This is a genomic window from Anabaena azotica FACHB-119 (assembly GCF_014697625.1).
GTDB classification, from domain to species: Bacteria; Cyanobacteriota; Cyanobacteriia; order Cyanobacteriales; family Nostocaceae; genus Trichormus; species Trichormus azoticus_A.
The window spans coordinates 1-42,229 of the sequence record NZ_JACJSG010000061.1 but is presented as its reverse complement, the minus strand read 5'-3'; the positions used below and the strand labels follow the sequence as shown (position 1 = coordinate 42,229).

The following is a 42,229-nucleotide window of genomic DNA, read 5'->3' as shown; positions in this document are numbered from 1 at the left end:
CTCACTTATAAATCTCAAAGATTTGGGATGAAGGTTGAGATCCAGTGCGAGAAATACACAAGTCAGACTTGTCCTGCTTGCTGTCAGCGTCATAAACCCAAAAACCGCACCTATAATGCTTTGAAGAAGTTTAGCAGGATTTCAAGTTGTTCTGGTGGCATAGGTCAATTCTAATTAGATATTAATCTAATTAGAATTATATCTAATTAGTTGATGTAGTCACGACTGGCGCAACCAAACTCTACATCATGGAAAGGTAAGAGTTTAAATATCTGACTATGTATGGCTATGTTTTTGTTATTCAAAGGCGATACCCCCACCCCTAATTTTCCCGAACATCAAATTTCTGCTAACCGCCAATAAACTCCATTGTCTCGCTGCATTAACTTATAACTAATCAACTCTCGCCTGAGAGTGGCGTAATCTGGATGGTAGAGATTGATAATGTCATTGACTTCACGTTCTGAGTAATTGATACCTAACTCAAATTTGCTGACCAACCATTTAAGAATTACTAAGCGCTTTTTACGGCTAGCAGGAATTTCTTTGATGCGCTGTGTTCCTTCATTACTGTTTACATCTATCTCTAGATAGTTTCTTAAAACTTTGCTCTCCCAAGCTTCAGTGTCTACATCCTCTGCTAAAGAGGCAATTTTTTCTGGGGAGAGAATTTCCTTGCTGATGCTTTGCAGGACTTCACTATCTAACTGATATATGCGGCTATTGCCTTCTGGGCGCATTGTGACTAAATTTAGCTCTTTGAGCCTGGCCAGATGATGGGAAACAGTCGGCTCTTTTAGCTGCATCAGCGCGGCTAATTCTTCAACGCTACACTCCTGATTAGCTAAAATCCCTAAAATCTTCAATCGGCTTTCGTCCGCTAACACTTTGAAAAATTGCAGTAAGGTCTGAAATTGTTCTTGTTTCATAATTTGTTATACTTAATTCGATCGCAATCTAATTAGAAACAGATCGAATTACTGATGCTGTCCTCGTCTGATGCAGCACAAACTCTGCTTTGGTGATTTTGAATTAATGTTAATTTTGCGATTTGTTCGGGAAAAAGTTGAGTTTTCTTAAGTTGTTCTTTACATTTTGCTATGTTTAGATTGTTATCGAAGCGCAGAAGAAAGCATCGGGGTATGCCTAGACAAGGTACTTCTCTTGTCCAGGCTGCCAGATTTTTGGGAATGGATCAAAGTTCTCTGTATATGGCTTTGCAAAAAGGACAAATCCCTACGCACAAAAACAATGGACGAACTGTGATTAGTCAAGGTGCGTTGCTTGATTATCGAGCCAGGACAAGACATTTATGAGTTTGTAGGGATGAGTTTGAGCGAGTTTGGCTTAATTTGTGATTCGATTCTCGCTCAACTTTCGTTGTTATCTAGTTCAAGGGTAGCAAAATCCGGGGATCTCGTCCTCTACACTTTGATGTAGGGTCAGCTAATTTTACTTACAGGACTTACACAACTGGCACTTGGGGGAGGGTGCGTCATATGTGGAAAATCCTTGAATATGTGGGAAATTATTGGATATGACGCACCCTACAGTTATTTTGATGATGACAATTGCGTAAGTCATAATTAAGTGCGATCGCTAATTTAATGGATGGGTAAGCCAGATTTCAGAGATTATTTATCAAGTGCAAATAAAATTACTTGAGGGTTAGTTCGGTTCATTGCACAAAAACTCCCAAAATTGCTATTAATAGCTTATTGAAAAGATAGGAAGATAAATTTAATAGTAAGTATTTAATTATTGCTCATATGGCAGTAGCCACATAGGTTAGGACATAGATGAATCATACAATCTTGATAGCAAGCAGCTTGTGAGGCTGTCCCCTGTCCCCTGTTCCCTATCCCCTGCTATACTTCTTAAATTTATTTAAACTTATTATTACTTTAGCAATAAAAAATTAAGTATTATTTTGGATTATCTGCACTTGGACGTGAGCAAACAGGAAACTTGGGGTAAGCTAGGCTAACACAGGGGTTGGGGACTCCCAGAATAGACCCTCTACAAGTTAAGCTGGATAAAAGTAGCAATTTGTTGCACTTTTTAGATGAAATTGGCTATCACTGCTAATTTTTAACAGTGAACAGTGAACAGTGAACAGTTATCAGTTAAATACGAGGGTGAAACACCACACCAATTGGTGGAAGGCTTTGGTGGCGCTTATTTATCCCCCACGCCCTGGCTGACTGATAACTGATATAATTTTCAATCCTTGAGAAATCTGGAATGCTAGACCAAATTTTTGACTACCTGCACTTTCATTTCAGCCTGGAAGCCTCTATAGTCCTGCTGATATTAGTATTTCTAGAGGCGGTACTATCAGCAGATAACGCGATCGCCCTAGCTGCTATTGCCCAAGGACTAGAGGACAAAAAGCTGGAACGCCAAGCCCTCAACATTGGTTTAGTCGTTGCCTATGTGCTGCGAGTTACCTTATTGTTGACTGCCACTGAGGTACAAAAATTTTGGCAATTTGAACTCCTGGGTGCGGCTTACTTGCTATGGTTGGTATTCCAACACTTTACCTCACAAGAAATAGAAGACGACCATCATCACGGCCCGCGTTTTGCTACCTTGTGGCAAGCAATACCCGTAATTGCCTTTACCGACTTAGCCTTTTCCTTGGATAGCGTGACAACAGCGATCGCAGTCTCTCAAGAAACCTGGCTAGTCCTGACTGGAACCACAATTGGCATTGTCACGCTGCGATTCATGGCAGGCTTATTTATTCGCTGGTTAGACGAATTTACCAACTTAGAAGACGCAGGATATATAACTGTAGCTTTAGTAGGCTTACGTCTGTTATTAAAAGTTGTCAACAATGATTTTGTCCCGCCAGAGTGGTTAATGATTACGGCGATCGCCATTATTTTCACCTGGGGCTTTTCTAAGCGCAATCTCACCGAATCACCCCAAGTAGAAGTGGAGAAAACTGAAGTGTCGAAGTGAGGGACTGGGGATTGGGGATTGGGGAGATGAGGGAGATGAGGGAGATGAGGGAGATGAGGGAGGAACCCACCCCTAACCCCTCCCAGGAGGGGAATAGGGAGATGAGGGAGATGAGGAAGCAGTTTTTACCTTTCCCCTTTCCCCTTTCTCCTTTCCCCTTCCCCTTTCCCCTTTCCCCCTTCCCCTTCCCTAATTGACTACTCGTGTAACCAAGGGGTTAAATGTGGTTGCCAATTGACTAATTCTGCATCGGTAAACCACAGGCTGATTTCTTTTTGGGCTGTTTCTGGTGCATCAGAACCGTGAATGATGTTGCGGCCGATGTTAATGCCGAAATCGCCGCGAATTGTGCCGGGTTCTGCTGTGAGGGGATTGGTTGCACCAATAATTTTTCTGGCTGAAGCAATCACACCATCACCTTCCCAAACCATCGCTACCACGGGGCCAGAAGTGATAAATTCGACTAAACTAGGGAAAAATGGTCTTTCACGGTGGACTCCATAGTGTTCTTCAGCCAATTCTTTACTGACTTGGAGAAACTTCAAACCCACCAGGGTAAAACCTTTTGTTTCAAAGCGACGAATAATTTCGCCAACGAGTCCACGCTGTACGCCATCAGGCTTAATTGCTAAGAATGTGCGTTCCAAAGCTATCTCCAAAAACTTAATAAAATTTTTATTTGGTCAAGAGTCCATAGTCCACAGTCCATAGTCCATAATCCACAGTCCACAGAAAAATATCCTTTTCACTGTTGACTATTGACTATTGACTTTTGACTAAAAAACTGACCAATCAAGAGTTTATCTCAGAAATTATCCCTGAGTGCATATCAGTTCTTATACGAATGAGTTAAATTGTTTATTCGTGGGTGAAACACAGAGGTCAGGAACAAATGGGTGAGTCAACTGCTACATCTGACGAGGTGGTAAAAGTACCAGCCAACGGACACAAGTTAGAAGGGAAAAATCACAAGCAGAAGAAACTGCTACCACCAAGTACGCCTGGAGATGTTTCTCGTGCTTGGAAGATTGAGGACAGCGAGGCTTTATACAGGATTGAGGGTTGGGGACAGCCTTATTTCTCGATTAATGCGGCTGGTCATGTTACCGTGTCTCCCAAGGGCGATCGCGGTGGTTCTTTGGATTTGTTTGAATTGGTCAACGCTTTGAAACAGCGTAATTTGGGGCTACCCTTACTAATTCGCTTTTCTGATATTTTGGAAGACCGCATCGAACGGTTGAATGCTTGTTTTGCGAAAGCGATCGCCCGTTATAATTACCCCGGTGTTTATCGCGGTGTGTTTCCTGTCAAATGCAATCAGCAACGGCATTTGATTGAAGATTTGGTGAGATTTGGTAAACCACATCAGTTTGGTTTAGAAGCTGGTTCTAAGCCGGAGTTAATGATTGCTTTAGCTTTGTTGGATACCCCTGGATCATTGCTGGTTTGCAACGGCTATAAAGATCGGGAATACGTGGAAACAGCGATGTTATCCCAAAGACTAGGACAAACGCCAATAATTGTCTTAGAACAGGTGGAAGAAGTCGATTTAGTGATTGCTGCTAGTCAGCAATTGGGAATTAAGCCGATTTTAGGGGTAAGAGCGAAATTAAGCACCCAAGGGATGGGACGCTGGGGTACATCCACAGGCGATCGCGCCAAGTTTGGTTTGACGATACCCGAAATTATCCAAGCAGTTGACAAGTTACGCGACGCTGACTTGCTGGATTCTTTGCAGCTAATGCACTTCCATATTGGTTCGCAAATCTCCGCCATCAATGTGATAAAAGATGCCATCCAAGAAGCTAGCCGGATTTATGTAGAGTTAGCATCGTTGGGGGCAAATATGAAGTACCTTGATGTTGGTGGCGGCTTGGGTGTGGACTATGACGGTTCGCAAACCAACTTCTACGCCTCCAAGAACTACAATATGCAGAACTATGCTAACGATATCGTGGCAGAGTTAAAAGATACCTGTGCTGAGAAGCAAATCCCCGTACCTACACTGATTAGTGAAAGTGGGAGAGCGATCGCTTCCCATCAATCGGTACTCATTTTCGACGTTCTCAGTACCAGTGATGTCCCCCGCGACAACCCAGAACCGCCCAAAGAAGGCGAATCCCCAGTCATTAATTACCTGTGGGAAACCTATCAATCCATCAACAAAGAGAACTATCAAGAGTTCTACCACGACGCTACTCAGTTTAAGGAAGAAGCCATCAGTCGCTTCAACTTGGGGATTCTACGCTTGAGAGAACGCGCCAAAGCCGAACGTTTATACTGGGCTTGTTGTCAAAAGATTTTAGACATTATCAGACAGCATGATTACGTACCCGATGAGTTGGAAGACCTAGAAAAAATCATGGCTTCCATCTACTACATCAACCTGTCTGTGTTTCAATCAGCACCTGATTGTTGGGCAATTGATCAATTATTCCCCATCATGCCCATCCATCGCCTAGATGAAGAACCAACACAGCGAGCAATTTTAGCCGACCTCACCTGTGATAGCGACGGTAAAATCGACCGTTTTATCGACCTGCGTGATGTCAAATCTGTATTAGAATTGCACCCCTACAAACCAGGGGAACCTTATTATCTGGGAATGTTCCTCAATGGTGCATACCAGGAAATTATGGGGAATCTACACAACTTGTTTGGCGACACTAACGCCGTTCACATCCAGTTAACGCCCAAAGGCTACCAAATCGAACACGTAGTCAAGGGTGATACCATGAGCGAAGTTGTTAGCTACGTGCAGTACGATTCTGAGGACATGGTAGAAAACATCCGCCAACGCTGTGAGCGGGCTTTGGAAGAGAAGCGGATTACCTTAGCCGAATCTCAGCGCTTACTGCAAACCTACGAACAGAGTCTCAGAAGATACACTTACTTGAATAGTTAAGAGTCCATAGTCCATAGTCAATAGTCCATAGTCCATTGACTAAAGGATTTCCAACAAATAAATTATCCTTCTTGTGGGGTGGGCATCTTGCCCGCCCATCATCTAGGACGGGCAAGATGCCCATCCTACAAGACAATTTGGCATCATCTAGGACGGGCAAGATGCCCATCCTACAAGACAATTTGGCATCATCTAGGACGGGCAAGATGCCCATCCTACAAGACAATTTGGGATGTTTTTGATTTGAAAGTCCCTAATGACTATTGACTAATGACTAATGACTAACCATTAGTTCCCAACAATTCGGCGATCGCTTGCCGTTCTGCGGGGGTATGTTCTGGGGGTGTTTGTCTTGCGTCGGTAATTAACCAATCTAGGGAAGCGGCTTGCACATCAATCGCCGCTCCGGTTTTATCGACGCAGTAACGCCCGAACACTAGCTTATCTAGCAGTCGGACTCCAGGGCCTAAGCGTGACCATTCAAAGATGACGCTGTTGTCAACGGTTGCGCCACTGCATATCCAGCAGTTAGGGCCGATCATTGCTGGGCCGACGATTTTGGCTCCATCTTCGATGCGAGTCATACCACCAATGTAAACTGGGCCTGTGATATCTACCTTGTCCCAATTCACCGCCACATTTAAACCAGTGTAAATCCCAGGGGCGACCTCATGACCGGGGATTTGGACATTCTTAATTTCCCCTTGCAGCACCCCACGAATTGCCCGCCAGTAGTCGGGAACCTTACCGATATCCACCCATTCAAAGTCCATAGCAATGGCGTAGAAGGGCGCACCAATTTCTACTAGTTTGGGGAAGAGTTGGCTACCGATATCATATTCCACACCAGAGGGGATGTAATTAAATACCTCTGGCTCAAAAATGTAAATACCTGTGTTGATATTAGTGCTGAGTGCTTCCTCAACCGATGGTTTTTCTTGGAAAGCTTTCACCCGACTATGTTCATCGGTGACGACAACACCGTAACTAGAAACTTCTTCTTTGGGTACAGTCTTGGTAATGATAGTGGCGATCGATCCCTTTGATTTATGCCACTTTACTGCTGCCGTCAAATCTAGGTCAATCAAAGCGTCCCCGCATAATACCACAAAGGTATCATCGAAAAACGGTGAAAAATCTTGGATGCGACGCATCCCACCAGCAGAACCTATGGCTTCCCCTACTAACTTACCTTCGTCATCAATTTTGCCTTCAAACGAATAGGCAATCTGGACACCAAACCGTTGACCGTCACGGAAATAATTCTCAATTTCCTCAGCCAAATGGCTCACATTGACCATAATTTGGTCAAAACCATGCTGACGTAAAAGTTCCAATAAAAATTCCATCACTGGCTTTTGCAGGATAGGAATCATCGGTTTGGGAATTGTGTAGGTAATCGGACGAACGCGAGTACCCTTACCTGCTGCGAGAATCATCGCTTTCATAGAGTTTATTCCTCAACCACAAGCCAGTTTACTTTCAATGTGTGATACTTAATCATCAGTTTTTTATGTCTGTTCTAAGTAATCCCTAACAACAGGGATAACAGTAATCTACTGTTTATTGCAAGGGGACTGGGGAGTAGGTATTGGGGACTGGGAACTGGGGATTGGGGATTGGGGACACTTTTCCTTCCCTATGGGACGCTACGCGAACGGAGACGCTAACGCGAACGGTGAGCTTCAGTGCATCGCTGAGGATTGGGAGTAAGAGAAAGGAATTTATATCTAACTAAAATATGCCACTTGTAGGAGTGCGTTTTTTACTCTCCGACGAAGTACAGGCAATAGTTAACACTATTTCCTAGTCCCTGTCCCCTGTCCCCTGTTCCCTGTCCCCTCTGTTGATGACAAGCGATCAGTTATCTTTTTAATTTAATCGGATTTTTGGGTTCACTAATGTTACAGTCGGTAAATTTACTGAAGCTTATATATTACTATTTTCAAATGCTAAGGTTCATAGGTTGCTATCATGATTGATGTGGGTTGGCTGCATCTGTAAGTAGGCGGATTTTTACTTCTTGATAAAATTCCTCTTGAACTAGCTCTACTTTAGATTGTGCCGATAGCAGCAATAAAGCCCAAAAAACGCTGACTAGGTGACTGTTTACCGATTCATGAGCCGATAATTCCTGTGTTTGCTTGGTCTGCGACCACAATTCGACAAGTTGTTCTAAATTTAAATATTTTTGTTCTAACAGCAATTCTTTAGCTGAACAGTGCAGTACTTGCTCCAACTCACCAGCTACTTCCGTCAAATTCTCTTGGTGCGCCAACTCCAGCGCTTCCCGCATCGCTTTGACAGTCGGCTGGCGCTTGGGACGTTCCGGTTTGCTAACTTTCTGCACTAGCTTAAGCTGATTCGCCATGATTCGCAATTGGGCAACTAACTCTTGCAAAGTTACACGGCGTTTCGGTGGTGGCATGGCGGAGGGTCGCCGACGCAACACTCGCTCTAGGGGTAAACGTTGATGATGGAAAATGCCATCACCATTCTCGGTTAGTAATTCATCCTCGATATCTTCTAAATCTTCTGCTGTAGACAACTGCATCAAGGTATTAGCTTTGAATAAAACTAGCATGGAGGCTGATAAAAATGCCTGCCCAGATTGGGACAAGTCAGACTCATAGCCTCTAGCAGTTGTCTTTGGTGTCATTAGTTCTAAATAACGGTCAATCACCTCAATAACTTTAACGTCCCAAGGGTCTATGTCTCCTTGTTCTGCTTGCTCAATTAAAAGTGTGATTGTTTCTAATAGCTCGGAAGCATCCATGCGGGGATTGGGGACTGGGGATTGGGGATTGGGGATTGGGGACTGGGGATTGGGGATTGGGGATTGGGGGAGTAACCCACCCCTAACCCCTCCCAGGAGGGGAAAGAGGAGCAGGGGAGCAGAGGAGAAAAACTGTCACCTGTCACCTGTCAACTGTCAACTGTCAACTGTCAACTGTCAATTTTTCTCCGCCTACAGAATGGTGTATATGATAGCTAATTTATCAAAAGAAAGATGAATTTTCGGGGTTAAAGCTCTGGAATGAATATACATTGTTGAGCTTTAATTACCAAGGATAGGAATTTCATCTCATGACTCTACTATCTATTGATGAGTTAAAAAATTTAATTGCCAATTCTCAAGCACCTTGTGTATCTCTTTATATGCCTATGCAAAAAGCAGGGCCGGAGATTCGTCAAAATCCTATTCGCTTTAAAAATTTAGTGCGTGAGGCTGAAGAACGCTTGCAAGCTTTGGAAATTCCTGCTGAAGAAATTGAAAATTTACTGCAACCAGCTAAGGAACTCGATGAGGCTGAGTTTTGGGAAAATCAAGACCACGGTTTAGCAATTTTCATTTCGCCGCAGGTCTTCCGTTATTATAGTCTGCCGATAGAGTGTCAAGAATTGGTGGTTGTTAGTCATCAATTTCATTTCAAGCCGTTGCTGCATTTAATTAATAGCGATGGTAAATTTTATATTCTCGCTCTGAGTCAAAAAGACTTAAAGTTTTTCGAGGGAACGCGCTCTGGCATCACTGAGGTAGAAGTGGAAAATATGCCGAAAACCCTCGATGAAGCTCTCCAGTACGATGAAACAGACAAAGAAGGGCAATTTCGCATTGCTACATCTAAGGGTAGTAATAATAATCCCTTTACGCGATCGCAGCCTGGAGCTTTCCACGGTCAAGGCAGCCCAGATCGCGACCAGCACCAAGAAGCTATCCTCCAATTCTTCCACGCTGTTGATACCGCTTTACATGAGAAACTGCGGGAGCAAAAAGCACCTTTAATTTTGGCTGGTGTGGAATATCTCCACCCCATTTATCGTGAAGCTAACAAGTATCCTCATCTTCTGGAAGAAGGTATTACTAAAAGACAAGAAGTTTTCCAAGCAGACGAGTTACACGCTCAAGCTTGGGAAATTGTCGCACCTTTGTTCCATCAATCAGAACAGGAAGCAATTGAGCTTTTCCAACAATTGGAGGGAGAGGAAACTGGTACAGCTTCTAGCGATATCAAAGAAATCGTTTCCGCCGCTTATTACCAAAGGGTTGATTCCTTAATCGTCCCAGTAGGGCAGCAAATCTGGGGTACATTTGACCCAGATACAATGGCTGTAGACTTGCACCCAGAACCACAGCCTGAAGATGGTGATATTTTGGACTTAGCAGCAATTCATACTCTATTAAATGGTGGTACGGTTTACGCTGTTGAGCCTGAGCAAATGCCTGATGGTAAACCAGTTGCGGCTATTTTCCGATACTAATCGGTTTTTTGGTGTTGTATAAAAGAAATCAGTTGTCAGTTATCAGTTATCAGTTATCAGTTATCAGTTGGCAGTTGATAGGTGATAGGTGATAGGTGACAGTTGACAGTTGACAGTTGTTATTCTCCCCTACTCCTTTTTACCCTCCTGGGAGGGGTTAGGGGTGGGTTTATACAGAAAAAGAAAAATTTATAAGTTCTGATTTCTGGTGTTGTAGCAGAGATTTTGCCCTCTCTCCAAACCTCTCCCCCACGGGGGGAGAGGCTTTGAAACACAATAATCTTTTTTCTCTGATTGTATGAAACCACCCTGCTTTTTCCCCTCTTGGGAGGGGTTAGGGGTGGGTTACTCCCCCAGTCCCCAGTCCCCAATACCCAGTCCCTCATATACAACACCATCAAATGAAAAATATTCGTACCTTTATTAACCAATTTTTAGTCGGTTTAGCTGTTGTCAGTGTTGCTGCAATTACACAACCAGTTAAGGCAGAGTCATTTACTGGACAGTCGGGTAATGTGCGAGCGGAAATAACTTTTGAAAAGCCGCAGGAATATCAGTATAAAAATGTGCGGTTGCGAATTGTCAGAGGGGGTAAAACTGTTTTCAATAAAACTTTACCTCAAGAAAGTGAGTATGACCGACCGACTGCGGGGATCTTCTCTGATAAGATACCTGTGGTGGATTTAGACGGTGATAAGGAACCAGAAATAATTGCTAATTTCTATACAAGCGGGGCGCATTGTTGTACTTATTCCTTGATTTACCGCTACGATCGCACCTCTGGGCAGTATAGACAAATTCGCCATGATTGGGGTAACGGAGTCTACAAGCTGGAAGATTTGAATCGGGATGGTATCCTAGAATTCAATAGTCAAGACGATCGCTTTGCTGGTGCTTTTACAGCTTACGCTGCTTCTGCCTATCCTCTACAAATTTGGCAGTACCGCCAAGGCAAAATGACTAACGTTACCCGCCGTTATCCTAAATTAATAGCTAGTCACGCCTCACAGTTATGGAAAGACTACAACGATATCAAGCGTCAAGGTCATGATGGCAAGGGCTTTTTAGCTGCATATTTGGCTGATATGTGTCTGCTAGGGCAAGGACAGGAAGGATGGCGACGAGTACAACAAGTTTATAATGAAGGCGATCGCTCTCAATACTTCGCAGAATTACGTAAGTTCTTGCGGGAAACCGGATACTCTCGGTAAGTAGTAATTGTTCCCTTCCTGTGAGATTAGTATCGAAATTAGGCTCACGCAAAGGCGCTAAGACACAAAGAAGGAAACAAGGAAATTTATAGCGTTTCCCGGTAGGGTGGGCATTGCCCACCACTTGCTTCCACTCGAAGGTGCAAGATATAAATTATTAAAAACAATGTTTTTACTACTAAATGATGGTATCAAAAGTATTTTTGAGAATTGGGCTAATATAAATAAAAATATGTATTAAATACAACATGAGTATAGAAATAGCAACGCTGGCGGTTGGACTAGGAAAAGCTGTATTTCCTGTAATTGCAAAACAAATGATTACTAAAGTTAATAGTCTATTAAACCCTACAGATTTAGAAAAAGCCTTGCAAGCAGGAGTTAAAGCTGCTGTAGAGTGGGATGCTACCCAACCTTATGACAGACGGTTATTTTATCACTGCGATGATAAGCAGACAAAGGAAGTTCTAGACCAATTTTTCAAAGATACAGGTGTACAAGGAGAATTACTCAAACCTATTAATAATAAAACTACTCCTAATTTAGAATTGTTAATTGCTGCTTTTAAGAAAATTTTCTCTGAAAAACCCAAGTTAAAGTTTCCAGAACAAAGTATAGAAAATTGGCTGCAAAAGTTTACTGATGCTTATTTTAAGCAAACCAACACATATTTACAATTTCAGCTTGCTAAAAATAATTATCTTCAGCAACTGTCAAAATATTTTGATGATGTTGAATTCGTTGGGTTAAAGGTAGCGACTAAAGAAGAAGAAAGATTTGCCAAGCTCCCACAAATTTTTGTCATGCCTGATGTAGTTGAACAAGTAGATTCTAGAGAATCAATATCTTTAGAGTTTTTTAATCGGGAAGGTGTAGCTGGCTATAATCGTCAATCAGAATTACTCAATGAACAAAGAATATCACAATTACAGCAAAGTGGTGGTAGGAGATTTTCAGCGCAGGAACTAATCAAACAAAGTACATCAGGTAAATCTGTTTTGTTGGGTGAACCAGGAATAGGTAAAACGACTTTGTTGAGTTACTTTGCTCTGATGTTGGCGGAAAAGCAAGCTGAGAAACTGGGTTTAACTGTTGATATAGATTTATTACCAATCCTAATTAAAATTAGAGATTTAGCGAAAGCTTCCACACAAAATATTTTAGAATATGTCCGAGATTTTGCTAAGAATAGATTGTATGTGAAAGAATTGCCGACAGGTTTCTTTGAGCATTGGCTAGAGGATGGACGGGCATTAATTTTATTGGATGGCTTAGATGAGGTGGCTGATGCTGGTAAGCGTTATCAATTTGTAAAAAATATTGAAACTTTTCTCGGACAATATTCTCAAAATCGGGCAATTATTACTTCGCGTCCAGCAGGTTATAGTCGTAATTATTTCCGTACAGATAATTTTACTCATTATAAAATAGAAAAGTTTGATGATAGCCAAATTGACTTGTTTATCCAGAAATGGTATGAAAGTCGCTTGCTAAAAAGTCCTGAAGAAGCAAGAGAACGCCAAGAAAGCTTAAAAAAAGCATTGGCAGAACAAGAAAGAATTAAATTATTAGCACGAAACCCTTTAATACTCACAATCATTGCTCTAATTCATCGCTATCAAGCTCATCTCCCACGACAGCGATATGAACTATATAAACTGGCGGTTGATACACTATTAATTAATTGGGAAGAAGTAAAAGATATTGATAAATTAAAGCTGGATTATATTCAGCAGAGCGATATTAGAGAATTAATGAACCGTTTAGCTTACTGGATTCATAGTCAGGGACAGAGTAATGATAAAGAAGGCGGTACACTGATAGATAAAGATGAGTTAATCAGAGAGTTATGTAAACATATCACTGATTTGAATTATCAAGTTAAGCCACATCAAGCGAAAGCGGAAGCAGAACGTTTTGTTGATTATATTCGAGAGCGTAGTGGTTTATTGAATGAACAAGGTCAAGATAGATATGCTTTTGTGCATAAGACATTTCAGGAATACTTAACGGCTGAAGAAATCCGGGAGCGTCAAGAAGAAAGTTTTGAGGTAGTATTAGACCATGTTCGAGAACATTTACATGATCCTCACTGGCGAGAAGTTTTACTACTTTTAATAGCTCAACAAAAACGGAGCAACCCGAAAAAAGTCATTGAGGCAATTCTGCAACAAGATACTCTCTATGAGCAATGGCTGCACCGTAATCTTTTCTTTGCGGGTAGTTGTTTAGCAGAAGATTTACAATTGTCTGATAGTGATTTAATTACGCAATTAGTTAACATCGAAGTTAGTGATGATCAACGAGTAGGCGGCAAAATTAAATCACAGGTTTTTAAAATTCTTTGTAGTTTGAGGGAAACTAAGTTTCAAGCCCAAGCACTACAACTTTTGAAAGCATCAGCAGATTTGATAGATGAAAGGAAACTGCTAGAATATCGGCTAACTTTAGGTGAACAAGAGAAAGTATTAGCAGAACTGCTGGCTTTACTCCAAGATGAGAGTGAGAGTGTGCGTTACTCTGCGGCCTGGACATTGGGCAACTTGGGCAAAGCAACGCCAGAGGTAGTGGCACAATTGCTGACTTTACTTCACGATAAGAGTGAGCCTGTGCGTTACGGTGCGACTGAGGCATTGGGCAACTTGGGCAAAGCAACGCCAGAGGTAGTGGCAAAACTGCTGGCTTTACTTCACGATAAGAATGATCGTTTGCGTTACTCTGTTGCTGAAGCATTGGGCAACTTGGGAAAGGCAACGCCAGAGGTAGTGGCAAAACTGCTGGCTTTACTTCACGATAAGAGTGAGCTTGTGCGTTACTCTGCTGCTGGAGCATTGGGTAAATTGGGCAAGGCAACGCCAGAGGTAGTGGCAAAACTGCTGGCTTTACTTGAAGATAAGAGTGAGCGTGTGCGTTCCTCTGCGGTTGAGGCATTAGGCAACTTGGGCAAGGCTAAACCAGAGGTAGTGGCACAACTGCTGGCTTTACTTCACGATAAGAGTGAGCTTGTGCGTTCTTCTGCGGTTGAGGCATTGAGCGACTTAGGCAAGGATAAGCCAGAGGTAGTGGCACAACTGTTGGCTTTACTTCACGATAAGAGTGAGCTTGTGCGTGGCTATGCGGTTAGCGCATTGAGCAACTTAGGCAAGGATAAGCCAGAGGTAGTGGCACAACTGCTGGCCTTACTTCATGATAAAAGTGAGCTTGTACGTTCCTTTGCTGCTGAGGCATTGGGCAAATTGGGCAAGGATACGCCAGAGGTAGTTTCACAACTGCTGGCTTTACTCTATGATGAGAGTAACTTTGTGCGCTCCTCTGCGGTTGGAGCATTGGGCAAGTTGGGCAAAGATAAGCCAGAGGTAGTGGCACAACTGCTAGCTTTACTCCACGATGAGAGTGAGAGTATGCGTTCCTCTGCTGCTTGGGCATTGGGCAAGTTGGGCAAAAACTCTCCTGACATTACTGCAAATGTTGTCGAATGGATATTGCAACACCAGGATTCAGAATATGTAGGCACAGGAATTGATGTATTGTGGGATTTAGTTGTCGGGGAGTTCTGACAATCTCTTGATACCAATTCTCTGTAACTATGCACTTAATATAATGTTGCTCTTTTGCGTCTTTGCGCCTTTGCGTGAGCTTAATAAGCTAGGGTATTAAGTGCAAATTTATGGAAAAATGGTACGAGTAGAAAAATTTTACTTTCAACCACTCCCCCCAATCTGTCGCCTAGCTGCTGCTAAGATTATACGCTGTTCGGCACGAGCGATCGCCTGATAAGTCCTCTCCACAGCCTCTGGTTCCACAGATATCGATGTAATTCCCCACTGCACTAATTCATCGATGATTTCTGGATAAATTGCTGGTGCTTGTCCGCAAATAGAACAAGGTATTCCCGCCGTTTTCGCCATTTGAATTAGTTGGGAAATAGCCGCCATCACCGCCGGATGACGTTCGTTTAAAACTCTAGTAATATCCCCTTGTTCCCTGTCTACTCCTAGTAACAATTGTGTCAAGTCGTTTGTCCCTATCGATATCCCCGCCACCCCTGCTTTGACATATTCTGGTAATAAAAATAACACGCTGGGGACTTCTGCCATAATCCACAACTGAAACTGGGGTATTTGGGTAAGTCCAAATTGCTCGGCTTTTTGCCGACAGAAGCTAAACTCAGGGACGCTACGCACGAAGGGTAATAATAGGTGCAGGTTATCATAGCCTGCTTTTTGGGCGTTAGCGATCGCAGTCAATTCTAATTCAAAGACAGCAGAATTACGTACATAACTAAATGTACCGCGATCGCCTAAAGCTGACTGAGGCGCAGATTGAGAACTATTGGCTGATAATTCGTGCGATCGCCAATCTAAGGAGCGATAAAATACTGGGCGTGGCGCAAATCCACGGGCAAATTGTATAATTAACTCTGTCCATTCCTCCAACAATTGTGATTGCTTCCCATCCAATAGCCAAAAATTGGGATGCTGTCCTTGCAGTAAAGGTAGTAACATCAATTCTGAACGCAACAAACCCACCCCATCCACTGGTAAGTTCTGTACTTGTTCAATCAGATTAGGCTGACTGATATTCACCAACAGTTGAGTCGCAATCATTGGCATTTGCCTGCTAACAACAGGGGACAATGATGGTACAATGCTTGGCTGATGTTGATTTTCTACCGTAGCTACTTCATCTTTTAACAGATACACCTCACCGCGATCGCCATCTATTAACAATCGCTCACCATGAGGAATTAATATTGTGGCATCTGCTACATTTACTACAGCAGGAATGCCTAATTCTCTCGCTAAAATAGCTCCGTGGCTAGTTAACCCTCCCTGGACTGTGACAACACCAACGGCTTTTTGTAATAATGGCAACCAGTCAGGTGTAATTTCTGTCACTACCAAAATTATGTCTTTAGGTAGATGCTCTGGTTGCTGTTGAGGATTATTGAGTACATGAGCAATTGCTGTCACACGCCCTCTAGCTGCACCAACACCTTTGATAAATTGGAAATGGGGAATGGTAGATTGGGGAGTGCTTACTTGCGTAATGTAGAGGCGGGAATTACCATCTTCTTGGGCAATTGTCCACTCAATGGTAAAACTTTTACCTAGTTCACTTTCTAATTGGTGTCCTAGAGTAATTAATTGTTCAAGGTTTTCTTCGGCTAAGGCGTATTCTTGCTGATGTGCTTCTTCAATAAAGTAAGTATTGAGACAGGAGTTATCAGGTATAGTTTCTTGTGAATGTAGCGATGAAGTACTATTAAGACAATAAGCCAGCATTTTTTGTCCTAGATGCCGTTCTAAGACAACACCCGTTTCCTGCTGAATTTGGTATGTATCAGGTATAACTTCACCCTGAGTTAGTGCAACCCCTAAGCCCCAAGTAGCGGCAATTTTCCAGTCTGGGGAGTTAGCATGGAGTGTACCACTAGCGATCGCATTCTGTACCGGCTGGACTAAAATGGCTAGGTTAACTTCCTGTAGGTTAACCCCCATACGCTGCCAATATAATAAACTTCTAGCGCGAAATAGTTGACTCCAGGTATACTTGAGAGTGTGTGCGATCGCAGTTTCATCACAGTGACAAAAACCTGCATCCAATAATCCAGAAGTATTTCTCACCCTGTTGCTTGTAGTTGCTATTCCTAAACTAGGGCGAAGAATTAAATAGTCAGTTTGCCATTCCCTAGCGGCGATAAGAATTGTCTCCACCCACTGCGCTGGAACAGTTGCATGAGTAATTTCCTGACGTAAACGACTGGCCATTTGCTGAAGTTGTCGCCAGTTGGCTACGTCCAAGTGTAGGGAAGAATTAGGTAAGTTAGCGACTAGAGACTCTGAACTGTTAAGAGACTCTAGAAATAATCGCAAAACTTCTTCTGTTACCACAAAACCAGGAACAACCGGATAGCCACGCTGCCTAATTCTGCTTAAATAGAATGCTTTGTCACCAACTTTAGCGCGGTCTTGTAATTTAATTTGGTCAAGCCAGTAGAGTTTTTCCACTCAATTTCTTTTGGTTGTCAGTTGTCAGTTGTCAGTTATCAGTTATCAGTTATCAGTTATCAGTTATCAGTTATCAGTTATCAGTTATCAGTTATCATTAGTTTCTTTCCTCTTTTCCCGTTTTCCCCTTTCCCCTTTCCCCTTTCCCCTTTCCCCCTTCCCCTTTCCCCCTTTCCTAATATGCCTCCTTTATCAATACTTGGTTTTTATTAGGGGTAAACTATTTCTCACGCATCAATCAATAAGTGATTTACCACTATAGGGTAACAGAGATGATTAATAATCTCATACAGCAGATTGCGGGTAAATGAGGTACATATTTTCACCCAAAAGCTATGTAACAAAAGACTTTCAAGGTTTTTAAGAGTCCCCTGTTACCTGTTCCCTGCTGTAAGTTATCATCTAAATTCTATATGGCTCGTAATTAATTTTTGCCATATTCGTAGGGTAAGCAATGCTCACCATAAATATAATACAGTGAGCAAAGCCCAACGCTGCTAGCTTTCAGTTGGTTAATTCGTCCAACACAGGGCTGCCCCTACAAGCACCTAAATTTTTCAATCATCAAATTAGTCCTCTATCTATTCCCAGAGAAAAAATTAAAGTACCTATAGGATTCACAGTTGCTTCTTGAAATCTACGTGGTGGTGATTCTGCTTGACAAAATCATGATAAAGTGAGCATTTCCTCCCTACAAATACTAACAAGATTAAATTTAATTTTGGTTAAATAAAGTATTTTTGATTATATTTATTAGGTAATTAATGTAGAAATATAAAGTTTATATTAAAAATAATACAATAAAAGAATATTCAGTGAATTTTTCAGACATAAGTTATACATTATTGATAGGAGTTAATCTGACTTTTCACGTTATGTGGAAAAGTTAACAGCAGACCTAACCCCCCAGCCCCCTTCCCTTGAAGGGAAGGGGGAGAAATCAAAGCCTCTCTCCTTGTAGGAGAGAGGTTTGGAGAGAGGTCTTTCAGATCCTGTGAAAAGTCAGGAGTTAATTTCCTGTTGCTGATCCACGCTAGTAAGTATGGCTACGCCTCGCGTAAAGGATACAAAAATCAAAGCGGAAGGTCATAGTATAGCTATCACCAGATAAATAAGGATATAAACTAATCATAAAAAGTCGATAATAAAAGGCTTTCCCGCTTCTCCCCTGTCATGGGTGTCAACTTAAGCCCAGGCGAATGGAATTCGCGGCTATACAAACAAAGTCCGCCTACGCGGACTAACGATAAATTAAGGTTTTTTAACCTGCGGAGGCAGGTTTTGTTTGTGTAGACGCGGTTTCTAACCGCCCATTTTACGTTAAGTTGACAGTAATGCTCCCCTGTTCCCTGTTATATAGCCAGGACTTACGCAAGTGTCACAATTGGTGGTTGGTGCGTGACGCTACAAGTCTCATGACTACGTTCAAATATTATCGCCAGTCACACACCCTACAGAAAAAATATGCCAGTTGCTTAAGTCCTAATAGCAATACAGTTCAGTTAAGGCTAAATTGGATACCAAGATGATGGAACATCCTAATTTCTTCCTTCTCTACGAGAGGCTGCGCCAACGGTTCCCAACGGGTACGGCGTTTATCCTATTTATCGGCGGTTAATTATTCTTATCTGAACCGTATTGTCTGATGTAGTTCTTTATCTCAAATATAAAATTGCTAGACAATCACTACTTAGAAAATCATGATTTTTTGCAGATGATATTTCGGCTTTTTTTAGCTTTGCTAATTGGGGCTATTATTGGCTTAGAACGTGAACTTAGACGTAAACCAGCAGGGTTAAGAACTCATATGTTGGTTAGTTTTGGTTGTGCTATATTTGTGCTTATACCCTTACAATTAACCACAATACAATCACATCCAGAAGTGATTAGCCGAGTAGTTCAAGGTATTGCTGCTGGTGTGGGATTTCTTGGTGCTGGAGAAATTGTTCGTGAATCTTCCCAACAATCACAACGTCCAGAAATTCATGGGCTTACCTCAGCAGCTGCGATTTGGGTTTCTGCGAGTTTGGGTATTGCTGCTGGTTGCGGTTTATGGCAATTGGGTTTAGTTGGGGCTATAATGACTTTTGCAATTTTGAATCTTTTTAAGAGGTTGGAAAGTCATTAGTCATTGGTCATTGGTCATTGGTCATTGGTCATTGGTCAAAAGTTTCTTATAGCGGATTGCAATCGGATAGAATACAGATTCATCTGCGTCCATCTGCGTCCATCTGCGTTCAATCATTTTTTCTGTACCTCACTGACTTGAAAACCGCTATAACTTTCATTAACAATTCACGCATTCACGCATTCGCGCATTAAAGACATTTTGCCTACGGCACGCTACGCGAACAGTTGGGGATTTAAACCCCAACTGAAAATGTGCTACGTACAGACGTAGGGGTCTTTAACCCTCGGAATTACGATAACTTATATCTTGCACCATTATCTTCCACTCGAAAATCAAAGTCCAAAACCCTTATGATTTCGTAGGGTGGGGAGTGTATCGCCATGTGCTTATTGAGAAGGTGCAAGATGTCAGATAACTAAAAATCTGAGGTAGAAATTTCTCCTTTTTGGACATAAAGAATTTGGGAGGAATTCAACCATTGCGAATCAAATGAACTGAGGTGAGTAGTAGTAATTAAAGTTTGAAATCGGTCTTGAATGGTATCTAATAATTGGTTCTGGCGATATGGATCTAATTCAGCTAAAACATCGTCTAGCAAAAGTAAAGGTGATTCTTGAACAACTTCTTCAATTAACTGTAATTCAGCTAGTTTTAAGGCTAATACTAGGGTGCGTTGCTGTCCTTGAGAACCATATTGACGAGCGGGTGTCTGGTTGATGGTTAATTCTACTTCGTCTCGATGCGGGCCGACAAGGGTAGTACCTCGGTACATTTCGGCTGCGGCTCTTTGTTGTAGTTTTGTTAAAAAAGCTTGCTGAATTTCTTCTTGCTGGTTTTGCTGCAATGGCACATTAGGCGTATAGTTAATTTGTAAAACTTCTGTACTACCGCTAATACTGGCGTGCCAAGCAGCAGCTAGGGGTGCAAGTCGAGATAAAGCGCGATCGCGTCTTCTAATTACTCTAGTTCCTGTGGTAACTAATTGTGCATCCCAGATGGCGAGTTGTGATTGTTGGGGTTTTTGTTCTGTGTCTTGAATTTTCTTTAAATAAGCGTTGCGTTGCCGTAATACCTGATTATATTGATGCAAAATGTGAGCGTAAACCGGCTCAAGTTGCACTAATAGAGTATCTAACCAATTGCGGCGAATTTCGGGACTACCGCGCACCAGTTCTAAATCCAAACTGGAAAACTGCACCGCATTTAACACACCCAAAAAATCCATTTGTCGCCGCAGAGATTCACCATTAAAGGCAACAGTGCGGCGACCATTACGGCGTAGAGTTAAGCTGAGGTCACTAATCCCTGAGTCTCTTTCTAAGGTGGCGTTAATTTGCGATGCTGGTTGTTCATCTTGAATTAAATCGCGATCGCGTGCCATCCGGTGCGATCGCAATGTCGCCAACAACTCCACCGCCTCCAACAAATTCGACTTTCCCTGAGCATTATTGCCTACCAAAATCGTTTTCGCAGCAGTAAACTCAACCTTTTGGTCGGAGTAGTTGCGGAAATGTCTCAGGTGTAGTGTTTTCAGGTACATGGTTGGGACTGGGGACTGGGGACTGGGGACTGGGGACTGGGGAAAGGAATAAGCCTTTAACCTCTTCTTGCCCACTGTCAACTGTCAACTGTCAACTGTCAACTGTTACACCGCTTTCTTCCCAGTCAGGCGGAAGAAGATTTTCTCCAATTCAATCCAGACAAACATTAAAGCACTAAAGCCGATACAAATGGCTAATTCTGTGGGGGGTAGCCAATGTGTACCGAAGAAATCGCGCAGGGGGGGAACGTAGACAAGCATCAGCTGTAAAGCTGTTGTCACAACTACGGCTGCTAGTACGTAGGGGTTTGAGAGGGGGTTCATCTCAATGGTGAGTCTGGTGTTGGAACGAATGGCGATCGCATGACCCATTTGGGCAATACATAGGGAGGTGAACACCATTGTTTTCCATCGGTCAGCGCTGAGTCCAGGGCCTGTGACTGCATGGGCATGAGTATATGCCCATTGCATGAGGATAATGGTGATGATGGCGAAAATAATCCCGATGCGGATCATATAAGAACCCAAGCCTCTGGCAAAAATGCTTTCACGAGGGCTGAAGGGTGGGCGCTGCATCACATCCGGTTCTGGTGGTTCTACCGCTAGGGCTAAGGCTGGTAGACCATCTGTTACCAAGTTCATCCAAAGAATTTGTAAGGGTGTTAACGGTACACCGCCTAATCCCAAAAGTGGTGCAGCCGCAATGGTGAGAACTTCACCAATGTTACTACCCAAGATATACTTAATAAAGCGGCGGATGTTGGTGTAAACAACTCTACCTTCTTTCGTCGCGGAGACGATAGTTGCAAAGTTGTCATCCAATAACACCATATCACTAGCTTCTTTACTGACATCTGTGCCAGTGATACCCATTGCAATCCCAATATCGGCTTGTTTGAGGGCTGGCGCATCGTTGACACCATCCCCTGTCATGGCGACAAATCTGCCGCGACGTTGCAAGGCTTGGACAATACGTAATTTATGTTCTGGGGATACCCTGGCATAGATGCTTACTAGGTCAACTTGTTGTTCTAATTCCTGGTCGCTCATCCTTTGCAATTCCTGACCAGTAAGAACTCTATCACCTTCTTGACCAATACCTAAATCAACGGCGATCGCTCTTGCTGTTAGTTGATGGTCGCCTGTAATCATCACTGGGCGAATACCAGCTTGTCGGCATTCTTGCACGGCTGGGCGGACTTCTGGGCGTGGTGCGTCTAACATTCCCACTAACCCCAACCAAACCAAACCTTGTTCTGATGTCTCATCAGACCCTTCTGGCGGGACTTCTGTCAAAGGTTTATAGGCAAAACCCAACACCCGTAAACCATTACTCGCCATCTGGTCATTTTGCGCCTGAATTTGCTGGCGTTGTTCCTCTTGCAAGGGGGCAGAGTTTGCGCCCAGTTGAATAGATGTGCAACGTGCTAAAATCAACTCTGGGGAACCTTTGGTAAACATGAGGTAAGGTTCGCCGTTAACCAAACCTGCCAGGGCGGGGTCAACATCTGTAAAAGATTGTTCACCAGTTGATACTTGCTCTATCTCGGAAATTACGCTCATGCGTTTGCGTTCCGAGGAGAAGGGAAACTCGCTCACACGGGGTAATTTATAACTCCACTGGTCTTTTTCAATCCCTGCTTTTCCTGCCAGTGTTACCAATGCGCCTTCGGTAGGGTCGCCTAAAATTGCCCATTCGCCTTGTTCTTTTTGCAGGACGGAATCATTACATACTGCACAGGCAAGTAATAACGCGGAGATTTCGGGATAATCTTCCACCTCTACTTTTTGCCCATCTAACTGGAAATCACCCACAGGGGCGTAACCTTCACCTGTGACGCGAAAAGTTTTCTGGTTGGTGTACAGCGACTGCACAACCATTTTGTTCTGGGTGAGTGTGCCGGTTTTATCAGAACAGATGGTGGTGACAGAACCCAAGGTTTCCACGGCTGGGAGTTTGCGAATTAAGGCGTTGCGCCTTACCATGCGCTGGGTTCCCAATGCCAAAGTGACGGTGATAACGGCGGGTAAACCTTCGGGAACGACAGCCACCGCCATACTCAAGGAAACTTCCAACAGGTCTTGGATGTTGCTAAAACCCCTAGCTTGGATAATACCACCAATGACAACGATCGCCACTAAAATCAAAGAACCTGTAACTAATACATTACCTAGTTGGGTCATGCGTTGCTGCAAAGGTGTCGGTTCACTTTCCACCGACTGCAACATAGTGGCAATTTTCCCCAGTTCGGTAGTCATGCCAGTATTAGTTACCAGCACCTTAGCGCGTCCTTGGACGACTTCTGTACCTTGAAAAACTAAATTAATGCGATCGCCTAAAGATGTTTCTTCGGGTAGATGTATAGTAGCTTGTTTATTGACTGCTTCTGCTTCGCCTGTCAGTGCTGACTCGCGTATCTGTAAATTCGACTCTTCAATCAACCGTCCATCGGCGGATATTTGCACTCCCGCCTCCAGCAGCATCACATCCCCTGGGACTATATCTTTAGCTGCTACGTCTACCAATTTATTACTACGGATGACCCGCACCGAGGGAGAAGCCATTTTTTTCAGGGCTGCTAGGGCTTGTTCGGCACGGCTTTCTTGCACATAGCCCAGGATACCATTGAGGACGACAATTGCTAAAATAGCGATCGTATCTTTGAATGGTATTTCTCCAGCCTTGAGTTGCCCTGAACGCCAAGAGTAGAAATCTAGAAATCCAGAAATCAAAGCCACTGCTATCAGCATCAATAACATAATGTTCTTGAACTGATCGAGCAAAATTTCCCAAGCGCTACGCCCCCCATGTTCTTCTAGTTCGTTGGGGCCGTATTTTTGCAACCGTTGTTCAACCTCTTCGGTTGTTAAGCCACTGTCTGCATTACTATTAAGCAGTCCTAGTGCTTTATCAACTTCCAAACTATGCCAAACTGTGGCCGTTTCAGGTAGAGAATTAGCAGACATTGTGTAAGTCACAGAAAATGGTTACAGAACTCGATCATAATGGAGTCATGCCCACAAAACCATCCACCAAAGTTACATTACATCAGTTGACAGGTGACAGGTGACAGGTGATAGGTGATAGGTGACAGGTGACAGGTGACAGGTGACAGGTGATAGGTGACAGGTGACAGGTGACAGGTGACAGGTGACAGGTGACAGGTGATAGGTGATAGGTGACAGGTGACAGGTGACAGGTGACAGTTGTTCTCCTCTGCTCCTTTCCCCTCCTGGGAGGGGTTAGGGGTGGGTTGCTCCCCCACTCCCCCATCTCCCCCCACTCCCCCATCTCCCCCCACTCCTCAGTCCCATATTATTTCCTCAGTAAGAGTTTTTCAGGAGACATTGTACTGATAATGTAATTAACATCAGGTCTAAAATCTGGATTAATGCCGTCATGCCAAATTTATTTTAGGCGTGTTAAACATAACTGTCCCCTGTCACCTGTCCCCTGTCACCTCTGCCGTCATGCCAAATTTATTTTAGGCGTGTTAAACCATTAAATAATTATGCTGAATATGAGTGTTGCGCCCACTAGTTTGACCGTTAGCCCAATGTTAACGCCAAGGACAATTAGACCATTGACGGCTGCTACTTTATGTGGTATAGCTTTTATCCAAGATAGACTGATTGCCATTGATACTATTAAGGGGCATTTATTAGAAATTGACCCAAAAACCGATAACAGCAAAATTCTTAACCCGCATCAAGTTCAGGAATTTACAGATGTTACAGGTTTAGCCGTTTGGGAAGATACCCTCTGGGTAACTCGCGGTAATAGCGTCTATCGATGCAAGGTTGATTCTTTAGGTTTGGAACATTTTGTCACCTTACCTTATAGTGCAGATGGTGTGGCTGTTTGGGAATCAACAGTTTATGTTAGCTGCTACAGGTTAGGCTATATTTTGATTTTTGACCGCGACAGCCGTAAAGAAATTACTAGATTTTATGCCCCAGGGGTTGGTGTAGAGAATTTGGCAGTTTATGGTGATACCCTGTGGGTGTGCGATCGCACCGAACAAACGGTGTATTCTCTAGATAGGGCAACCGGAGAAATTAAGTTTAGTGTATTGACTCCGTTTGAAGCGCCCACAGGTATAGGAGTACATTTAGATGCCGAGACAGGCAAACAAAATCTGTACGTTGCCTATGCCTCAGAGGAACCATATATTAGGGATAATCCTAACGCTGATCCTAACCATGAATTAACGTACCGCGATCGCACCTTTATCCACCCCCTCCATTACTATCACGACCCAGAAAAACACTACGCCCTTTCTAATGGTTATTTAATTGAAATGTCCTACGCCGAGGAAATTTCCCCCTTAGAAGAGGTGTATTTACAAGATGTAGAATGGCGAATTGCCCTCCCCTCAGAAACAGAACGGCAAAAAATCCAACAAATCGAACCCATCGGTATCCCTTTTACAGAAGAAGTAATTGATGGACAACGTGTAGCTGTATTTAAGTTTGACACCTTAGCCCCTGGTGAACGCCATATATTTGGCTGGAAAGCATTGTTAGAAGTGCGGGCTATCAAGTATCGCATCACACCCAAAGACGTAGATAACCTACCCGAACTCCCACCAGAATTTCAGGAAAAGTACTTGGTAGATGATGACGAATTAGCAATGGATACTAGCATTGTCCGCCGTGCTGCCCGTGATGCGATCGGTTCCGAAACAAATCTCTTGCGGAAAATGTACAACATCCGCAATTATGTATATGATGAACTGTCTTATGGCATTAAACCCTACATAGATACACCAGACGTTGTGTTAGAACGGGGCGTTGGTTCCTGTGGTGAGTATGTGGGTGTATTATTAGCCCTGTGCCGTTTAAATGGTATTCCTTGCCGCACCGTTGGTAGATACAAATGTCCCCCACAAAGCGAACATCAAGGAGTTCCCCTACAACCAGATTTTAATCATGTCTGGTTAGAATTTTACATCCCCGGTTTTGGCTGGTTGCCAATGGAATCTAACCCTGATGATGTCGGTAATGATGGCCGATATCCTACCCGTTTTTTCATGGGTTTAAGTTGGTATCACATCGAAATTGGTAAAGGTATCCCCTTTGAAACTCTCAGCAGTCAAGGTACTAGATTAACCAAAGAAGATATCCCCATAGGTGATTTAGCAATTAACCACATTCGCTTTACCATTCTCAAGGAGTTACCACAGTTTTAAAGAAGGTGATAGGGGACAGTTGACAGTTGACAGTTGACAGTTAACAGTTAACAGTTGACAGTTGACAGTGATTAGTTTATAGAAGGCTTCTTCCTTTCCCCTTTCCCCCTTCCCCTTTCCCCTTTCCCCTTTCCCCCTTCCCCAGTCCCCAGTCCCCAGTCCCCTATTTACGTTTTAAAACGGCTTTTGCTAACCCAAGCTGTTCTGGGGTTACTGGCAAGCCATCCTGCATGAAATCAAAACTCTTTTTAGTAACAGGCCCGTGAATAAACAAAGTCCATGCTGGTTTACCATCCTCAATCCAGATGGAATGATACTTCTTTGCAGACCGGAATATAATCGAACCGGGTCTATACCATTTCAATGCTTTCTCCGTTTTCTCCCAATAGCCACCTTTCAAGATAATACTGATATTAAACCAAGGATGATTGTGCAGCACTCCTTTATACCATTGCGGACGATCTAAAATTTGGTTAAGTGTGAGATTAAACCATTTATTAGGCGCAAATAAAATAAAATGAGTATGCTGTCGAGGCTCTTTGTTTTCTAAATCATTAAAGGCAGTTAGACAGGGGCGAGACTCCAGGTAATCCTTGAACCATTTGTAAAGCATAAAGATATTTCTTTATTTACTTGATGGGTAAAAGCCTGAATTTTCAATCGAATTAGAAGTAAAACTTGCTCTGGTATTATCAAGCTTTTTTAGATACTTGCATAACTTAATATTTTGCACCATTATATTATTACGAAAATCTCAGCTTGAAACTCCTATGATTTTCGTAGGTTAGGTATTGCTAGCCCTGCCAAGATAATTAGGTATTATAGCGGAAAATACCTCTATAATCTCTTAACTCCGTGTCTCTATGTCTGGGTGGTAAACAATTATTTATTAAACCACAGAGGCACAAAGGCACAGAGAGAGAAAAATAAGAGTTTTATTTAGCAAAATGTAGGGTGTGTCAGTATGAATATTTTTTTGGTATAGCTAGTGTTTCTCGTACTGACGCACCCTACTAACTTCCTCACTCGCTTTAGATCAGTATTCCCAACCTCAAGATTACAATTAGATTCAAACATCCTCTTAGTTAAAGCCTATGACTTCCCTATCGGCATTAACGCTACCTGACCACACGCAACTACCAGACTCAGATGGGACTTTCGTGTTCGCGAAGCGTGTCGCAGACAAAAATTGGCAAGAACATCCGCAAAGTATTTTACTCACCGACTCAATTGAACCCGTCATACAAACACTTCATCCTGATGGTCATTATTGCATCGGTCAGGATATGGGTATTTACTGGCGTTTAACTGACCCACCAGAGAAAGGCGCTACAGCACCAGACTGGTTTTTTGTCCCCAACGTACCGCCTACTTTGAGTGGGAAAACTCGCCGTTCCTACGTATTGTGGAAGGAGTACGTTGCACCGTTAATTGTGATTGAATTTGTCTCTGGGGATGGTAGAGAAGAACGAGATAGAACACCACCATCTCAAGGTGAAGGTGGAAATGTAGGTAAATTTTGGATTTACGAACAAGCAATTCGTGTACCTTACTATGCCATTTATGAAGCGACAAAAGCGCAAGTAGAAGTTTATCACTTAGTTGATAATATTTATCAACTCATGCAGCCCAATGAACGGGGACATTATCCAATTGCACCTATGGGGGTAGAATTAGGAATTTGGCAAGGCGTATATAGAAATGTTGACCTACCTTGGTTAAGGTGGTGGGATGCAGAGGGTAATTTATTACTGGACGGTTACGAAACGGCAGAAATTGAAAAGCAAAGAGCAGAGGTTGAAAAGCAAAGAGCAGAGGTTGAAAAGCAAAAGCGGGAGAGAATTGTAGAAAAATTGCGTAATCTTTCTCCTGAACAACTTGATGCTTTAGGAATTAATCCAGATTTATTGGATTAATATCAAGTTCAGTTATTTACTTATAATATGGTTAGTTGGAATAGTAATTGTTTTTGCCAATTACCAACTACCAATTACCAATTACCAATTACCATAATATTAGTGAGCAACAGCATTACCTGTTGCTTTCACTTTTTTGAAGAATAAAACTGCAATTCCACTTAGCAGTAAAGCTAGTCCAATAAAGTAGAAGCAATCATTAAATGCCAAGACATAAGCTTCGCGGCGGACTATGTTAGATATGGATGCGATCGCCTGATTTTGTGCTGTAGTTAAATCTGCTCCTTTACTAATAAAATACTGCGTCATTTGTTCGAGGCGCTGTTGTGTTTCTGGGCTATATAAAGATACTGAATCACCCAATCTATTCGAGTGAAATTGCTCTCTATTGGTTAATAAAGTTGCTAAAACAGCAATCCCAATAGAACCGCCCATATTTCGCATCATATTAAATAAACCACTAGCTGAACCTGCTTCTTTAGGATGCAACCCAGCCGTAGCAATTGAGGTTAAAGGAACCATAATTAAAGGTTGTCCCATCGCCCTGACAAGCTGCGACCATCTTAATTGATCTAATCCTGTTTGATTAGTTAGTCCTGCATTCATAAATGCACTGATAGCAAATAAAGCCACACCCAACGCCACCATAAAACGCACATCAATGCGTTGCATGACTTTAGGAATAAAAGGAATAATTAGTAATTGGGGTATACCAGCCCAAACTAATACTTCACCAATTTGTAAAGCATTATATTTTTGAATTTGAGCAAGGTACAAAGGTAAAATATAAATTGAACCATATAAACCCACACCCAAAGAAACGTTAACAATACTAGCTAAACCAAAGTTACGATAACGTAGTATCCTTAAATTAATAAATGGTTGCTTACGAGTCAATTCAATAATAAAAAACAAGGTTAAGAAGATTGCTGCCAATATACTCAAACGCACTATTAACTGTGAACCGAACCAATCTTTGCGGCTACCTTCTTCTAACACAACTTGTAGGGAACCTAAGCCAATTGCCATAGAAATGATTCCCCACCAATCACCCTGTTTTAATAGTTGTAATTGGGGTTTATCTTGGTAAATTCCATACCAAATTCCCGCCAACATTATTATACCCGGAACTACGTTGATATAAAAGTTATATTCCCAACCGTAATTTTCCGTTAACCAACCGCCTAATGTCGGGCCGATGGATGGGGCAAAAACTGCTGTAATTGCAAACGCAGCTAGCCCAACTGTTTGCTTTGACGGGGGTAATTTCGTGAGTACAACTGTCATTGCGGAAGGAATTAATACCCCGCCACAAAAACCTTGTAAAGCCCGAAATACAATCATGGCGTTGAGATCCCACGCCCAAGCACAGCATATAGAAAAAAATATAAATAAAGCAGTATTAACTAATAAATAACGCCGTAAAGAAAATACCCTAGATAGCCAACCAGTTAAGGGAATGACCACAATTTCTGCAACTAAATAAGCTGTAGAAATCCAAGAACCCTCTTCTAAAGTCGCGCCTAAACTTGCCTGAATTTCCTGTAATGAAGCGTTAGTAATTTGAATATCTAACACCGCCATAAATGCACCAAGCATACTGGCTAACACACCAATCCAAGTTCGCAAAGATACATTTTCAGGTGGGACAATAGAGTTCTTTCCTGGCTGACGCATTGCGTCTATATTACTCATGATATTTATCCATTTTTTAAAGTTTGTAGTAAGGACTTTAGTCCTCACTCACCATCACTTTCCGCGATAAATCGTTCACTACAAACTGACCTCACACCCTAGTCGCTTCCTCCTCTGTAATAATCCCTTTTTCCGAATAAACTAGCCAAACTGTAGCTAGTTGTGTCATCCATGTACCGATTAGGGAAATTCCCTGTCCGAGAAAAAACAGTCGGTAATTTTTTGACCTAAAGGCGGGTAGTTGCAGCCAGGTTTTTGTATTCATGATTGGGGATTGGGGACTGGGGACTGGGGAGATGGGGGAGTAACCCACCCCTAACCCCTCCCAGGAGGGGAATGGGGAGATGAGGGAGAAAAGAAACAACTGTCACCTGTCACCTGTCACCTGTCAACTGCCAACTGCCTCGATTACTTAACATCAACACTAACCTCCGCAGACATCCCTGGTGTAATCCGTGAGGTGTATCCTTGAATACTCTTTTGGTCAAAAATTATTTTGACGGGAATACGTTGGACAACTTTGGTAAAGTTACCTGTGGCGTTGTCGGGTGGTAATAGGGCAAATTGTGCGCCAGAAGCCGGGGAAATGCTATCAACTTTACCTGTAAAGGTGTGATGGGGGAAGGCATCTAGCTTAATTTCTACTGGTTGTCCAGGCTGCATTTGTTCCAGTTGGGTTTCTTTGAAGTTGGCAACTAGCCAATAATTGTTATCGACAATTGCCATTAATGCTGTTCCGGCTTGGACGCGGTTCCCTACTTCCGCCGTTTTCTTACCTACTCGTCCGGCGCTGGGGGCGGTGATGTTGGTGTAGGATAGCTGCAATTGGGCATCGTTGAGGGAGGCTTGGGCTTGGGCGATCGCAGCTTTTGCGGCTTCGTATTGGCTACGTTTGACTGCGGTATCCTGTCCACTGGCGGTAGCTTGTTGTAATCCACCTTGAGATGCTGCTAATTTGGCTTGGGCGTTGGTGACGTTTTCTTGGGCTTGTGCTAACTGTGACTGGGCTTTGGCTACTCCCACTCTGGCTGATGCTAATCTTGCTTGTGCTTGTTCTACGCCTTGAACTGCTGCACTCTTTTGGGCTACAGCTACATCATAAGTGGCTCTGGCTGTGTCTAACTGCTGTCTGGGAATCGCCCCTTGTTGAAACAGGCTTTGGTAGCGGTTGTAGTCGGCTTGGGCTTTTTCTAGGTTAGCGTTGGCTTGGGCTACTTGCGCCTGGGCTGAGGGAATCCCGGCTTGGGCTTCTTTGACTGCGGCTTGGGCTGAGGGAATCCCGGCTTGGGCTTCTTTGACTGCGGCTTGGGCTGTGGCGATCGCAGCTGTGGCGCTACTCACATCACCTTGGGCTTGGGTTGTTTTACCTGTGCTAGTTCCTGAAGATAGGGCAATGTTCGCCTGGGCTGCTTGGGCTTGACGCAGAGCATTATCTAATGATGCTTGTGCTTGCTGTACTTTCACTTGATAGTCTCTAGAGTCAAGTTTGACTAGCAGTTGTCCTGGTTGCACTAGCTGGTTATCATTTACTAATACTTGCTCAATAGTTCCCGGTATTCTACTACTGATTTGGTGAATATTTCCGGTGACTGTGGCGTTATCGGTTTCTTCATGGGTAGAAGCATATTGCCAATAGTTATAACCAAAAGCACCTACGGCGATCGCACCTACTCCCAAACCAGCCAAAATTAACTTCATCGGCTTTTTGGGTTTTTTGGGCGTTTCCTTGACTTCCTCTGCTGTTTCTATTGGTGCTTCTGTCTCAACTACTTCTCTTTCGATGATTACAGTTTGGGGCTTGCGTCCGTTTGAGTTGTTGTCTGCCATGATTGTTTACTCGCTGATTTTTCTTGATAATGTTTAGAGTACGTAATATTCGATTATTAGAAGTTTTTTGGCTGTTGTTTCGTATGCGTAATATTATCGGATAGCAATAATATGAATATCTTCACCCATCAGGGTGATTAGCTAAAATGCCTAAGAAAGGTTAGCGATCGCGCGATTTAAGAGCTGAGAGAAGATATCACATTCAGCAGGAGTAATCCCTTGCATAGCCTCATCGTTTAACTCTGCGGCAATTGGTGGTAAAATACCTTCCAACTCCTTACCTGCATCAGTCAGCCAAATTCGCCAGATCCGGCGATCGTGTACATCCCTTTCCCGACGCACTAAACCTCGTTCCTCCATCCGGTCGAGTACACCAGTCAGCGTACCTCCTACTTGCTTGAGTTTGTCGCCAATGCTAGAAGTAGGCAAACCGTCTTCTTGCCATAGACAGCATAAAACCAACCAGTGAAATGGAGTCAAACCAAAGGGTTCTAGCCTTTCAGTAAACTTCCGAGTCAGAAGTTGAGAAAGGATTTTGATTCTGTAACCCATACTGTAAGGGGCAAGATATTGCTGCCACGACTCTGAAGTAGAAGAATGATCGGATTGGGCAATCATTTAGATAAATACTTAGCATACGTAATATTTATTATAGGTTGATTAATAGTTAATCGTCAAGAGTCAGTTGACTGTGGACAGTTTACCCTGAGCGTTCGCGTAGCGTCTCCGCATCGCTGTAACGATACATTTTCCATGCCAGAAAAAGCAATAGCACAAGCTCAAAAAGAACAACTTGTCCATGAAATCATAACTTTAAACATCCAAAAACAAGCTAATACAAATGATATAAAAAATCTAACTGAATGGCTAGAGTTTATTCATATCTTGCACTTTCTCAATAAGCTTGTGGTGGGCAATGCCCACCCTACGAAAAAATAAGCTTTTGGGGCTGTTATTTTGTCAATAAGAGAGTGGTGCAAGATATGAGTTTATTAAAAATAATTGAACAACATTATCCATTATGGATATTAACCAACAGAAAGAACAATTTAGCATCACCTATGTTAGAGCGATCGCTGCTGTTGCTGGGTATTCTATATATAGACCAGAAATAGACAACGATAGTGTAGATTTAGGTATAGTCAGCAGAGGAGGCACAGGTAAAATCTTTTCTCCCAGACTAGAACTACAGCTTAAATGTACCGCTAGAGATGTTCTTGAAGAAAACTCTCTTAAATATCCCCTCATCATCAAAAACTATCATGATTTAAGGATAAATTCTCTTGTACCGAGAATTTTAGTAGTTGTCCTAGTTCCAGAAAAAATCACTGAATGGATAAAACAAACAGAAGATGAACTGTGTCTAAGATATTGTGCTTACTGGGTTTCATTACGCGGAATGCCAGATACCACCAATACAACCAATGTTACTATTGAAATACCACGTCATAATCAGTTTACACCAGATGCACTTCAAGCCATTATTCAACGCATTAGTTTTGGAGAATTGCCATGAAAGTTACCATCAAAGATAGTCAAATACTGAAAACAGTTCAACCTGATGTTATACAAACACATCTCCAAGCTACAGGATGGCAGGAAACAGGACGAATTTATCATGATGCTGGGGCAATTTGGCGTTTGAGAACAGACACCACAGATGAATATGAAATCTTGCTACCTCTCCAACATAATTTAGGAGATTATGCCGAAAGAATTAGTGATATTTTAAAAACATTAGAGATAGTAGAAAATAGAGATCAATTTGATATTCTCAGTGATTTTATTACTAATTACCCTAACTTCACTGTGCAAGGTGTGGTGATGCAAATTGCTACCCCAGAAATAGAAAAACTGAGGGGAGAGATTACCTTACTAGGTACAGTCTTTGAGAAGTTGCAAGAAATTAAAATAAATCTTGCAGACCAGGATTATATTTTAGCAATAAAAGCTTATCAAGAACGTTTACCAATTCGCTGTACAGGGGATTTAGTTAAAGAAGGTAATCATTTTATTCTCCATAATCCAAAGGGGTTTCAGATTTAAAATATTCAATCTATGATTAATTTAACTGCTGTCTGAATCAGGATATCCAGAATTTAATGATGTTCAGGATGTTATTTAAATTTTTGAAATGCTGCGTTTAATGATTTTGCTGAAATTATATAGGACTTACGCAACTGGCATATTTTTTCTGTAGGGTGTGTGAGGAGCGATAATATTTGAACGTAGTAATCAGACTTGTAGCGTCACGCACCAACCACCAATTGTGACACTTGCGTAAGTCCTGTTATAGCGATATCGCTCCTTCATGTATCAACCACGACCGAGCAATCCTACTACACTGCTTTAGCTGTCAACTGACTAAGGAAGCAATTGAATCAACTGATAGTTCTTTACTTCTCCAATAACGCGGTGTGCTTGAGGTATTTCCGGGATACTATTTTTATCTACCCAAGCATAGCTGGAGGGTGGTAGTTGGGTAATGGTATCTACTTGTTGTCCGTGAATAGGAGTGTAGAAAATAATTAGGACAGAGTTTTTATCTTGCACCTGGACAAAGTTGATCGGGTGGTTTTTTAAGATAGAAGCGATCGCTGGCTGTTGTAAAAAAGTGCGAAAAGCGGGATTATAGTCACTTAACAAGCCAAAGTTGCCCACGAACGCCAAAGCTAACCAGCAAGGAATTAGCCAACCTGCGATCCAATAACTAGCAGTGAAAGATTTTAATCCTAATCTATGGCGGCTGATCCACACTATAGGCACTATAAACCAACTTAAACCAACAACTAAACCAATAATTGCATAGTTGCGATAGACTCCACCCCAGATAAAAGCAACTATACCTGCTAACAAAAATAAAATTCCCAGTACACCACTGCCATAACTAAGAATAAGTGGGATATTACCCTTTTGCCAAAAGGATTTGCTTTTTGTATGTCCCCTCGCAAAAACTTTCCCCAACCAGTCTAAACCCACAGCCGCTTGTAACGCAATGAAAGGATAAAGGCAAAGGGCATAGTGAGATAAACGAGTGGAAAAAATAGTAATTTCTATAAAGTAAATTAGAGGAAATACTACCAAGATTAAATGATATCGAGGTAGAGGACGACGACACAGTAAAAATAATCCTAAACATCCCAAAAATGCCCAAGGGAAAGCTTTTAAAGCAATATTCCAGAAATAAAATAATATCCCATTGCCATCACGCTCTTCAGACCCAGATTGCAATACAAATCCTACTAAACTAGTGAAAGTATTATTGCTATCGAGTTGCCAATTCAACCATGACCAAGCCAATGTAGGCACAAAACCAATAATTATACCCACATATAACCAAGGGTTACTCAAATGGCGATGCCGACGATGTTCTCCGATTAAATAAGGTAATAAAGCTATTGTTGGCAGAACAATGACAAAACTCCTAATTAAAAAGCCTAAACCTAAACTTAACCCAGCAATAAAACCAAAAATGTACCTATATTTTGGGTTTAATTCAGCCTGCATCAATGAATAAATAGCTAAAAGTACTAAAAAAACCATTGGTACATCAGGATTACCTATACGGCAATATTGCAACCAAAGAAATTCCACACTTAAAATTGCTGTACCTAGCCAAGCTAAATTTTTACCTAGAATAATCTTGCCGATTTCATAGACAAGTAATAGGCAAAAAATCCCAAAAATCAGGCTAGGAAGTCTAACACTAAATTCATTGACTCCAAATAGCTGATAAAAACTAGCAATTAACCAATAAGGGCCGGGAGTCTTATGGTGATGGGTTCCCCAGCCGGCTATCCAGTCACCACTGTCGAAAATGTCACGCGCACGCCTAGCATAAAGTCCTTCATCATGGGCCATTAAACTATTTTGCCCAGAACTGAATAGTAATAAAGGAACTGTCCAAATCAGCAAACTAATGTAAGGAAAGGCTTTTGATAAGCTGATTTGTTGGCAAATTGACTGTAGTGATGGTGATTTATAGGACATTAAAACACTGAGTGAATGGGTAGATCAACCTTAACTTTTAGGACTTATGCAAGTGTCATCATCAAACTAACTGTAGGGTGTGTCAGCTCCAATAATTTCGGACAAATTCAAGGATTTTCCACATCTGACGCACCCTACTATTGTGCCAGTTGCGAAAGTCCTGACTTTATTAAAATATGTGAAATAGTCTTTATTTCCTAGAAGACTGGAAGTTACACAAGTTTCCTGATCAGCACCTATGTTACTCAAACCCGATCAACGCTCAAAATTAGACGATACCAACGACAATCTATTTTATGCTTATCCCCGCTTCGTCACTCATGTTGATGAAGGGTTTATTCAACAATTGACTGATTTATATAGGGAAAAGCTGAAATCCAACACAAGCATATTAGACTTGATGAGTAGCTGGGTTTCGCATCTACCAGACGAGATCAACTTTGCCCATGTGGAAGGACACGGACTCAACGCCGAGGAACTAGAACGTAACAAGCGTTTAGATCATTATTTTGTCCAAAACCTCAACCAAAATCCGGGTTTACCCCTAAAAGATGAAGAATTTGACGCAGTTCTCAATTGTGTTTCCGTGCAGTACCTGCAATATCCAGAAGCGGTATTTTCGGAAATACACCGCATCCTCAAACCGGGTGGGATCGCAATTATCAGCTTTTCTAACCGAATGTTTTATCAAAAAGCCATTCAAGCTTGGCGCGATGCTTCCGAACCGGGACGTATAGAATTGGTGAAACGCTACTTTTCTTCAGTACCGGGATTTAGCACCCCAGAAATCATCGCCCGTAAATCAGCAATCCCCAGTGTCTTGCAGTGGTTAGGTGCGCCGGGTGGCGATCCGTTTTATGCAGCGATCGCTTATCGTCAATAGTTTATAGTCAACTGTCAACACTGAATCGGATCAAAAGATAAATTTTTGGGTATGAGTTGACAGCACCACCGATAATTGCCTCAAAGCTCAAGTATTAGGAGTAAAGATGAATTTCCAGAGTACACGTAGAATTTTAGCGGCTGTATTGCTGTCTGTTTTATTACTAACTACAGCCTGTACCCCTAAAGCCCCTGGACGTTTTGACCAAGTACAGCAAGAAAGTAGCCGTCAAAAAAGCGGTCAAGCCGTGGCTAAAAACGCAACACAGGGTGGTGAATTTAATAAATTTTTCCCCAGTGAGGAAGCTGGATATCAGCGCGTTTACACGCAAGAAAAGAAAGGTTTTGCTGAAGCCAAGTTGAAAAAAGACGGCAAAGATTTAGCCTTACTATCCATTTCCGATACCAGTAGCCTACCTACCGCCGCCGCCAAATTTGCCAACAGTACCAAAAAAATCGGCGGTTATCCGGCTGTGGAAGTAGGAAATACACAAACAGCAGTGTTAGTAGGGAAATATCAAGTGAAAGTATTATCCCGTTCCCCATCATTTACCGCAAGCGATCGCGCCGACTGGCTAGAAAAATTCAACCTCGACGGACTAGCCAAACTCAAATAAACCCCACCCCCTCCCAAACTCAACATCAATAAGGAAAAAATTGTGAGCAAACCTATTTTTGAGTTAGTAGATCAACTACCAACTAGCGGCTTAACCGTTTCCCTACTCAACGCCCTAGATTTTGTCGCCCCCGGTGAATGGCAAAATACTGTTGGCTTTGTCAATACTATTAAAACTGTCACTGGTGAAACCGACGAAAGCTTAATTCAGCAAATTGGCGAACGCGCCATTTATCTATTTAATGATCGCTCCCAAGGATATCAAACAGCATTATGGCTTTATCAAACTGTTGATGGTACAGATAAAGCCTTGGGTACAGCTGCTTTAGCCAATAAAGTTGGTGAAAAAGTCCCTTTGTTAGGGTTTTTAAACTCAATTACACCCAAAGCTGACAAAGCTCAAACTATAGATTTATGTTTGAAATTAGTAGCTGAATTAGTGGCCTTCTGCCAAATCAATGGTATCCCTGGAGATAGTATTGGTGATTTTGTCGCCTCTTTAGGAGAATATAGCGGTGAATCACTAATTCGTATGGTAGCTTTAGTTTGTGTTGATGGTTTGATACCTCTAGGCCCAGATTTTATTAACAAAGCTCTATCTAGTTTAAGTCAAACCAATCCTCAAGAGTTAGAAAAAAACTCAACATTTCAAGGTATCAAAGATGTAATTCCCGGTAGCAATGCTGGCAGTAAACTCAACTTTATTGGTGAAAGTTTTGATTCTGTCAAAGGTTGGATGAATGGTCTTGTGAGGGCTAATAATTTAACTCCCCAAAAAGTAGCTCATAATTTGAGTAGCTTTTTAGATGTCGCTGACGATAAATTAGATTATGTTGCTGCTTTCTTAGATGTAGCGACTAATTATTATGAACACACAGGTACACAAACCTTAGCCAGACGCTTAATCGAACGAGCGGTAGCTGAAATTTAGGTTAATGGGTAATAGTAAATATCAACCTTTGCTATTACCTATGAAAAAATTACGACAAAATTATCTACTCAATCAATCATGTCAGAATGTGGTTGTGTTCCACTCTCTTATTGCGACATCAGTCTCCTGCTTGGTTTGTGATAATTGACTATTAAAAAATTCCAGCAATGGCAGAATATGCACATCCTCTACCCACTCAGATGCTAAATCTTCAATCACATGATGTTCTGCAATCAAAGTGTTTTTACAAAAATGCCTAATAATGGGGTGGATGAAAGCACTTTGCGAAGCATTGACTGCATCATCTTTGTGAACACGATTTATGTTAAAAGGATCGGGCATTTTGTTAACGTCATAGCCAAACTCTAATGAGACTGTATAGTAGTGATCGCTATCACCAAGATAGCTATCATGTATGTAGTCTTTGGGAAGTTCTTGATAATATTTTGCTGTTTTGTCCTCTTCAGAAACTATGATGAGGTCACAAAGAAAACCTGTTTGTTGCCATAGTGCTGAACTTTGGTTAACTCGTTTAATAATAGCTTCTACTAATTTTTCTGAGGTAGAATCCACTAATTGATATGGCAATTCTTGATTATGATATTTATGTTCAAGTATTTTGTGCAATGTTCGCACATTGTAACGGAAACCATGTATGAAGCCGGATTGTTTTTTCTTGAAGTCCCGCATATGGGTTAACACACCGACGAAGTATAAATCTTTAATGTTCGTTGACTCCCATTCACTGGTTTGAGATGGGAACCGATTATTGATAGTTAACTCTGGTTGACATGACTCATCAAAGATGGAACTATCAAAACGAAATCCTGTACATACTATCACGCGATCGTAGACTAAAGTTTCTTCCTCTCCATGAGCATGAGTGTAAGAAAAAGAAACTGAAAATAGACCATTTTTGTACTCTATTTTTTTGATGCTAGCATCCAAAACAGCATTTTGTGATTTCAACTGGTATGTGTCTAAGAAATTATTGTTAACTGCTCGTAAGTTGCCCACATATCTTGTTTTCCATGCCATAGATATGGGATGTTCACTAACTATGTGGATTTGTGCTGCTGTTTCAATTAAATTATCAGCAGTCTCAAAACCAGAGTTTCCTTTACCAATAATTAGAACTCTTTGATTAATAAAATCTTCTGGGTTTGTGGATACATCCGTGTAATTTTCTGCTAGCTCAATTCCAGGTATTACTGGAATGTAAGGTTTAGTAAATCCTGTAGCAATTATTACTCGTGCTGCACAATATATGTGATCATTGCTATCAATGACTAAAAATTGCTCATTTTTGGTAATTTTGACAACCTTGCAACCATAATGAACTTTTAAATTAAACTCGGTGGCGAAATCTCTAAGATATCTGACTAAATCATCTGTATGCGGAAAATACTGTTTAGTGTAATTCTTAAACAGCATTTTTTCACTATCATTCAATAAGGAGTTCCAATCCCATCTGAGATTAATTTCATGGTCATCATAACCTGTATAGACCTTATTGATTGAAATCAATTTCCTGTGTCTAGGAAAGTTTTTGAAAAAAGTTCCAGGGCTATCACCAGCTTCCAGAATTATATAATTATGATTAGTTTTCTCAAGGTAATAACCTAATTGTAATCCTGCTGGGCCAGCGCCAATGACTAAATATTCTACTTTTGTGATTGATTTCATAATTTGAGTTGTATAATTCATCTAAAAATTAATATTGACTAAATTTCCACTGCCGGTATTTATTAAACTGTTATTAGTTTAACTATTGATTGCTTTTCTGCATAAGTTTTCATCTCATGAGTAGCTTCTGTGAATAGCTCAAACACTTTATCAACTATTTCAAAAGATTTAGTTTTTTGTTCTTCAGTTAGTTCGATATTTTTCATTAAGAGTTCTATATCATCGAACCCTATAACGTGATCACTTTCTGCAAGCAAATGATAGTTACCAAAATAGCGATAATTTTTTCCGTTAGTTTTTTGAAGTTCTTCTACTATTTGTGTTGTTAAAGCAAAAGCTACATTTCCAGTTGCTTCTATAGCTGCAATTGCGGACAGGACAACTACAGGTTCCGCTCGAAAAGTATGTAGTGCAATTTGATGACATACTTGGCGTGTTTTTTGCGTTTCTGCTCCCCAATAAAATCTCGCAGCATCACAAAATTTTATCGAGTAATTCAAACCCAATTTTTCAAGGTCTTCTAAAAACCACTGCCAATGATAATCATCTTCATAAGTATATTGATTAATAATTGCTTGAATTGGATCGCTAGTTGGTTCTTTTCGGAAATCGTACTTATTCAATTGTGCAAATCCCATCGCCAAGGGTGTTAGACAAGGAGCCCAAGATAGTCTTTCTTTCGGATCTATATTTTTATCTTGCAAAAACCGAAATAGTGGTAACTTAGCAAATTCCTGCTTTCTTGTTTCAATTAATGCTAGAACTTCTTTCATTTGAACCCTGATTTATTGCCCGTCTGAAATGCTGAAATTCGTGAAGTAAATAATTGAGTAACCACAAAACATTAAAAAAGTAAAATATGTCACTCCTCTGAAGTAGAAAATTTAAAATATATTAACGTCGAAATAACGTCACCTAAAATTTTTTACTCAGTATGGAATCTGTTTTTCTGTGAGGTTACTTAATCGTTACTCATTCTGTTACATTTTGAAATAATTGTTAACTGTATTTATACTTAAATTTAAACATTGATTCTATTTATTTTTTTGTAATAATCGGAACACAAATTTTAAGTAAAAACTTTTAATTAAGTAAATTGCTTCATCAAATATAAATTCTGCTTTTAAGAAAGACAGATAACTGCTATAATTATAAGTTTTTGAATTAGGTAGACGGGTATGGCTATACAGATAGCTGTGCGCCCTATTAGGGTCAAAGTGGTTGATAATAAATTTCCTGATCTATCTGGCGATAGCTCTAATAGATTGCTTAAACCTATTTAATTTTGATTATCTACTTGCTTCTAGAAATTCCCTAGATTGAGGCTGATTTCCCTGTTCTCTGACCCGGAAATTCCTAGCGATTTGGCAAGTTCAAATTTTCGGCGATCGCCGACAAATATGGTTGAAAAATTGCCAAATTTTCTAGGCTCTCAAACTTACCTTTAGATACACTGGAATTAAATGATGTGGTAATTACGTACAGTTGTGTACCATCTGATGTGACATAACCAATATATTGTTCTTGGATACCACCTTCTGGTTTCAGCCTGACAAAACCATAACGCATTCCAGGTAATTTCCCCATAGTTACTTGCTGTGGTGGGTAGCTTGAGAAAGCAATACTATTTGCGTATCTAGTTTGGTGGTCTTTTGCAAAGGTGTTGTATGAGTCCGCTACCCAAGCTTGCAGTGCTTTGATCAATTTGCTTTGGGACTGAGGATTTTGCAAATCTGCTTGAGAACTCTGAGAAGTACCAACTTCTGTTAAATGCTTTTGCAATTCAGTATTATCTTTTAGAGGAGAAATCTCAACTTCAACTGTACCCAAATCTCTACCTTGAGAAGAAACACATAGCAAAGTCACTTCTCTTTCACAAGGTATTACTTGCCAATTCTTGGGTGCAGAAGTGCTACCTAATAGTTTCTGCCAAACATTTGCTTTATTTACGTTGCTTTGTTTTAAGGAAGTGGTGGAGGGGGTAGGAGTTTTCGCTGGTGTAGTTACAGTATTTGGTTGTGTACCTTTATTTGTATTGGTAAAAATATTGGGGAGGAAAAATCTTAAGCCAACTGGTATTAAAACTAATAGAATAGCACCAATTATCAGATGATAAACACGTAACATTTTCTTGAAGTCCCAACGCAAGCATTGCAGACTAATTGTATCTACAACAGTTTGTGACTGTGCAAGAATCTAGATGATATGTATTGATTTCGGTAAGTGAAGAGCAGAGGAGCAGGGGAGCAGGGGAGCAGGGGAGCAGGGGAGCAGAGGAGCAGGGGAGCAGGGGAGCAGGGGAGCAGGGGAGCAGAGGAGCAGAGGAGCAGGGGAGCAACCCACCCCTAACCCCCTTTCAAGGGCAGGTTTTTTGTTTAAGCAGAAGAGAAAGCGGTGGGGCTTCTCCAAGATTCAGGGAAGAAGCTACCAACAGGCAAAGGTTGACCAAGTAACAAGGCGACAATG

Annotated in this window: 31 protein-coding genes and 1 pseudogene; 16 read left to right on the top strand and 16 right to left on the bottom strand. The window is 41.7% G+C overall.

Going from position 1 to position 42,229, the window contains the following annotated elements; genetic code table 11:
- Positions 1-174, top strand: a 174-nt coding sequence (locus H6G83_RS35645; protein WP_277876455.1) for a zinc ribbon domain-containing protein, incomplete at its 5' end; no start/stop codon positions are given.
- Between the two features lie 164 nt (positions 175-338).
- Here the strand turns inward: H6G83_RS35645 and H6G83_RS30335 are convergent.
- Positions 339-929 (bottom strand): DUF2087 domain-containing protein, encoded by a 591-nt coding sequence (locus H6G83_RS30335; RefSeq protein ID WP_190479047.1) that lies wholly within the window; start codon positions 927-929, stop codon positions 339-341.
- 213 nt (positions 930-1,142) lie between these two features.
- Here H6G83_RS30335 and H6G83_RS30330 point away from each other — a divergent pair, with 213 nt between their 5' ends.
- Together H6G83_RS30330 and H6G83_RS30325 are read left to right on the top strand one after the other, a co-directional pair.
- On the top strand, positions 1,143-1,316 hold the full coding sequence (locus H6G83_RS30330) for a helix-turn-helix domain-containing protein (protein ID WP_190479053.1): 174 nt from the start codon (positions 1,143-1,145) through the stop codon (positions 1,314-1,316).
- Positions 1,317-2,244: 928 nt separating this feature from the next.
- Positions 2,245-2,967, top strand: coding sequence for a TerC family protein (locus tag H6G83_RS30325; RefSeq protein WP_190479045.1), 723 nt, complete (start codon positions 2,245-2,247; stop codon positions 2,965-2,967).
- Between the two features lie 197 nt (positions 2,968-3,164).
- Here H6G83_RS30325 and ndk read toward each other — a convergent pair whose 3' ends face one another.
- The gene (gene ndk, locus H6G83_RS30320) at positions 3,165-3,614 is read right to left on the bottom strand and encodes a nucleoside-diphosphate kinase (RefSeq protein WP_190479043.1); all 450 of its coding nucleotides are present in this window, start codon (positions 3,612-3,614) and stop codon (positions 3,165-3,167) included.
- Between the two features lie 245 nt (positions 3,615-3,859).
- Here ndk and speA point away from each other — a divergent pair, with 245 nt between their 5' ends.
- Positions 3,860-5,872 (top strand): biosynthetic arginine decarboxylase, encoded by a 2,013-nt coding sequence (gene speA / locus H6G83_RS30315; RefSeq protein WP_190479042.1) that lies wholly within the window; start codon positions 3,860-3,862, stop codon positions 5,870-5,872.
- 281 nt (positions 5,873-6,153) lie between these two features.
- Here speA and H6G83_RS30310 read toward each other — a convergent pair whose 3' ends face one another.
- Together H6G83_RS30310 and H6G83_RS30305 are read right to left on the bottom strand one after the other, a co-directional pair.
- On the bottom strand, positions 6,154-7,320 hold the full coding sequence (locus tag H6G83_RS30310; RefSeq protein WP_190479040.1) for a sugar phosphate nucleotidyltransferase: 1,167 nt from the start codon (positions 7,318-7,320) through the stop codon (positions 6,154-6,156).
- Between the two features lie 524 nt (positions 7,321-7,844).
- Positions 7,845-8,648 (bottom strand): segregation/condensation protein A, encoded by an 804-nt coding sequence (locus H6G83_RS30305; protein ID WP_190479038.1) that lies wholly within the window; start codon positions 8,646-8,648, stop codon positions 7,845-7,847.
- 311 nt (positions 8,649-8,959) lie between these two features.
- Here H6G83_RS30305 and H6G83_RS30300 point away from each other — a divergent pair, with 311 nt between their 5' ends.
- The 3 genes from H6G83_RS30300 (at position 8,960) to H6G83_RS30290 (ending at position 14,903) form a co-directional block, all read left to right on the top strand.
- Positions 8,960-10,135 (top strand): baeRF7 domain-containing protein, encoded by a 1,176-nt coding sequence (locus H6G83_RS30300; protein WP_190479036.1) that lies wholly within the window; start codon positions 8,960-8,962, stop codon positions 10,133-10,135.
- Positions 10,136-10,536: 401 nt separating this feature from the next.
- Entirely contained in the window at positions 10,537-11,346 is an 810-nt protein-coding gene (locus H6G83_RS30295; RefSeq protein WP_190479035.1) for a hypothetical protein, read from the top strand.
- Positions 11,347-11,594: 248 nt separating this feature from the next.
- Complete coding sequence (locus tag H6G83_RS30290) at positions 11,595-14,903, top strand: HEAT repeat domain-containing protein (protein WP_190479033.1); 3,309 nt, start codon at positions 11,595-11,597, stop codon at positions 14,901-14,903.
- A 144-nt stretch (positions 14,904-15,047) separates the two neighbouring features.
- Here the strand turns inward: H6G83_RS30290 and H6G83_RS30285 are convergent, their stop codons facing one another.
- Positions 15,048-17,357, bottom strand: a complete 2,310-nt coding sequence (locus H6G83_RS30285) for a putative PEP-binding protein (RefSeq protein WP_190479030.1) — start codon at positions 17,355-17,357, stop codon at positions 15,048-15,050.
- A gap of 1,714 nt (positions 17,358-19,071) precedes the next feature.
- Between H6G83_RS30285 and H6G83_RS30280 the strand changes: the two genes are divergently transcribed.
- Positions 19,072-19,485 (top strand): MgtC/SapB family protein, encoded by a 414-nt coding sequence (locus H6G83_RS30280; protein WP_390823163.1) that lies wholly within the window; start codon positions 19,072-19,074, stop codon positions 19,483-19,485.
- 418 nt (positions 19,486-19,903) lie between these two features.
- On the opposite strand, the gene recF is transcribed toward H6G83_RS30280, so the two are convergent.
- Together recF and H6G83_RS30270 are read right to left on the bottom strand one after the other, a co-directional pair.
- Complete coding sequence (recF, locus tag H6G83_RS30275) at positions 19,904-21,028, bottom strand: DNA replication/repair protein RecF (protein WP_190479051.1); 1,125 nt, start codon at positions 21,026-21,028, stop codon at positions 19,904-19,906.
- Between the two features lie 105 nt (positions 21,029-21,133).
- The gene (locus tag H6G83_RS30270) at positions 21,134-23,995 is read right to left on the bottom strand and encodes a cation-translocating P-type ATPase (protein ID WP_190479026.1); all 2,862 of its coding nucleotides are present in this window, start codon (positions 23,993-23,995) and stop codon (positions 21,134-21,136) included.
- A gap of 545 nt (positions 23,996-24,540) precedes the next feature.
- Here H6G83_RS30270 and H6G83_RS30265 point away from each other — a divergent pair.
- Positions 24,541-26,220, top strand: a complete 1,680-nt coding sequence (locus H6G83_RS30265; protein WP_190479024.1) for a transglutaminase domain-containing protein — start codon at positions 24,541-24,543, stop codon at positions 26,218-26,220.
- 163 nt (positions 26,221-26,383) lie between these two features.
- On the opposite strand, the gene H6G83_RS30260 is transcribed toward H6G83_RS30265, so the two are convergent.
- A complete protein-coding gene (locus H6G83_RS30260; RefSeq protein WP_190479021.1) occupies positions 26,384-26,833 on the bottom strand; it encodes a hypothetical protein in 450 nt (149 codons plus the stop codon).
- A 481-nt stretch (positions 26,834-27,314) separates the two neighbouring features.
- On the opposite strand from H6G83_RS30260, the gene H6G83_RS30255 reads away from it, so the two are divergent.
- A complete protein-coding gene (locus H6G83_RS30255; protein ID WP_190479019.1) occupies positions 27,315-28,136 on the top strand; it encodes a Uma2 family endonuclease in 822 nt (273 codons plus the stop codon).
- A gap of 99 nt (positions 28,137-28,235) precedes the next feature.
- Here the strand turns inward: H6G83_RS30255 and H6G83_RS30250 are convergent, their stop codons facing one another.
- The 4 genes and pseudogenes from H6G83_RS30250 to H6G83_RS30235 all read right to left on the bottom strand — a co-directional run bounded on the left by H6G83_RS30250 (position 28,236) and on the right by H6G83_RS30235 (position 32,276).
- Positions 28,236-29,831, bottom strand: coding sequence for a DHA2 family efflux MFS transporter permease subunit (locus H6G83_RS30250; protein ID WP_242044948.1), 1,596 nt, complete (start codon positions 29,829-29,831; stop codon positions 28,236-28,238).
- Positions 29,832-29,964: 133 nt separating this feature from the next.
- Positions 29,965-30,096: pseudogene (locus H6G83_RS30245) on the bottom strand (MFS transporter); the annotation flags it as partial.
- A 143-nt stretch (positions 30,097-30,239) separates the two neighbouring features.
- A complete protein-coding gene (locus tag H6G83_RS30240; RefSeq protein WP_190479016.1) occupies positions 30,240-31,658 on the bottom strand; it encodes an HlyD family secretion protein in 1,419 nt (472 codons plus the stop codon).
- Between the two features lie 150 nt (positions 31,659-31,808).
- The gene (locus H6G83_RS30235; RefSeq protein WP_190479014.1) at positions 31,809-32,276 is read right to left on the bottom strand and encodes a MarR family winged helix-turn-helix transcriptional regulator; all 468 of its coding nucleotides are present in this window, start codon (positions 32,274-32,276) and stop codon (positions 31,809-31,811) included.
- Between the two features lie 135 nt (positions 32,277-32,411).
- On the opposite strand from H6G83_RS30235, the gene H6G83_RS30230 reads away from it, so the two are divergent.
- From H6G83_RS30230 to H6G83_RS30220, 3 genes are all read left to right on the top strand, one after another.
- A complete protein-coding gene (locus tag H6G83_RS30230; protein ID WP_190479011.1) occupies positions 32,412-32,597 on the top strand; it encodes a hypothetical protein in 186 nt (61 codons plus the stop codon).
- 82 nt (positions 32,598-32,679) lie between these two features.
- On the top strand, positions 32,680-33,174 hold the full coding sequence (locus H6G83_RS30225) for a DUF4365 domain-containing protein (RefSeq protein ID WP_190479009.1): 495 nt from the start codon (positions 32,680-32,682) through the stop codon (positions 33,172-33,174).
- Positions 33,171-33,704, top strand: a complete 534-nt coding sequence (locus H6G83_RS30220; RefSeq protein ID WP_190479007.1) for a hypothetical protein — start codon at positions 33,171-33,173, stop codon at positions 33,702-33,704. Before H6G83_RS30225 ends, H6G83_RS30220 begins: the two co-directional genes overlap by 4 nt.
- 318 nt (positions 33,705-34,022) lie before the next feature.
- Here H6G83_RS30220 and H6G83_RS30215 read toward each other — a convergent pair whose 3' ends face one another.
- On the bottom strand, positions 34,023-35,648 hold the full coding sequence (locus tag H6G83_RS30215; RefSeq protein WP_190479004.1) for an ArnT family glycosyltransferase: 1,626 nt from the start codon (positions 35,646-35,648) through the stop codon (positions 34,023-34,025).
- A gap of 238 nt (positions 35,649-35,886) precedes the next feature.
- On the opposite strand from H6G83_RS30215, the gene H6G83_RS30210 reads away from it, so the two are divergent.
- From H6G83_RS30210 to H6G83_RS30200, 3 genes are all read left to right on the top strand, one after another.
- Positions 35,887-36,531 carry a class I SAM-dependent methyltransferase gene (locus H6G83_RS30210; protein ID WP_190479002.1) on the top strand — a complete coding sequence of 215 codons (645 nt, stop codon included), beginning with the start codon at positions 35,887-35,889 and terminating at the stop codon, positions 36,529-36,531.
- A 106-nt stretch (positions 36,532-36,637) separates the two neighbouring features.
- Positions 36,638-37,147, top strand: coding sequence for a hypothetical protein (locus H6G83_RS30205; protein WP_190478999.1), 510 nt, complete (start codon positions 36,638-36,640; stop codon positions 37,145-37,147).
- A gap of 42 nt (positions 37,148-37,189) precedes the next feature.
- Positions 37,190-38,077: a hypothetical protein gene (locus H6G83_RS30200; RefSeq protein WP_190478997.1), complete on the top strand. Its 888-nt coding sequence runs from the start codon at positions 37,190-37,192 to the stop codon at positions 38,075-38,077.
- A gap of 81 nt (positions 38,078-38,158) precedes the next feature.
- Here the strand turns inward: H6G83_RS30200 and H6G83_RS30195 are convergent, their stop codons facing one another.
- The 3 genes from H6G83_RS30195 to H6G83_RS30185 all read right to left on the bottom strand — a co-directional run bounded on the left by H6G83_RS30195 (position 38,159) and on the right by H6G83_RS30185 (position 41,890).
- Positions 38,159-39,763 carry an NAD(P)-binding domain-containing protein gene (locus tag H6G83_RS30195; RefSeq protein ID WP_190478996.1) on the bottom strand — a complete coding sequence of 535 codons (1,605 nt, stop codon included), beginning with the start codon at positions 39,761-39,763 and terminating at the stop codon, positions 38,159-38,161.
- Positions 39,764-39,825: 62 nt separating this feature from the next.
- Positions 39,826-40,536 (bottom strand): hypothetical protein, encoded by a 711-nt coding sequence (locus tag H6G83_RS30190; RefSeq protein WP_190478994.1) that lies wholly within the window; start codon positions 40,534-40,536, stop codon positions 39,826-39,828.
- A 583-nt stretch (positions 40,537-41,119) separates the two neighbouring features.
- Positions 41,120-41,890 carry a hypothetical protein gene (locus H6G83_RS30185; RefSeq protein ID WP_190478992.1) on the bottom strand — a complete coding sequence of 257 codons (771 nt, stop codon included), beginning with the start codon at positions 41,888-41,890 and terminating at the stop codon, positions 41,120-41,122.
- Positions 41,891-42,229 lie beyond the last annotated feature (339 nt).

Bases quoted from the DNA above. Each gene is read 5' to 3' on its own strand.
- H6G83_RS30335 (WP_190479047.1), bottom strand. From the start codon at position 929: ATGAAACAAGAACAATTTCAGACCTTACTGCAATTTTTCAAAGTGTTA.
- H6G83_RS30300 (WP_190479036.1), top strand. From the start codon at position 8,960: ATGACTCTACTATCTATTGATGAGTTAAAAAATTTAATTGCCAATTCT.
- H6G83_RS30290 (WP_190479033.1), top strand. From the start codon at position 11,595: ATGAGTATAGAAATAGCAACGCTGGCGGTTGGACTAGGAAAAGCTGTA.
- recF (WP_190479051.1), bottom strand. From the start codon at position 21,028: ATGTACCTGAAAACACTACACCTGAGACATTTCCGCAACTACTCCGAC.
- H6G83_RS30265 (WP_190479024.1), top strand. From the start codon at position 24,541: ATGCTGAATATGAGTGTTGCGCCCACTAGTTTGACCGTTAGCCCAATG.
- H6G83_RS30305 (WP_190479038.1), bottom strand. From the start codon at position 8,648: ATGGATGCTTCCGAGCTATTAGAAACAATCACACTTTTAATTGAGCAA.
- H6G83_RS30240 (WP_190479016.1), bottom strand. From the start codon at position 31,658: ATGGCAGACAACAACTCAAACGGACGCAAGCCCCAAACTGTAATCATC.
- H6G83_RS30210 (WP_190479002.1), top strand. From the start codon at position 35,887: ATGTTACTCAAACCCGATCAACGCTCAAAATTAGACGATACCAACGAC.
- H6G83_RS30220 (WP_190479007.1), top strand. From the start codon at position 33,171: ATGAAAGTTACCATCAAAGATAGTCAAATACTGAAAACAGTTCAACCT.
- H6G83_RS30280 (WP_390823163.1), top strand. From the start codon at position 19,072: ATGATATTTCGGCTTTTTTTAGCTTTGCTAATTGGGGCTATTATTGGC.
- H6G83_RS30230 (WP_190479011.1), top strand. From the start codon at position 32,412: ATGCCAGAAAAAGCAATAGCACAAGCTCAAAAAGAACAACTTGTCCAT.
- speA (WP_190479042.1), top strand. From the start codon at position 3,860: ATGGGTGAGTCAACTGCTACATCTGACGAGGTGGTAAAAGTACCAGCC.
- H6G83_RS30295 (WP_190479035.1), top strand. From the start codon at position 10,537: ATGAAAAATATTCGTACCTTTATTAACCAATTTTTAGTCGGTTTAGCT.
- H6G83_RS30325 (WP_190479045.1), top strand. From the start codon at position 2,245: ATGCTAGACCAAATTTTTGACTACCTGCACTTTCATTTCAGCCTGGAA.
- H6G83_RS30270 (WP_190479026.1), bottom strand. From the start codon at position 23,995: ATGTCTGCTAATTCTCTACCTGAAACGGCCACAGTTTGGCATAGTTTG.
- H6G83_RS30260 (WP_190479021.1), bottom strand. From the start codon at position 26,833: ATGCTTTACAAATGGTTCAAGGATTACCTGGAGTCTCGCCCCTGTCTA.
- H6G83_RS30255 (WP_190479019.1), top strand. From the start codon at position 27,315: ATGACTTCCCTATCGGCATTAACGCTACCTGACCACACGCAACTACCA.
- H6G83_RS30195 (WP_190478996.1), bottom strand. From the start codon at position 39,763: ATGAAATCAATCACAAAAGTAGAATATTTAGTCATTGGCGCTGGCCCA.
- H6G83_RS30235 (WP_190479014.1), bottom strand. From the start codon at position 32,276: ATGATTGCCCAATCCGATCATTCTTCTACTTCAGAGTCGTGGCAGCAA.
- H6G83_RS30190 (WP_190478994.1), bottom strand. From the start codon at position 40,536: ATGAAAGAAGTTCTAGCATTAATTGAAACAAGAAAGCAGGAATTTGCT.
- H6G83_RS30250 (WP_242044948.1), bottom strand. From the start codon at position 29,831: ATGAGTAATATAGACGCAATGCGTCAGCCAGGAAAGAACTCTATTGTC.
- H6G83_RS30205 (WP_190478999.1), top strand. From the start codon at position 36,638: ATGAATTTCCAGAGTACACGTAGAATTTTAGCGGCTGTATTGCTGTCT.
- H6G83_RS30215 (WP_190479004.1), bottom strand. From the start codon at position 35,648: ATGTCCTATAAATCACCATCACTACAGTCAATTTGCCAACAAATCAGC.
- H6G83_RS30185 (WP_190478992.1), bottom strand. From the start codon at position 41,890: ATGTTACGTGTTTATCATCTGATAATTGGTGCTATTCTATTAGTTTTA.
- H6G83_RS30330 (WP_190479053.1), top strand. From the start codon at position 1,143: ATGCCTAGACAAGGTACTTCTCTTGTCCAGGCTGCCAGATTTTTGGGA.
- H6G83_RS30225 (WP_190479009.1), top strand. From the start codon at position 32,680: ATGGATATTAACCAACAGAAAGAACAATTTAGCATCACCTATGTTAGA.
- H6G83_RS30310 (WP_190479040.1), bottom strand. From the start codon at position 7,320: ATGAAAGCGATGATTCTCGCAGCAGGTAAGGGTACTCGCGTTCGTCCG.